This is a genomic window from Nocardia sp. NPDC050413 (assembly GCF_040655475.1).
Lineage (GTDB): Bacteria > Actinomycetota > Actinomycetes > Mycobacteriales > Mycobacteriaceae > Nocardia > Nocardia coubleae.
In genome coordinates this window covers 339,396-387,266 of sequence record NZ_JBFAJZ010000005.1, presented here as the reverse complement: position 1 = coordinate 387,266, position 47,871 = coordinate 339,396, and the positions used below count along the sequence as shown (strand labels likewise).

Here is a 47,871-nt window from a genome sequence, read left to right as displayed (position 1 = left end):
TGGCCGGAGACGTTCATGACGTCGTCGACGCGGCCGAGGACCCAGAGGTCGCCGTCGGTGTCGAGTTTGGCGCCGTCACCGGCGAAGTACCAGCCCTGCTCGGCGTAGCGCTCCCAGTAGGTGGACCGGTAGCGGTCCATATCGCCCCAGATGCCGCGCAGCATCGACGGCCACGGCTTGTCGAGCACCAGGTACCCGTTGGCCTCGGTTTCGCCGAGCTGAACCGCCTTGCCTTCTTCGTCCACGACCTTCGCCGAGATGCCGGGCAGGGGGCGCATGGCGGCGCCGGGCTTGGCGTCGGTGACGCCGGGCAGCGGCGAGATCATGATGGCACCGGTTTCGGTCTGCCACCAGGTGTCCACGATGGGGGTCTTGTCGGCGCCGAACACTTCCCGGTACCAGCGCCATGCTTCGGGGTTGATCGGTTCGCCGACCGAGCCGAGCAGACGCAGGCTGGTGAGGTTGTGGGCGTCGGGGATCTCGCGGCCCCACTTCATGAACGTGCGGATCAGGGTCGGGGCGGTGTAGTAGATGGTGACGCCGTACTTTTCGATGATCTCGAAATGGCGGTGCTCATTGGGGGAGTTCGGGGTGCCTTCGTAGACGACCTGGGTGGCGCGGTTGGCCAGCGGTCCGTAGACGATGTAGCTGTGTCCGGTGACCCATCCGATGTCGGCGGTGCACCAGTAGACGTCTTGTCCGGCTTTGTGATCGAAGACGTTGTGGTGGGTGTAGGCGGCTTGGGTGAGGTATCCGCCGCTGGTGTGCAGGATGCCCTTCGGCTTCCCGGTGGTCCCGGAGGTGTAGAGGATGAACAACGGATGCTCGGCCGGAAACGCCTGCGCCTCGTGCGACGGCGAAGCGGCGGAGACGGTTTCGTGCCACCACAGGTCGCGCCCGTCGGTCCACGGCACCTCGGTCCCCACGCGGCGCACCACGAGCACATGCTCCACCGACGACGGCACATCACCCTTGGCGGCCAACGCCTCGTCGACAGCCTCCTTCAGCGGCGCGGGCTTACCCCGCCGCCACTGCCCGTCGGTCGTGATGACCAGCCGCGCCTGCGCGTCGTCGACCCGCTGCCGTAGCGCGCTCGGCGAGAACCCGGCGAACACCACGGAATGGGTGAGACCCAGCCGCGCACACGCCAGCATCGCCACGATCGCCTCGGGCACCATCGGCATGTAGATCGCCACCCGGTCACCGGCGACCAGCCCGAGCTCGGTCAGGTAGTTGGCCGCCCGCGAAACCTCCTCGAGCAGTTCCCGATAGGTGATCGCGCGCGAATCGCCGGGTTCGCCCTCCCAGTGGATGGCCACCTGGTCGCCGTGACCGTCGAGAACATGGCGGTCGACGCAGTTGTAACTAATGTTCAGCTCGCCGTCGGCGAACCAGCGCGCCACGGGTGCGTCGTCCCAGTCCAGGACCTGTGTGAAGGGTGTGTGCCAGTGCAGGCGGCGCGCCTGTTCGGCCCAGAAGCCCTCGCGGTCGGCGTCGGCCCGCTCGTAGAGTTCGGCACCGGCATTGGCGGCAGCCGCGAACTCGGCGCTCGGCGGATACGAATCCTGATGTCCTGCAGCGGTTTCGGTCATGTCGATGTCAGCCTCACATGCCTGGTGCGGTCGGGTCGGTCGCCAAGGCGCAGCCGTGGCACCTCGACAGTAACGAACGTGTCGGCCCCCTTGTGAGCGTTGCGTGAGCTCGGTTTCCGAGACGTTCAGTGGGCTTGATTCATCCGGTGAGTTCGCGGACAGGGCAGGCGATCCCGGGCTATCGTTTTAGATCAACCGTTCAGCTGATGGTTCCGAGAATTGTTCATCTTTTTCTGTCGAACAGGAAGGGTTCGGCAATCTTTTCCGCGTATTCGGCATGTAACCGTAGGGATACATGTGACGCGGAAGATGATTGCGCCCCCTTCATGTCATGGAAGCGAACCGGGAGAGATCGTTGAGATTCATCAGAGCGACCGCGCTGATCGCGGCGGGACTCGTGGCCACAAGCCTCGGTCTCACCGCGTGCTCGTCCGATGACAGTGCCGATGCGGCCATTGTCACCACCAATGCGGGAGAGCCACAGAATCCCCTGGTACCGACCAATACCAACGAGAACATGGGCGGTCGCGTGGTCGACCGTTTGTTCGCGGGCCTGAAGTACTACGACGCCAACGGCGAAGCGCACGACGAGATGGCCGAGAAGATCGAGACCACCGACCGCAAGTCGTATCGCATCACCATCAAGCCGAACTGGAAATTCACCGACGGCACCACGGTCACCGCCAAATCGTTCGTCGACGCCTGGAATTACGGCGCGCTCGGCACCAACGCGCAGTTGCAGGGCTACGCGTTCAGCCAGATCGCCGGTTTCGACGAAGTGAATGCCGAACAGCCCAAGGCGCAGACCATGTCCGGCCTGAAGCTGGTCGACGATCGCACCTTCACCGTGGAACTCAAGTCGCCGTCGATCGACTTCGAGAGCGCCCTCGGTTACGCCCCGTTTTATCCGCTGCCCGAGGTGGCGTTCAAGGACATGAAGGCTTTCGGTGAGAACCCGGTCGGCAACGGCCCCTACGCTTTCGAATCCTGGGAACACAACGTCAAGATCGATTTGAAGCCCAACCCGGATTACCCGGGCGGTAGGCCCGCCAAGAACAAGGGCCTGCGCTTTGTGATGTACCAGTCCTACGAGACGGCCTACGCCGATCTGCAGGCAGGCAACCTCGACGCGCTCGACACCATTCCCGACAGCGCGCTGAGCACCTACAAGAGCGATCTCGGCGACCGCGCGATCACCAAGCCGACCGCGCAGAATCAGCACATCGGCATCCAGTCCAATGTCCCGCATTTCGCGGGTGCGGAGGGCGTGCTGCGTCGCAAGGCCATTTCCATGGCGATCAACCGGCCGCAGATCATCGAGAAGATCTTCAACGGCCTGCGGAACCCGGCACGTGATTTCACCGCGTCGACGCTGCCCGGTTTCGACGCGAACCTCCCGGGCGCCGAGGTGTTCGACTACAACCCGGAGGAGGCCAAGAAGCTGTGGGCCCAGGCCGACGCCATGTCGCCGTGGGCAGGCTCGCGCTACACCATCACCTACAACTCCGACGGCGGCCACCAGGCGTGGATCGAAGCGGTAGCCAACAGCGTGAAGAACACCTTGAACATCGACGCCGTCGCCAATCCGGTGCCGACGTTCAAGGACGTGCGTGACGCGGTGAACGCCGAAACCATCGGCACCGCTTTCCGTTACGGCTGGCAGGGTGATTACCCGACGATGATGCAGTTCCTCGGGTCGAACTACTACAGCTACTCCGAGACCAACAATGTCAACTACAACAACCCCGAGGTGGACCGCCTCTTCGACGCCGCCATGGCCGCGGCGACGAAGGAGGAGTCCTACAAACTCATCGGGCAGGCACAGGCGATCCTGATCCGGGATATGGCCGATATCCCGGTGTTCGATTACATCGCCGCCGCGGGCCGCTCCGATCGGGTCACCAAGGCCGAACTCGCCTGGAACGGCCTGTTCGACTTCGAGAACATCGAGAAGTAACCACTCGCCGTCGGGCCGGGTCACGAAAGTGGCTCGGCCCGGCCGTTTTCGGAGGAATGATGACTTGGTACATACTCCGGCGCCTGCTCCAGATGATCCCGGTGTTCCTCGGCGCCACGCTGTTGATCTACGCGATGGTCTTCCTGATTCCCGGCGACCCGATCAAGGCGCTGGCCGGTGAAAAGGCGCTGACCCCGGCGGCCGAGGCGGCATTGCGCGCCCGCTACCACCTCGATCAGCCGTTCATCATGCAATACCTGCATTACCTGCAGGGCATTCTCACCCTCGACTTCGGCACCTCGTTCTCCGGCAGGCCGGTGCGCGAGGAACTCGAACGGGCCTTCCCGATCACCATCAAACTGGCGTTTCTCGCCGTGCTGATCGAAGGCTTCTTCGGCATCCTGTTCGGTTTGATCGCCGGTTTGCGCAAGGGCAAACTGTTCGATTCGACGATGCTGATCGCGAGCCTGGTGATCATCGCGCTCCCGGTGTTCGTCGTCGGTTATCTCGCGCAGTTCCTGCTCGGTGTGAAATGGGGCATCGCACCGGTGACCGTCACCGGGAACGCCAGTCTCGGTGAACTGATCGTCCCGGCTTTCGTGCTCGGCTCGCTCTCGTTCGCCTATGTGCTGCGCCTGACACGAAACTCGGTGGCGGAGAACAAGTCCGCCGACTACGTGCGCACCGCGACGGCGAAAGGCCTCGGCCGCCGGCGCGTGGTGACGGTGCACATTCTGCGCAATTCGATGATTCCGGTCGTCACCTTTCTCGGTGCCGATTTCGGTGCGTTGATGGCGGGCGCCATCGTCACCGAGGGCATCTTCAACATCCCCGGTGTCGGCGGAACCATGTATCAGGCGATCATCCGCGGTGAGCCGCCGACGGTGGTGTCGTTCGTGACGGTGCTCGTTGTGCTGTTCCTGCTGATGAACCTGGTCATCGACCTGCTCTATGCCGCGCTCGACCCGAGGATCCGTTATGCATGACAAGCAATCGCATTTCGTGGCCCCCGCCGACGAGGTGGAGGTGCTCGCCACCGACCGTGTGCTCGATGCGGGCACTCCGACCAGCATCTGGGGCGATGCGTGGCGGCGGCTGCGGCGCAACCCGGTGTTCCTCGTGGCCGTCGTGCTGATCGTGCTCGTGCTGCTGGTCGTGGTGTGGCCGTCGCTGTTCACCAGCCAGGACCCGCGCCATTGCCTCGGCGAATTCGGGATGGACGGGCCGCGCCCCGGTCACCCGTTCGGTTTCGACAAACAGGGCTGCGACATCTACGCGCGCACCATCTACGGCGCCCGCGCCTCGGTGACCGTCGGCGTCGGCTCGGCGCTGCTGTTCCTGGTGGTCGGCGGGGTGCTCGGCGCGCTGTCCGGGTTCTACGGCGGCCTGCTCGACACCGTCGTCTCGCGCATCGCCGAGATCTTCTACGCCATCCCGATGGTGCTCGCCGCCATCGTGCTGCTGCAGCTGCTCCGCCCGGCCGGGATTACCACGGTGATCGCGATCCTCGTGGCGTTCACCTGGCCGCAGGCCGCGCGCATCGCCCGTGGCGCGGTGATCGAGGCCAAGAACAGCGAATACGTCACGGCGGCGAAGGCGCTCGGTGTGTCGCGGTTCGGCACGCTGATGCGGCACGTGCTGCCGAACGCGGCGAGCCCGCTCATCGTCGTCGCGACCATCTGGCTCGGCGTCTTCATCGTCACCGAGGCCACGCTGTCCTACCTCGGTGTCGGGCTGCCACCCGACATCGTGGCCTGGGGCGCCGACATCTCCCGTGCCAAGTCCGAGATACGTACCTCGCCGATCCTGTTCTATCCGGCGACCGCGCTGGCCATCACGGTGCTGAGCTTCATCATGCTCGGTGACGCGGTGCGCGATGCGCTCGATCCGAAGGAGCGCACCCGATGACCACCGAACCGCTGCTCGAAATCCGCGATCTGGAGGTGAGTTTCACCTCCGACGGCAAGCCGGTGCCCGCTGTGCGCGGGGTGAATCTGACCGTCTACCCCGGGCAGACCGTCGCCATCGTCGGCGAGTCCGGGTCGGGCAAGTCGACGACCGCGCACGCGATCATCGATCTACTGCCCGGCACCGGCAAGGTGACCGGCGGGTCCATCCGGTTCGAGGGCAAGGACCTGACCAAGGCCTCGGCCAAGGAGATCGTCGCGGTCCGGGGCAACGGGATCGGCCTGGTTCCCCAGGACCCGATGTCGAACCTGAACCCGGTGTGGAAGATCGGCTTCCAGATCCGGGAAACCCTGGAGGCCAACGGCATCGCCAAGGGTGCGGCCGCGCGCGAACGGGCGGTGGAACTGCTCACCGAGGCCGGGATGACGGATGCCGCGCGGCGGGTGAACCAGTACCCGCACGAGTTCTCCGGCGGTATGCGCCAGCGCGCGCTCATCGCGATCGGGCTGTCGTGCAGGCCGAAACTGCTTATCGCCGACGAACCGACCTCGGCGCTCGATGTCACCGTGCAACGCCAGATCCTCGGTCACCTCGAAGAGCTCACCACCGAGCTGGGGACGGCCGTGCTGCTCATCACCCACGACCTCGGCCTGGCCGCCGAACGCGCCGAACACCTCGTGGTGATGTATCGCGGGCGGGTGGTGGAATCCGGTCCGGCCCTGCAGATCCTGCGCGACCCGCAGCACACCTATACCAAGAAGCTGGTGAATTCGGCGCCCTCGCTTGCGGCGCAGCGGATGTCGTCGTCGCGGCAGCGGGCGAAGGTGCGCGACCGTGCCGTCGAGGTGGCCGCCACCGAGGCGCTGCCCGACACCGTGCTCGACGTGCGAAACCTCACCAAGGCGTTCAAAATTCGCGGCAAACGACCGTGGCAGTCGACGGCTTTCACCGCCGTCGACGACGTGAGTTTCTGTGTGGAACGCGGCACGACCACCGCGATCGTCGGTGAGTCCGGATCGGGCAAGTCGACCATCGCGCAGATGGTGCTCGGGTTGCTCGAACCGACGGCAGGCTCGGTGGTGTTCGACGGTCAGGAGGTGTCGTCGATGGACAGCAAGGGCGCCTTCGCCTTCCGCCGCCGCGTGCAACCGATCTTCCAGAACCCCTACGGTTCCCTCGACCCGATGTACTCCATCTTCCGCACCGTCGAAGAACCCCTCCGGGTGCACAAGATCGGTACCGCCGCCGAACGCGAGAAGGTGGTGCGCGACCTGCTCGACAAGGTGTCGTTGCCGTCGTCGGTGCTGCGGCGCTATCCCAACGAGTTGTCGGGCGGGCAGCGTCAGCGGGTGGCGATCGCTCGCGCGTTGGCGTTGTCGCCGGAGCTCGTCGTCTGCGACGAGGCGGTGTCGGCGCTCGATGTGCTGGTGCAGGCGCAGATCCTCACGCTGCTCAACGACCTGCAAGCCGAGCTGGGGTTGACGTACCTGTTCATCACGCACGATCTGGCGGTTGTCCGGCAGATCGCGGACAACGTGCTGGTCATGCGAGCCGGGAAGGTCGTCGAATCGGCCACCACCGATGAGGTGTTCGCGTCGCCGCGCGAGGAATACACGCGGGATCTGCTCGAGGCGATCCCGGGGCGGGAGTTGTTGGCTGGGTAGCGGGTCGGGCTCGACAGTCGGTGTGCGTCGGCTGGATCAGCGAGGGCGCTGGGTCGAGAGCTGCTGAATCGGGCGCGTCACCGCAGCTCAGCGGCGTATCGTTGGTTGGTCCGAGGTGGTGCGAGGTGGCTCGCTGAGGTGGGGAGGCGCTGATGGATCGAATCGATGCGGAGCGGCAGGCCGAATTGGAGGCGCGTCGTCGTCGGGCCAAGACACCGGCGGCGAAACGGCTCGCCGAGGTGTTGTGGCCCGATCGGGTGTGGCCGCGGGCACGCGGGCTCCATGTGGCCGTGGGGGCCGGTGCGCTCGAACGGTAGCCTCCTCTTTCGTGACTGATCCGCTGCAGCCCCTGGTCGACCTGCCCGGCGTGCGTGAGGCCGCCGACAAGGCGCGCGACGCGCTCGCCGCGGTGCACCGGCACAAGTCCAACCGACGCGGCTGGGCGACCACCGCCGCCGAGGCCGCCGTCCGCGCGGCGCGTTCCTCGGCTGCCATCGAGGGCGCGAGCACCGATCTGCCCGCCGACGGCAAGGTCAGCGATCCGGTGCTGGCCGGTGCGCTGCGGGTGGGGCAGGCGCTCGACGGTGACGCGCTCACCAACCTGGTCGGCACCTGGCGCCGCGCCCCGCTGCAGGCGCTGGCCCGGCTGCATCTGCTCGCCGCCGCCGACCTCGTCACCGATCAGCAGGAACTCGGCAGGCCACGCCCGGTGCCCGGGGTGGCGGAGCGGCTGGACCTGCTGGCTCAGACCGTGCAGACCAGCACAGCACCCGCGCCGGTGATCGCCGCCGTCGTGCACGGCGAGCTGATGACACTTCGCCCGTTCGGCACCGCCGATGGTGTGGTCGCCCGCGCGGCGTCGAGGCTGGTCGCGGTGTCGACCGGGCTCGATCCCCGCAGCCTCGGCGTTCCCGAGGTGTTCTGGCTGCGTCGCAGGCAGGCCTACCTCGATGCGGCCGCCGGCTTCGGCATGGGCACGCCGGAGGGCGTCGGCGGATGGGTGCTGTTCTGTGCGGGTGCGCTCGAAGACGGTGCGCGAGAGGCCAACTCGATCGCCGACGCGGCCGCGGGCTGACCTTCCCCACACATCGAAACGGGCGGCGTGCCGATTGCTCGACTTCGCCGCCCGCTAGCACGGAACACCTGGTTACCAAGCGTGCTGGGGTGGGTTGTGTTCGGTGGCCTCGGCGATCATCCGAACCCCGCCGGTTCATCCCCGCAACCTGTGCGAGGCTCTCGCCGACGACTGCCCGAATTTCGCAGGCCCACAACTCTGCTGCCCTTGTCGCGGCGCGCTCCGCGTGGGTGCCTGGCGTCCGTGCTGGGAAGGGTGGGATGGGAGGCGAAACCTTCTCTTCCGGTCCCGTCTTGGCCTTCCGTCCTTCCGTGACTCCATTCTTACACTGTGACCGCGCTCACTTCAAGCGTTTCTCCGGCATTACCGAATCCGCTTGTTTTCGGCGTGTCAGCCGGCGATCCGTGCTTGCGGGTCAAGCCTGCGTCGCAGGTCAGCGGCGTTTACGCAGCAGCCGGTAGCTGATCGCGCCCGCCAGGACGGCGCTGAGCCCGACGGCCGCCGTCGCCGCAACCGTGGTGCTCGACGGCGCCTGGAACCGCGACCACAGCGACACCGGATTGGAGAAGGTGAGCACCGGCCAGCCGCGTGCGACGGCCTCCTTGCGCAGCGCGCGGTCGGGGTTCACCGCGGTCGGGTGGCCGACCGCGCTCAGCATCGGCAGGTCGGTCGCCGAGTCGGAGTAGGCGTAACACCGGGACAGGTCGTAACCCTCTGCGGCGGCCAGCTTTTCGATCGCGGCCACCTTTCCCTCTCCGTAGCAGTAGAACTCGATCTCGCCGGTGTATTTTCCGTCCTCGACGACCATCCGCGTCGCCTCGGTATGGGAGGCGCCGAGCGCCTCGGCTATCGGCCCGACCATTTCCTCGCCGGACGCCGAAACGATCACCACATCGTGGCCGCGGATCTTGTGATCGGCGATCAGGTCGGCGGCCTCGGCATAGATCAGCGGGTCGACCAACTCGTGAAGTGTCTCGGCCACAATGGATTTCACCTGTTGCACATCCCAGCCCGCGCACATGTTGGCCAGGTTTGCCCGCATTCGTTCCATCTGGTCGTGATCGGCACCCGACAGCAGGAACAAAAAGTGTGCGTAGCTGCTCTCCAGTACGGCTCTGCGGTTGATCAGCCCCTGTGCGTAGAAGGGTTTGCTGAACACGAACGCGCTCGATTTCGCGATCACCGTTTTGTCGAGATCGAAGAACGCGGCCACCCGCCCGCCGGCCGTCGGCGCACGGCCCGAGGAATCGAGTCTTGTGTCCGTAGGCGGAGTCTGGCGGGGATCGGCGGTCACGACAACAGGATAGGCACGCGTACCGACGGGTGGGGGATCCGGCCGCTCAGGCAACTGTTCGGTGTTTGCCCTGCGGACGCCGGAGGGCGCGAATCGCCGAAGAATGTCGGCCGACGCTACTTGCGCCGTCGGCGGGTGATGGGTGTAGTATTGCTGACACCTGGACATGGTCCAGGCGCGTTCAGCCCGACCCCCCGGGGCTGAACCCGACGGCCCCAGCCTCCTCCCCCCCGGCTGGGGCCGTCCTCTATTTTCAGGACGATTACTTTCATCCGGCAGCGTATTCGGAAGTTATCCACACCCCGCGAGTTATCCACAATCGCCGTTCGGCGGGTGTCGGCCGAGGTCCTCCGCGAGCACGCTGAACCGCATGAACCTCGCCCCCACCTCCGCTCCGATCTCGCCCGCCCTCGTGCTCGTGCGCGACGAACGGCTGCGCGCCGAGGTGCGCCGGGTGGCCGCGGCCGCCGAGCGGGTCACCGACGAACGGCACATGCCCGTCGGCAGGCACGCCTGGGCGGGCGCGGGCCTGGTGATCCTCGACACCGATGCCGCGATCGCCGCCGCCACGGCGGGCTGCCCGCGACGGGCGGGGATCGTGCTCGTCACCGAAGGTGAACCGGCCGTTGCCGACTGGCAGGCCGCCACCGCCGTCGGTGCCGAACGCGTCGTCGGGCTGCCGGGCGCGGCAGTCGCGCTGGTCGAGCAGTTCGCCGAGCATGCCGAGTCGCGCACCGGGGAGGGGGTGGTCGTCGCCGTGGCCGGTGCGGGTGGGGGAGCAGGCGCCTCGACGCTCGCCGCCGCGACGGCCTTACGCGGTGCGGCGCTGCGAGTGCGGCGCGACGCGGTGCTCATCGACGGTGCGCCCCTGGACGGTGGCATCGACCTCGTGCTCGGGATAGAGAACGTCACCGGGCTGCGCTGGCCCGACCTCGTGATCGAGGACGGGCGGGTTTCCGCCGCCGCGCTGCACAACGCGCTGCCTGCCGCCTGTCCCGGGTTGGCTGTGCTCTCCTGTGGGCGCGCGGGTCCGCCCGCCGAACTGGCGCCCGCGGCGGTGCGTGCGGTGATCGAATCCGGTAGGTCCGCAGGTGATCTGGTCGTCTGCGATGTGTCGGGGGAGCGCGGTGCGGCGGCCGACGTGATGGTCGATGCCGCCGATCTCGTCGTTCTCGTCGTGCCCGCCCGGTTGCGTTCGGTAGCCGCCGCCGAGGTGGTGTCGGCGTACCTCGGCGAGCGAAACCCGAACCGGGGCCTGGTGGTTCGTGGTCCGGCACCGGGCGGTTTGCGCGGCGCGGAGGTGGCCGAGGTGCTCGGTTTGCCGCTGCTCGCGGCCGTGCGTGGACAAGCAGGGCTGGCCGCGCGGCTCGAACGCGGCGGGCTCAGCGTGCGCAGGCGCGGTCCGCTGCGCGACGCGGCCGACGCGGTTCTCGCCATGGTCGGGGCGCAGGTGTGATGACGACATTCGTCACCGTCGACCTGCTCGAGCGGGTCCGCGAACGCCTCGCCGAACACGCCGGCGCACCCGATGCCGCCCAACTCGCCGCCGCGATCCGCGCCGAAGCGGGCGGTGTCCTCGCCGACACCGACCTGCTGCGCGCGCTGCGTCTGCTGCAGACCGAGATGACCGGGGCCGGCCTGCTCGAACCGCTGCTGCACGATCCGCGCGTGGCCGATGTTCTGGTCACCGGTCCCGATGCGGTGTGGATAGATCGTGGCCACGGCCTCGAGCGCACCGACGTGCGTTTCGCCGATGAAGCGGCCGTGCGCAGGCTCGCCCAGCGTCTCGCTCTGGCGGCGGGTCGCAGGCTCGACGACGCCCAGCCGTGGGTGGATGGCAAGCTCACCGGCACCGAGGCAACCCTCGGCGACGCGTTCGGCGTGCGGCTGCACGCCGTCCTCGCCCCTGTCGCCCACGACGGCACCTGCCTGTCGCTGCGCGTCCTGCGCCCAGCCACCCAGGGCCTCGATGCCCTCGCCGCCGCCGGCTCGCTACCTCCGGCGGCCCGTGCGCTGCTCGGCGATATCGTGCGCGCCCGCCTCGCGTTCCTCGTGGTCGGCGGAACCGGTGCGGGAAAGACGACCTTGTTGTCCGCGCTGCTGGCGGCCGTGGATCCCGCCGAGCGGATCGTCTGCGTGGAAGACGCCGCGGAACTCGCGCCCGTACATCCGCACGTGGTGCGCCTGGTCGCGCGCACGGCCAATGTGGAAGGGGTAGGCGAGGTCACTGTTCGCGATCTGGTCCGCCAAGCGCTGCGGATGCGCCCCGATCGGATCGTCGTCGGTGAGGTCCGCGGCGCGGAGGTCGTCGATCTGCTCACCGCCCTCAACACCGGCCACGACGGCGGGGCGGGAACGGTCCACGCCAATTCACCCCAGGAAGTTCCCGCGCGGCTGGAAGCCCTCGCGGCCCTCGGCGGAATGGACCGCGCCGCCCTGCACAGCCAGCTGGCCGCCGCGGTCCAGGTCGTTCTCCACGTCCACCGCCGCGCCGACGGCACCCGAGGCCTCCGGGAAATAGGAATCCTCCACCGCGATACCGACTCCATCCACATCACTCCCGCCTGGCGCTCCGATTCAGCTGCGACCCCGGGCGCTCCGGAGCTGGCCCGGCTCCTGGAATCGAGGCTCGGATGAGTGCGAGATCTGCGCTCCTCACCGGTCATCGGCAGACGTACCCGGCCTCGGTCCGCGCCTTCCCGAGTTGCGAGACGAGGCGCGAGGCTGCGGGCACCTCGGCTTGCTGCGCAGCTGTCTCGCGAAGCTTGTCGCGAGTTGTGCACAGAACTCCCAAGAGTGACGTGCACAGAGCCCCCGAGGGCGAGTCGCGCACCGAGGGACGGCTGCAGGCGGCTTCTCCGCTGTTGCCGGCCACGTATGCGGCTCCGTCGACGGGCGAGAGGTGGTCAACCGATGTGAGCGCCTGTGGACAACGGCTGCTTGTCGAACGTGTTGTCGCGAAACCTGACTGGAGGTGAGAGAGATGGGCGTTGGATTGCTCTGTTGTGCGGTCGCGGTGCTTGTGCTTCCGGTTTCGGGAGGGCAGCGGAGGTTCGGGCGGCTGTTCGGGGTGGGGCGGCGGGGCCGACTGCCGCGTATGCCTGTGGAGTGGTGTGCAGGAATCCTGGTGGGGTGTGCGGCTTTCGGCTTCGGAGTCGGAACAGGCTTGGCGGCGCTCATGCTCGGTACGACTGTGGCTGTGCGCAATCGGCGCGGGCGGGCTGAGCGGGAGCGTCGGCAGGAATGCGCGCATCTGCTGGCCGGGTTGGAAGCTGTCGTCGGTGAGCTGCGGGTCGGAGCTCATCCGAGCGCGGCGGCGGAATCGGCTGCGGGCGAGTCGCGGGGTGAGGCGGCACGCGTGCTCGCGATCAGCGCGGGTCGAAGCCGTCTCGGTGGTTCGGGCGCCGACGGAATGGTCCATCCGGATTCCGTTGTTGCCGAGGAGCTGTCGCGGATTGCGACCGCCTGGCGCGTCGCCGAGCAACACGGCCTGGCGCTGGCCGAACTCCTTTCCGCCGCCCGCACCGATCTCCTCGCCCGTACCCGCTTTCGTGACCGCACCGAATCCGCGTTGGCAGGCGCCCGAGCCTCCGCCACGGTCCTCGCCGGACTCCCGCTGGTAGGGATAGGACTCGGCCAGCTGATGGGCGCCGCGCCCCTGTCCGTCCTCTTCGCCTCTCCCGCAGGCGAATTCCTTCTACCCCTCGGCACCGCCTTGGCCTGCTGTGGATTGCTGTGGACGGATGTCATCACCCGCAGGGGGACGGCATGAGCGTTCCGATCAGTCTCGGGTCACTGCCGGCATGCGGACTGTGCACAGGGCTGTGGATGGGTGTGGACGGTTGCCGATGTCGAGTGAAAGGGGTTGTTGTGCAGCACGATTTCGGTGCGCCGCTACCGCTCGCGGTGCTGATTCTGGCTGTCGCACTGGTGGTACTGCCCGGGAGGGTGGCAGTCAGTCGGAGGTTGCGAGAACTCGGGCCTGTGGCGGCACTGGCTCCGGTGCGGGTGACGGCGAAGGCGGACCCGTTGGGGTCGGCTTCGGCATTCGATCTGCTCGCCGCGTGCCTGCGAGCCGGGCTGCCGATGGCTGCAGCCGCACGAGCCAGCGCTCCCACCGCACCACCGGTCTTATGCGCGGCTCTGCTGCGGGCCGCCGACCTACTGGCACTCGGCGCCGACGCCACCACGGCGTGGGAGCGCGCCGCCGCCGACGCGGTCGGTTCCGCGGGTGCCGATGAAGTCGAGTCGCTGGCGCGGATGGCGCGACGCTCGGCCCGGTCGGGCGCTTCGCTGGCCACCGCTGTCGCCGACTTGGCAACGCAGCGACGCGAAGTGGTGGAGGACGCCGCCGTGGCACGCGCCGAACGTGCGGGTGTGCTGATCGGCGGACCACTCGGTCTCTGCTTCCTGCCCGCCTTCGTATGCCTCGGGATCGTCCCGGTCGTAGTCGGTTTGGCGGGCCGGGTCCTCGGCAACGGCGGGCTGCCGTGAACGCCCGCCACACGGGCCACGAAACGTCACCGGGCGGATCGTCCGCGCGGTGGGAAATGAGAGGGGATCACGATGACGCACGTACGCACCGTCTGCCTGGAGGTCCGAGCCCGCTTCACCCGTCTGCTGTTCGACGACGCCGGGATGTCGACGGCGGAATATGCGATCGGGACCATTGCCGCGGCCGCCTTCGGCGCGGTGCTCTACGCGGTGGTCACGGGGGACAACATCGTCAACGCGCTGACATCGATCATCGACAAGGCGCTCAACACGAGCGTGTAAATCGCTGTCGCGCTGTCGGTCTCGCCGATGATACGGGAGCGGTGACGGTCGAGGCCGCCATCGCCCTCGCCGCCCTCGTATGCGCGGTCGCACTCTGTGTCGGCGCACTGCTCGCGGCGTCGACCCAGGTGCGCTGTGTCGACGCCGCCCGCGAAACCGCGCGCCTGGCCGCACGCGGTGACACCACCCACGCCGTCGCCGCTGGCCGCACCGTCGCCCCACCCGGGGCCACCGTCGAACTCCGCAACGACGGCGACCGCGTCATAGCCACGGTCGCCGCAACCACCCCACTACTCCCCGGCCTGCACCTCCGAGCCGAAGCGGTAGCCGTCATCGAACCCGGAACCCAGCCATGACCACACCGACCCCTCCTCGGGACACGCCGCCATCTATGGTCTGCCGCAACCGGCGGCGGTACCGATCAGCAGCTTCGGGGGCCGACCAGGGTGGTGCGACAGCGTTCGCGTGCATTGCGTTGGCGGCGCTGATTTGTTCGACCTTGATGGTGGGGCAGGTCGGTGCCGTGGTGGTGGCGCGGCATCGAGTGCAGGCGGCCGCCGATCTGGGGGCGCTGGCCGCTGCGGGTGCTTTGGTGGAGGGGGCGGAGGTGGGGTGCTCGGAGGCGGGCGATGTCGCGCGGCGGATGGGGGCGCGCGTGTCACGGTGTGAGGTGGAGCAGTGGGATGCCGTGGTGACGGTCGAACGGCAGGTGGGGCTCGGGGTGTTCGGTGCGCGGTCCGTGGTCGGCGTGGCGCGGGCCGGTCCGGTCGAGGAGGGCGGGTGATGCCACGTGTTCGCACAGGTCGGCGTGCTTCCGTGCTGAACTATCTGGAATTTACCGGAACGGCTCCCCAGCCATTTCCAGCGCTTTTATTGGAGGCGCCGCGAAAAAAATGAAACAAATGACGATGAACACGATCGATGCCTGATTGGCAATGTGTCAGTTAATGGAAGGAGATTCCTTTTTATTCTACCGACGGGTAACACTCAGACCGTTAGGACTGGTCAGGGCAAATTCGGACAACTGACCAGTAAACTTTCGGTCGGGTGTAGCGGCGGTCACGATGACGCGACGGCGGCATCACGCCGTCGCGGAGCAGTCGGGATTGCCTGCGAGTTCACCGAGAACCGCTACCAGCAGACGTTCGGCGGCCGCCTTGTCGAGCGGATTGTTGCCGTTGCCGCACTTGGGCGATTGCACACAGGACGGACAACCCTCGTGGCACCCACAGCTGCGGATCGCGTCGAGCGTTGCCGACAACCATGCGCTGAGCTGGGCGAATCCACGTTCGGCGAAGCCCGCGCCACCCTGCTGTCCGTCGTAGACGAATACCGTCGGCGCGCCGGTATCGGGATGCTCGGCGATGGAGACACCGCCGATATCCCAGCGGTCACACCCCGCCACCAGCGGCAACATCCCGATGGCCGCATGCTCGGCGGCGTGCAGGGCGCCGGGAAGCTGGTCGTCGGAGATACCCGCGGCGGCGAGCAGCCGCGGCGTCACGGTGTAGAGGACGGCTTTGGTGTGCAAGGTCTGCGCGGGCAGGTCGAGTTCCACCTGGTCGAGCACCTCGCCGGTCACCAACGTGCGCAGATAGCCGATCACCTGGTTGGTCACCGCGACCTGCGCCGATGCCGTCGTGACCGCGCCGAACACCCGCTGCTCGAGCACCGTTTCGATGCTGATCGAGGTGATCTGTCTTGCGCTGGTCGTGAAACCGGGATCCACCTCGTTGACGAACGCGACGCCACCGTCGAGGTCGAGTTCGTCGACCAGGTAGGTCTCGCCCTGATGCAGGTGCACGGCACCGTCGTGCAGCGTCGCCGGTGCCCGGCCCGCGTCGGCGGTGCCGAGCAACCGCCCGCTCTCGGCGTCGACGATCGCGATGGGCGTGCCCAGTCCGCCGCGCACATCGACGGCGTCGTGGGGGTGACTCTGCGCCGTCACATGCCAGCGCGCCGGCTGGCGCCCGGATGCAGGCCTGCGCCTGATCAGACCCTGTTCGGCCAGGTCAGCGAGTACGTCGTCGGCCCGGAGCTCGGTCACCTCGGCATCGGTGAGCGGCAGTTCCAGTGCGGCGCAGAGCAGTTGCGGACCGAGGATGTAAGGGTTGTAGGGGTCGGTGATCGTCGCCTCGATCGGGCGGTCGAGAAGGGCTTCCGGGTGATGCACGAGATAGGTGTCGAGGGGATCGTCGGTCGCGACGAGCACCACCAGCGAACCCTGCCTACGCCTGCCCGCCCGGCCCGCCTGCTGCCAGAACGACGCGACCGTGCCGGGAAAACCGGCGATGACGACGGCATCGAGACCAGCGATGTCGACACCGAGCTCGAGCGCATTGGTGCTCGCCACGCCGAGCAGATCGCCGCGCGACAGCGCCTGCTCGAGCTCCCGCCTGTCCTCGGCCAGGTAGCCCGCGCGATACGCGGCGATATGTTCTCGCAGCTCAGGAGCGGTGTCAGCGAGCACTCGACGCGCCTCGAGCGCGATCAGCTCGGCTCCGCGCCGGGAACGCACGAAGGTGAGCGTCCGCGCCCCTTCGGCTACCAGGCTCGCCATGATCTTGGCGGCCTCGCCCGTCGCGGTACGCCGAACAGGCGCCCCGTTCTCCCCGGTCACCGCGGTACTCAACGGCGGTTCCCACAGCGCGACGGTGCGCGCGCCGCGCGGCGAACCGTCCTCGGTGACGGCGGTGACCGGCGCCCCGACCAGCCGGCTCGCCGACTCGGCCGGATCGGCGCTGGTGGCCGAGCACAGGATGAAGACCGGGTCGGCACCGTAGAACCGCGCGAGCCTTCGCAACCTGCGCAGCACCAGCGCGACATGCGACCCGAACACCCCTCGGTAGGCGTGACATTCGTCGACCACCACGTACCGAAGGTTGCGCAACACCCGTGACCAGCGCTGATGCGACCGAAGCACGCCCACGTGCAGCATGTCCGGATTGGTGAAGATCCAGCGCGCATTGGCCCGAACCCACTGCCTGACCTCGGCGGGAGTGTCGCCGTCGTAGCTCGCCGGATGGGCCTCGCGCAGCGGGTTGTCGTGGATCAGCGAGCCGACGGCCCGCAACTGATCAGCACCCAGAGCCTTCGTCGGGGACAGGTAGAGGGCGGTCGCGCGCGGGTCGTCACGCAGGGCGGTGAGGACCGGTAATTGGTAGCCGAGGGACTTACCGGAGGCGGTTCCGGTGCTCACGACGACGTGATCGCCCGCGGCGGCGAGCTCGGCCGTGCGCGTCTGATGCACCCATGGCCGCTCGATTCCCTGCGCACTCAGCGCGCTGACCAGCTCCGACGGCACCCAATCCGGCCAGACCGTTGTGCGGGCGGGTCGCGCGGGCAGCTCCGCGACATGGGTCAGCGGATCAGTGCTCGATGCCGCATCGAGCAGGACACGATTCAGCAACGATCGACCGTAACTTTCGGCCGCGGACGACGCGCGGACCTCGGTCCGCTCTGTCGGATTCATCCGGTTGCCCTCTCATGCGACATCGGAAGTGTGAAACGTGTGTGTGCGCCGACGGCTACCTGGGTTTTCGTAACCCAATAGCGACCTGGGTCACAGGAGGTTTGCTGGAAGCTCACCCGGTTATCCCTAAGCAAACAGACTGAAAGTACGGATACACCCAATCGTCCCCTTACCTGCGCATTCGCAAGATCAAGAATTTTGCAAATTGTCGGTAACTCGACTGTTGAATTGCTCGGAGACATGGTTCACTGGGTCTCGGTCGCAAGCTTCTGTGTTCGAGGTACGGATCCAAAGTCCAACCATCAGCAGGATCGATGTTGCGAACGCCGTGCTCAGGTTTTCCTTGCAGGGGGATCCAACAGTACAGCGGTCTCAACGGACCCGGTGGACGAACCCAGTTGTCCGCCGTTCCGGTAAGAAAGAGAAGGAACAGAATGGCACAGGGAACTGTGAAGTGGTTCAACGCGGAGAAGGGGTTCGGCTTCATCGCGCCCGAGGACGGCTCCGCTGACGTCTTCGTCCACTACTCGGAGATCCAGGGCACGGGCTTCCGTACCCTCGAGGAAAACCAGAAGGTCGAGTTCGAGGTCGGCCAGGGCACCAAGGGCCCGCAGGCCACCGGCGTTCGCGCGCTCTCCTGAGCTGCGAAACACAACTACGCCCGTCCCCCACCCCCGTGCGCGGAGGTGGGGGACGAGCCATTTCCGGGTACGATCGGCCAGAACGGCAGACCCGGGACACGCGAGCACGCGCACCTGAAAACCCCGGCGCCAGCCGCCGACGGCGCTTCTTCCCATGGGCGCAGGGTATAAACGTCACTGGTGGCGATGTCGAACGTCGCGCCGTCTGCCCCAGCCGCGCTCCGAGCGGACCTCCCGAGGCGCGGATCTAGAAGGAAGGTGTTCGCCGGTGGCAACACGAGACCGCAGTTCAGCCGACCAGGGGCGACCCCTGCGTCGTCTCGTGATCGTCGAGTCCCCGACGAAGGCCCGCAAGATCGCGCCCTATCTCGGCCGCAACTACACCGTCGAAGCCTCCGTCGGCCACATCCGCGACCTCCCACGCGGCGCCGCCGACGTGCCCGCCAAATACAAGGGTCAGCCTTGGGCCCGCCTCGGTGTCGACGTCGATCACGACTTCGAGCCGATCTACGTCGTCAGCCCCGACAAGAAGGCCAAGGTCGCCGAACTGAAGGGCCTGCTGGCCGACGCCGACGAGCTCTACCTCGCCACCGACCCCGACCGCGAGGGCGAGGCCATCGCCTGGCACCTGCTCGAAACGCTCAAGCCGAAGGTCCCGGTGCGCCGGATGGTCTTCCACGAGATCACCGAGCCCGCCATCCTGGCGGCCGCCGCCGACACCCGCGACCTCGACAACGACCTGGTCGACGCGCAGGAAACCCGCCGCATCCTCGACCGCCTCTACGGCTACGAGGTCAGCCCGGTGCTGTGGAAGAAGGTCATGCCGCGCCTGTCGGCCGGTCGCGTGCAGTCGGTGGCCACCCGGGTGATCGTGCAGCGTGAGCGTGAGCGCATCGCGTTCCGCTCCGCCGAGTACTGGGACATCGCCGCCAAGCTCGACGCGGGCCCCGACGAGAAATCCGACTCCACCAACCCGCGTACGTTCGGCGCCCGCTTGGTGCAGGTCGAGGGCGCGCGCGTGGCGTCGGGCCGCGATTTCGGCTCCGACGGCCAGCTCAAGTCCGCCTCCGGTGTCGTGGTGCTGGACGAGGCGTACGCGCGCCGGCTCGCCGAGTCGCTCGACGGTGTCGACCTGGTGGTCAGCTCGGCCGAGGCCAAGCCGTACACGCGCAAGCCGTATCCGCCGTTCATGACCTCGACGTTGCAGCAGGAAGCGGGCCGCAAGCTGCGGTTCACCTCCGAGCGCACCATGCGCGTCGCGCAGCGGCTGTACGAAAACGGCTACATCACCTATATGCGAACCGACTCGACCACGCTGTCGGAGTCGGCGATCGCCGCGGCCCGCTCGCAGGCCACCCAGCTCTACGGCGCGGAGTACGTGTCGCCGACGCCGCGTCAGTACAACCGCAAGGTCAAGAACGCGCAGGAGGCACACGAGGCGATCCGCCCGTCGGGTGACACCTTCATGACGCCGGGGCAGCTCGCGTCGAAGGTCGACCAGGACGAATTCCGCCTCTACGAGCTGATCTGGCAGCGCACCGTCGCCTCGCAGATGGCCGACGCGCGTGGCACCACGCTCACCCTCCGCATCACCGGCACCGCGCGTTCCGGTGAGGAGTGCGTGTTCTCGTCCTCGGGCCGCACCATCACCTTCCCGGGTTTCCTCAAGGCTTATGTCGAGAGTGTCGACGAGGAGGCGGGCGGCCAGTCCGACGACGCCGAGTCGCGCCTGCCCGCACTCGAAGAGGGCCAGGCGGTCACCGCCGTCGAACTGAACCCCGACGGTCACAGCACCAACCCGCCCGCCCGCTACACCGAGGCGTCGCTGATCAAGACGCTCGAGGAACTCGGCATCGGCCGCCCCTCGACCTACTCCTCGATCATCAAGACGATTCTCGATCGCGGGTATGTGTACAAGCGTGGCAGCGCGCTCGTGCCGTCGTGGGTGGCCTTCGCGGTGATCGGTTTGCTCGAGGCGTACTTCGGCAGGCTCGTCGACTTCGACTTCACCGCCGCCATGGAGGACGACCTCGACGCCATCGCCGGTGGCCGCGAGCAGCGCGGAAACTGGTTGTCCAGCTTCTATTTCGGTGGCGAGAACGGCGCCGAGGGTTCGGTCGCGCGTTCGGGTGGCCTCAAGAAGATGGTCTCCGTGCAGCTCGACGACATCGACGCGCGCGAAGTGAACTCGATCAAGATGTTCGTCGACGACGAGGGCCGCGATGTGGTGGTCCGCGTCGGCCGGTTCGGGCCGTATCTGGAGCGCATGGTCGTCAATCCCGATGACCCGGACGGTGATCCGATCTCGCAGCGCGCCAACCTGCCCGACGATCTGCCGCCCGACGAGCTGACTCCCGAGGTCGCCGAGAAGCTGTTCTCGACGCCGCAGGAGGGTCGTTCGCTCGGCATCGACCCGGCAACCGGGCACGAAATCGTGGCCAAGGAAGGACGTTTCGGGCCGTACGTCACCGAGATCCTGCCGGAACCGCCCGCGCCGGACCCTGCCGCCGCACCCGCGAAGAAGACGACGAAGAAGGCCGCGGAGGTCAAGCCGCGCACCGGGTCGCTGTTCAAGTCGATGGACCTGTCGACGATCACCCTCGACGACGCGTTGAAGCTGCTGTCGCTGCCGCGCGTGGTCGGTAACGACCCCACCTCCGGCGAGGAGATCACGGCACAGAACGGCCGCTACGGCCCGTACCTGAAGAAGGGCACCGACTCCCGTTCGCTGGCGTCGGAAGAGCAGTTGTTCACCGTCACCTTGGACGAGGCGCTCAAGCTCTACGCCGAACCCAAGCGGCGTGGGCGGCAGGCGGCGAGCGCGGCACCGCTGCGGGAGCTCGGCAAGGATTCGGCCACTGACAAACCCATGGTCATCAAGGACGGCCGTTTCGGTCCGTACGTCACCGATGGTGAGACCAACGCGAGCCTGCGCAAGGGCGACGAAGTGGAGTCGATCACCGACGAGCGCGCCTCGGAGCTGCTGGCGGAACGGCGTGCGCGTGGACCGGTGAAGAAGAAGGCGACGGCGAAGAAGGCGGCCAAGAAGGCTCCTGCCAAGAAGGCCGCGGCCAAGTCGACGGCGACCAAGACGGCTGCCAAGAAGACCACCGCCAAGAAGACGACCGCGAAGAAGACTGCTGCGAAGAAAGCCCCTGCCAAGAAGGCGACAGCTAAAAGCGCTGGGGCGAGCGAAGACTGACGCGAGTCGGTTCTGCGGCGTGGCGCGGCTGCCGAACCGGAGCCGCCACCGCTCTCGGGGTTGTCGGTGCGCGCGACTAGGGTGTGTGCCGTGGCAGGAGTCTTCGATCGACTGGTCGGCCAGGACGTGGTCGAGACCGAGCTGACCGCTGCCGCTACGGCGGCGCGGGCCGGTGTCGTCACCGGTGCGATGACGCATTCCTGGCTGTTCACCGGGCCGCCCGGCTCCGGGCGTTCCATCGCCGCGCTCTGCTTCGCCGCAGCACTGCAATGCACTGACCCCGACACCGTCGGATGCGGAAAATGTCACGCCTGCACCACGACCATGGCGGGCACCCACGGCGATGTGCGCCGGGTCGTTCCCGAGGGCCTCAGCATCAGTACCAAGGAGATGCGCGAGATCGTGCAGGTCGCCTCGCGACGGCCGAGCACCGGCCGCTGGCAGGTGGTCGTGGTCGAGGACGCCGACCGGCTCACCGAGGCGGCGGGCAACGTGCTGCTCAAAGTGGTGGAGGAACCGCCGGACCGCACTGTCTTCCTGCTGTGCGCGCCCTCGGTCGATCCCGAGGACATCTCGGTCACGCTGCGCTCGCGGTGCAGACATGTGCATCTGGTCACGCCGTCGGTGCCGTCCATCGCACAGGTGCTGAAAGAACGTGACGGGCTCGATGCGAAGACCGCCGAGTGGGCCGCGTCGGTGAGCGGCGGGCACGTCGGCCGTGCGCGCCGCCTGGCCACCGACGACGACGCCCGCAAACGCCGTCAGCGCGCGCTCGCCCTGGTCAAGGCCACCGAGCGCCCCGGCGCCGCCTATGCCGCCGCAGATGAACTGGTGAAATCGGCCGACGACGAAGCCAAACAGATGAGCTCCGAACGCGACGACCGCGAACGCGATGAACTAGCCACCGCCCTCGGCGCGGGCGGCACCGGCAAAGGCGCGGCCTCGGCCACCCGCGGCTCGGCAGGCGTACTGAAAGAACTGGAACGCCGCCAGAAATCCCGCGCCACCCGCACCGGCCGCGACGCCCTCGACCGCGCCCTCATCGACGTGGCAGGCATGTACCGCGACGCCCTCGCCCTCCGCTTCGCCGGCCGCGGCGCCACCATCACCCTCACCCACCCCGACATGGCCGACGAAATCACCGACCTCGCCGCCTCGGTCCGCCCCGAAGGCCTCCTCCGCAGCATCGACGCCGTCCTCGCCTGCCGCGAAGCCCTCGACCTCAACGTCAAACCCCGCTTCGCGGTAGCCGCCATGGTCGCCACCCTGATCTCCGCCCGCTCCACCTGACCACCCGTTTTCGCGATCCAGCCCCACTCGCGATAGACTCTCGTCGCCGAAAGGCACGCCGCCTTAGCTCAGTCGGTAGAGCGCTTCACTCGTAATGAAAAGGTCGGGGGTTCGATTCCCCCAGGCGGCTCCGAGGTCAAAGGCCCTCTCCGGGATCCGGAGAGGGCCTTTGACGATTCTGACGACCTGACGTCGCGAGGGAGCTTCGGCCCCTTCAGTATCTGGCCAGGAATTACCACTGGAGCCGCACCGATGATCCGCTACGAGGTGACCAACCGCGACGAACGGGATCAACAGTGGCGGGTCGAGCCCTACGGAGATGACATCTACCTCGAGCCTGGCGACGCCATGACTGTGGAGTACGAGCATCCTGCTGACCTGGTCATCGAAGTGATCCTCTTCTCCGGCGGGCTTTCAGAACTTTGGGTTCATGGCGACCTCGACCGCCGGAACAACCTCTTTCCCGACGGCCTCAAACACAACGGCCACTCTGTGTGGCCGCAAACGAATCAGTAGTTCCTGTGGGCAACCCGGGGAATATCAGTGGAGCGGTCACGTGGAAGTTTCGATCGATCGCCTCAACTAGTTCGGTGCCTGTGCGGCCCAACCCGTTTCGGTCGGACCATCTCCGGAGGCAGGACAGGAAGCCGACCAGATCGCGGTGAACCCCGTTGAGCAGTTCCGGCAATGCTTTACGCGCCACCACACACTTTGTGCTGACTGGCGGTTGGCGCCGCTGTCCTGCCACGCGCGCAGCTCATCGACACCGATCTCGACTTCGGGTGTCGGGCCGTGGCCCAGCCACGGCGGTTTTCCTCCGACCAGGTACTTCCTCCGGTTTACCGCGGTGTCGAGCTCGCGATGCTGTCTAAAGGAGTGTGCATATTCTTCTTTGCATAGATAAGTGTGCAAAGCATAGTGTGCATGTATGGACAGTGTGGAACCCAGGGAGATTACGGATCCGGTGGCGCTCAGGGCGTTGGCGCATCCTTTGCGGCAGCGGATTCTGCGGGCGCTGGCGGAGAAGGGGCCCGCTACCGCTACGGGGTTGGCGGAGGTGTTGGGGGAGAACACGGGGGCTACCAGTTATCACCTGCGGCAGCTGGCCGAGCACGGGTTCATCGAGGAGGCGCCGGAACTGGCCAAGGGGAAGGAGCGGTGGTGGCGGTCGCCGCCGAAGGATCTGCGGTATCGGCTGGACAAGTCGCAGTCGCCGGAGATGCGTGAGCTGCTCGAGGGGTTGGTGGCGCAGCACATCGCCGAGGATGTCGAGCTGTTCGGGCGGTTCCAGGCCGAGCGGGACAGGCTCGGCGAGTGGGGTGACGTGATGCCGTTTTCGCGCGGGGCGATCTATGCGACCCGCGAGGAGCTCGACGCCTTCTGCGAGGAGTATCTCGCGCTGCTCAAACGCTTTCAGGCCACGCACGCCGAGAATCGGCCCGGTGCGCGGCGGGTGCTGACCCGTTTCATCGCGTTCCCCGCACCGGGGATGGACGAGTAGGAACCCGCATGCTCACCCGATTCGTCCTGCTCACCAGCATGATCGCGGCTCTCGTCGCCTTCGCGCCGACAGCGGGTGCCGACGAGACCACCGCCGACATCACCTTCACCCGCTTCGACGGCACCACAACCACGGGCACCGTGCACGCCCCGGCGGGTGCCGTCGGGCTGCCGGGAGTCGTCCTCGTGCACGGTTCCGGCGATGGTCGCAGTCCTCAATATGCGCAGATCGCAACTGCTTTCGCACGTCAGGGCATCGTCACGCTCCGATACGAGAAGCGAACGGAGGACTACACACCCGCGCACCGCGACTACTCCCTGCTCGCGGATGACGCCCTCGCGGGTGCGGCGGCCCTGCGCGACCGACCCGAAGTCGACCCCGCACGCGTGGGTCTGTGGGGTTTGTCCGAAGGTGGTTGGGTTGCGCCGCTTGCTGCTTCGCGTTCGGAGGATGTCGCGTTCCTGATCGTCGTAGGTGCGAATGCTGGTGCTCCGGCGGCGCAGCAGGCCTGGGCGAACGAGACCCGGTTCGGCGCTGCGGGCGTGCGTGGTTCTATGGTGGATACATTGGGACGCAACGCGATTCGGGTAAGCGCGGCCGCGGGTCTGTTCGCCCAGGCGTACTACGATCCGGTGCCGGTGCTGGAAGCCATCGGGCAGCCGGTGCTCGCCATCTGGGGCGACAAGGACCGGCTCACCCCACCCGGCGACAGTCTGCGCGGGTTCCGCGACGCCTTCGATCGCGTAGGGAAACCGACTACACCCTGCGCACGCTGACGGATGCGCAGCACGGCGCCTTCACGACCACCGACGGTTTCGACAAGGGTGCGGACCTGGCGCCCGGATACCCCGAGCTCGTGGGCGATTGGGTGAAAGGCCTGCCCGGTTCTGCGGGCAAGCACTCGGACGAACCCGCCGCGCAAGCACATTCGGTGCCACCGCTGGCACCACAGGCGTGGTGGGAATCGCCGACGGCGTTGTTGGTCCTCTTCCTCGGCACCGTGTTCGCCCTGCTCGGCTACGCGTTCACCGGGTTTGCCAGTGCGTGGCGTCTGCCGCGAGCCGGAGTAGCACGCGTGCTGGTGACAACGGCCGCGACAGGAATCATCGGCACGATCGCCCAGGTGCTGTACGTGGCGTCGACCAGGGCGACCTCGTTCGGTCCGTTGCTGTTCGGTCGCACGCTGCCCTGGCTGGCCTTGCAGGTGATCGCGGTGTGTGCGGTGTGCTCGCTCATCTACCTCGTCGCCCGACGCGGGGCCATACTCGATGGCGCGGGGAAGGGTGCGCGCGTCCGATGGGTGCTGGTTGTCGTCGGCGGCGTCGGATTCACCCTGTGGGCCCTGTACTGGGGACTGCTGTTGCCCTGATGTGTAACAACGCTAACGATATGCCCGACTGCTATATAACGAGCCAAGGGAGATTCCGTATGAGGAAATCAGTTGTCGCGGCAGTTCGCCTCACAGCCGCCGCAGCGGCGGTGGTGGGGTTCTCGGCTGTTGTCGGTTCCGGCGCCGCGCACGCGGGCCCACAAGACTGTGTGGTAACCCGCGATCTGGTCGGCGCTTCGGTCAGCTGTCATGACACCGGTGCGCCCGCGAGTCGCGAGTACAGCCTGATCGTCGAGTGCTGGGGACTGGCCGGCATTCCGAATGCGTTCCCGCTCATGGGAATCGGGCCCTACCAGGGGTCGTGGAGTGGGGCGATCAAGGCGACGGGGCAGGGATCGGCTTCGTGCATCGGGCCCTACAGCATCGGGACCGCGACCAACGCCTATGTCGTGGTGTATCGCGACTAGGAACGCAGCGGCCCACCGAGGAGTTTCCAGACCGTTTCGCGTTCCTCGGTGAGGTCGATGTCGGTGCCTGCGAGCGTGGCCAGCAGGTGGGTCAGGGTCCAGGTTTCCAGGTGGGCGTAGCGGGCGGAGTAGATGCCTACCTCGGTCAGGTGGTAGGCGTCGGAGTGGTCGAAGAGGGCGTAGGTGATGATCTGGTACAGGTCGTTGCTGGTCAGGGCGTCGGAGCGGATGCCGGTGCGTTGATTCTTCGGGCCCAGATGCGTTTTCAGGTCGAGCAGGGTGTGGGCGCTGATGAGGTCGGCGTCGGCGTTGCACAGGACCGATGCGTCGAACGTGGGGCCGGGGTAGGTCGGGGATCCCAGGTGGGGGAAGAGGTGTTCTTCGGCGAGGCCGCGCAGTTCCCAGAGTTGGCGGATCGCGTCGGGTGGGGCGAGGGCAAGCAGGTGGTCGGGGGTGAAGCGGCCCGTTCTCAGCAGGTTGTCGAGGGCGGATTCGCGCAATAGGTTGCGGCGGTACACATCCGTGCACAGAGCTAGTGCCCAGCAGGCGCGGCTGAGCCGGTCGACGTCCTCGGCCGTCGAGGCGACCGCGGCCTGAGCGGTCTCGATCACCGATTCGATCACCGCCGACTCCTGCGGGAAACCGAAGAAGCCGAGTAGCGGCAGCACCGGCTCATGGTCGGGGACGAGCAGGAACCTGACCTCGAAGTCGAACGCGGCGCCCAGCGTGGCGGGGTTGGCGCCACCCGTGTCGACGAGCAGCGGCCCGGCCGCGCGACGATAAGCACCCTGCACGGCGCGGGTATTCGGATAACGGCTGTGCAGGTACTCGCGCAGCGGCGAGGTCTTGTCGCGCAGTGCCGCGGACAGATTCGTGTAGACGTACATCAGCCCTCCGAACAGTCGGGCGAGTCGTCTCGATCATGCCAGAGCCGGGACCTGAAAAGGCCCTCGACCGCGACGGTCGAGGGCCTTCGGTGGCGGGTCCTCCTGAGCCGATCGCCGTTGATCGGACTCAGGAAGAGCAAGCTCGGGTCAGCTCGTGGCGGTCGCGCCTCGGGTGAACCGAGAGTTCGTGGCAGTGCGCAGAATTCGGTGCAGGGCGGTGTCGAAGGCTTCGGTGTCTTCGATATTGCTGAGGTGACCGTGCGGCAGGACGTGGAAGTCGGTCAGGTGGCCGGAGCGGCGCAGGACCTCGACCATGGGTCGTGACATGCGCGGCGGGAGGAGGCGGTCCTGGGCGCTGGCGATCACCGTGGTGGGGACCGTCAGGTTGGCGGTGCCCGCGGTGAGGTCCATGTCGGCCATGGCCGCGGCGTGCCGGGCGCGGGCGAGCGGACGACACGAGCGGATGATGCCGATCGCGAAGTCGATCTCGTCGGCGGTCGCCTCCGGGGTGAGGATGCGGTAGCGGAACACCTGCTCGGTGAGCCAGCCGCCCGGGATCGGGACCGGCGTGAACAGGACGGTCTCGCTGATCTGCTGCGGCATCCGGATCGGCGCGCCGAGGATGGTCACCGGGGTGGTGGCCACGGTGAGCTGCTTGTTGAGCAGCGGCAGCAGGTCGGTTTCGGCGCGGATGTCGGAGTTGGCGGTATTGGCCAGCAGCACGGCGGCGGCTCGCTCGGTGACCTGCTCGGGGTGATGCTTGGCCCAGGCCTGAATGGTCAGGCCACCCATGCTGTGACCGGCGAGCACGGCCTGTTCGCCGGGGCGAAGCGTCGCTTCGAGGACGGTGGCGAGGTCGTCGGCGAGGGTGTGCTCGCTGGGGGCCGCGGTGCCGAGCGTCGATTCGCCGTGACCGCGCTGGTCGTAGGCGACCACGCGATAGCTGTCGGCGAAGGCGCTGATCTGCGGGTTCCAGTACTCGATGCTGCACGCCCAGCCGTGGATGAGCACCAGCGTCGGAGCGGTGTCGTCGCCGTAGACGTGCACCCGGAGCTCGGCGCCGTCGGCCGTGGTGACCGGGACGACCCGGTGCGGGGCGGCGGGGGCGTTGAGCTTCGCGGTGGCGAAACTGCGGGTACGCAGCCCGGCACGGAACTGGGCGGTCAGTGCGCCGGACTCGAAACTCGAGACCGTGGAACGCGCTGCCGCGAGCGTCATCATCGACTTCGCAAGCATATCGGCACTCCTTTGTGTCGTAGGCCACCGTACAGTGCGAGCTTGCGTGCTAGCTAGTGTTAGCGGGTCAGAGTGTCCCATTTGTTGCCGAGTGGGTATCAACACCCGCTTACCTTGTGAAATCGTCCGAAGCGGCCGGGGAATTACAGGCGTTGTGGCGGCTCCCACCGGGCGCCGTTACCGTAAGAGGGTGGACAACGCGCACGTCGCGACCGGGATTTCCGGCGCAGCCGGCACCCCGGCGCCGCCCTGGCGACGGTTCGCGCCGCCGCTGATCGCCGCTGGTCTCGGGATCGGCACCCTGGCTCTGCTGCATTTCCGCGACCCGCATGTGGAGGGTTCCTACGGCTTGTGTCCGGTGTACGCGATGTTCGGGGTGTACTGCCCCGGCTGCGGCGGGATGCGCGCGATGCACAACCTCACCGACGGCCGCATCATCGATTCGCTGCACAGCAACCTGCTCGCGCTGCCGCTGACCCTCGCGTTCGCGGCCTTCGTCGTCGACTGGTTCCTGCGCGCCAGACGCGGGCAAGGCTGGCGTTTACCCGGCTTGAGCCCGGTGACGGTGTGGGCGTTCTTCGGCCTGCTCATCGGGTATTCGGTGCTGCGCAACACCCCGTGGGGGATCTGGCTCACGCCCGTCTGAAGCTGGCGTGCGCACGGGTCGACGGGCAATCTGGAACTATGCGCGATTCACTGAAGGACCGGGTCCGGCAGAAGTTGCAGCGTCATCTCGCCGAGGACGGGCCCGACCCCGAGCAGGACGACAACCGCCACATTTCGGTGGCCGACGATCTGGAAGCACTCGAGATGGTGCCCGCCGACGACCCCCTCGTCGAGGAATTGGCCCAGCGCTACTTGGTGTTCTGAGGCAGCTGCGGCAACGGCTTGGTGCCAAGCCACACCGCGAACAGCCCGCGCAGCGGGGCGACGCTGTAATGACCCGCGAGGTCGACGAAGTCCTCGGTGGTCACCGACGAATGCCGATAGCGCGCGGTCCATTCGCGGATGAGCTGGAAGAACAGGTGGTCGCGCAGTTCCAGGCGCAACGCGTGCAGGGTGAGGGCGCCGCGCTTGTAGACGCGGTCGTCGAACATGTCCGCCGGGCCGGGATCGCCGACGATGATGTCCTGCGGTTGGCGGGCCAGGTTCGCGTGCGCGGCGCGCGCCAGCTGATCGGCGCCCGGCCCGCCCGAGGCCTCCGACCAGAGCCATTCGGCGTAACAGGCGAAGCCTTCGTGCAGCCAGATGTCGCGCCACTGCCGCAGGGTCAGGCTGTTGCCGAACCACTGGTGTGCCAGTTCGTGAGCGACGAGCCGTTCGGCGCCGCGCCTACCGTCGCAGTGGTTGGCGCCGAAAATGGAGATGCCCTGTGCCTCGATCGGGATGTCGAGGTCGTCGTCGGTGACGACCACGCTGTAGTTCTCGAACGGGTACGGCCCGAATTTCTCGGTGAACAACGCCATCATCTGCGGCTGACGCGCGAAGTCGTGCTCGAAGTTCGCGCGCAACCGCGGCGGGACGATCGCCTGCATCGGCACCGGCTCGCCGGGACTGCCCACGCGGTACTTGCGGTAGTTGCCGATCTGGATGGTCGCCAGGTAGGTGGCCATCGGTTCGGGTGCCTCGTACACCCAGGTGGTCTGGCTCGCCTTGGCCTGCTTACGCATCAGGGTGCCGTTGGCCAGCGCGTAGTACGGGCTGTCGGTGGTGATCGAAATGCGGTAGGACGCTTTGGAACTCGGGTGGTCGTCGCAGGGGAACCACGACGCCGCGCCGTTGGGCTGGCTGGCCACCAGTGAGCCCTCGGTGAGCTCCTCCCAGCCCACCTCGCCCCACGGTCCGCGCACCGGTTTCGGCGTGCCCGAATAGTGCACGGCGATCTCGAGCACCCCGCCCGCCGGGATCTTCTGCTGCGGGGTGAGCGCCAGCTTGCCGCGCTGATGACTGAACTTCACCGACTTGGATCCGTTGACGAACACCTTCGACACCCCGAGCGCGGGGGACAGGTCGAGGGTGAACGACGAACGGACCTCGGTGGTGACCGCGATGATCACCGCGCGCCCGGCCAGCCGATTGCTGGCCGGTTTGTAGCTCAGCTCCAGCTCGTAGCGCGACACCCGGTACCCGCGATTACCGTTCTGCGGGAGGTAGACGTCGATCGGGTCCTCGTAGAACGAGCGCATCAACTGGCCCAGGGCGTGATGGGGTTGCCCCACCAGCGGGTCGACGGGGGGACCACGTCGCCGCGCATGACGAGCGAGGCCGGTCCGATGGTGGCGCCCGCGCCGATGTGGGCGGCGGGCAGGGCGACGCAGTGCGGGCCGAGGGTCGCGCCGGCGTCGAGGGTCACCGTGTCCATGGACATGATGCGGTCGTGGAACAGGTGGGTCTGCACCACGCAGCCGCGTTCCACGGTCGCGCCGTCACCGAGTGTCACCAGGTCTGCCTCCGGAAGCCAATAGGATTCGCACCATACCCCTCGGCCGATCTTGGCACCGAGTCCGCGCAACCACAGATTCATCACCGGGGTACCCGTGGCGGCCCGGGCGAACCAGGGCGCGGCGACGGTCTCGACGAAGGCGTCCGACACCTCGTTACGCCACACGAACGAGCTCCACAGTGGATGCTCCACCGCCCGGATACGTCCTACCAGAAGCCATTTCGCGGCGACAGCGATCATGCCCGCCACCGCGCCCGCCACCATCAGCACCGCTCCCGACAGCAGCGCCGCGACCAGATAGTCGCTGTGCTGGGCGATCAGGGCCAGGGTGAACAGCACGCCGAGGCCGATGGCGAAGGTCACCATCACCGGGATCAACCGGCAGGTCTCCACGAACGCGCGCGCCAGCTTCAACCGCAGCGGCGGGTCGAAAGTGCGGGAGGTATCGGAGGATTCGGCCGCGCGACGCAACCGCACGGGCGGGCTGCCCAGCCACGACGACCCGGCCTTCGCCTTGCTCGGCGCCGCCGACAGCACCGCGACGAGCCCGTTCTTCGGCACCCGGCGACCGGGCGCGGTCATCCCGGAATTGCCGAGGAAGGCGCGCTTTCCGACCTTGGCCTCGCCGATGCGCAACCAGCCGCCGCCGAGTTCGTAACTGCCGATCATGGTGTCGTCGGCCAGGAACGCGCCGTCGGCGACCACGGTGAACTTGGGCAGCAACAGCACGGTCGAGGCTTCGACGTTCTTGCCGATGCGCGCACCGAGCAGCCGCAACCAGATCGGGGTGAGCAGGCTGGCGTACAGCGGGAACAGGAAGGTGCGTGCGGAGTCGAGCAGGCGTTCGGTGGCCCACACCTGCCAGCCCGTGCGGCTGCGCACAGGGTGGTAGCCCTCGCGCAGGCCGATGCCGAGCAGGCGGACCGCGATCACCGTCGCCACCGCGTACACACCGAGGCTGAGCAGGGTGGCGACCGGCAGGATGGCGAAACCGCGCAGGGCGGCGGCGCCGATGGTCGTCTCCTCGCGCACCCACCAGGCGATGAACGTGCCGCCGACGGCCAGGCCCAGCACCGGCATCGCGGCCAGCGCCATCGATGACAGACCGAACACGATCAGCCAATGCCTGGCGCGCTCGGGGGAGTGGTCGGGCCAGCGGCGCGGTGCCTTACCGGTCTTCGCCGCCGGCGAGCCTGCCCATTCCTGTTCGCCCTTGACCTTGCCGGACACGGCCGAACCGGGCGCGATCTCGGCCCGCTTACCGATCTTGGTTCCGGGCAGCAGGATCGACCTGGCGCCGATCACCGCGCCGTCGCCGATGGTGATGCCGCCGATGTGTACGCGGTCGCCGTCGACCCAGTAACCGGACAGGTCGACCTCGGGTTCCACGCTCGCACCGTCACCGAGTTCGAGCATGCCGGTGACCGGCGGCAGGGAGTGCAGGTCGACGCCCTTGCCGATCTCGGCGCCGAGCGCCCGCGCGAACGGCACCATCAGCGGTGCACCCGAAAGGCTTTCGGCGCCACTGGCTTCCGAGAGCCGCACGGCCGCCCACAGGCGAAGATGCACCCACGAACCGCGCGGGTAGGTGCCGGGTCGCACCCCGGCGAGCAGCACGCGGGCGCCCGCGACGCACAGTGTCATCCGGCCGATCGGCGAGATGAACAGTACGAAGGCAAGCACGATCCACCACCACGACAACCGGGGCAACCACGGCAGCGAACCGGACCAGCCGGCGATCGCCGACACCACCGCCAGCCAGGTGACCCACTGCAAGCCGGTGAGCGTGGTGAGCGGGATGGTGGCCAGTACCTGGGTGAGCTGAGCGCGCAGGGGAGTCGGTTCCACCACCCGCGCGTCGACGGCGGCCACAGGGGCGCTGCCGTCGAGGAACTGCACCAGCGAACCCAGGCGCGGATGGTCGTAGAGATCGGCCACGGTGACGTGCGGATACCGCTCGCGCAGCGCGCCGACCAGCTGGGCGGCCGAGAGCGAACCGCCGCCCACATCGAAGAAGTCGGTATCCAGATCGGTGACCTCGGCGCCGAGAATGGCGTCCCACAGTCCCGCGACCCAGGCGGCGGTGCCGCTCAGCCCGTGGTCGGCGGTGTCCTCGGTACTCGGCAGCGGCCAGGGCAGCGCATCGCGGTCGACCTTGCCGGAGGTGCGTGTCGGCAGGTCGGCAACCACCGCCAGGCGCGGAACCAACGGGGCCGGAAGCTGTTCGGCCAGAATCTTTCTGGCCTGTTTGGCGTCGAAGTCCGGTCCGGCGCCGGTGAGGTAGCCGACGAGGATCTTGTTGCCCGCCTTGGTCGTCCGGATCGCCGCAGCCGCACCGCTCACGCCGGGCAGGTGCTGCAGGGCGTTGTCGATCTCGCCGAGTTCGATGCGGCGGCCACCGATCTTGATCTGATCGTCGGCGCGGCCGAGGAAGATCAGGCCCTCGGGGTCGTTGCGCACGAGATCGCCACTGCGATAAGCGCGTTCCCAGCCGAGCGACGGCAGCGGGGCGTACTTCTCGGCGTCCTTGGCCGGGTCGAGGTAACGGGCCAGGCCGACACCGCCGATCACGAGTTCGCCGGTTTCGCCCGTCGGTACCGGGTTGCCCTGCGGGTCGACCACGGTGAGGTCCCAGCCGTCGAGCGGCAGACCGATGCGCACAGGCATCTCGCCGGTGAGCAGTGCCGCGCACGCGACGACCGTCGCCTCGGTCGGCCCGTAGGTGTTCCAGACCTCGCGGTCGGCCCCTGCCAGACGTTCGGCCAGCTCCGGCGGCACGGCCTCGCCGCCGAAGATCAGCAGCCGCACCGATTCCAGGGCATCCGAGGGCCACGTGGCGGCCAGCGTCGGCACCGTGGAGACGACGCTGATCTCGCGGCGCATCAACCACGGCCCGAGGTCGGCGCCGGTGCGGACCAGGTCGCGCGGGGCGGGAACCAGGCAGGCGCCGTTGCGCCAGGCCAGCCACATCTCCTCGCAGGAGGCGTCGAACGCCACCGACAGGCCGGCCAGCACGCGGTCGCCGGGGCCGATCGGGGCGTCGCGCAGGAACAACCGGGCCTCGGCGTCGACGAACGCGGCGGCGTTGCGATGGGTCACCGCAACACCTTTCGGGGTGCCGGTGGAACCGGAGGTGAAGATGATCCAGGCGTCGTCGGCGGGTGTCGGCAGGGTGTGCGGGTCGCTGTGCCCGTTGCCCGCGACGGCGGTGTCGGACTCGATGCCCGCGGCGGTCGCGATCGCACTCACCCGCGCCTCACCGAAGACGAGGCGGGCGCGTTCCTCCGGGTCGTCGGCGTCGACGGGCACGTAGGCGGCGCCGCAGTAGAGCACCGCGAGAATGGTGACGTACAGCGCGGCGCTGCCCGAGGGCATCCGCACGCCCACCCGGTCGCCCGGGCGGACCCCGGTCGCGGCGAGCTCGGTCATCCTTGCCTCGATCGCGGTGACCAGTTCCATGTAACTGAGCACGGTCGTGCCGTCGTCGATCGCGGGCGCGTCGGGGTGGGCGAGGGCGGTGCTGGTGAGAATGTCGACCAGGGTGCGTGGCGGCGCGGCCAGATCGGCGCGCAGCAGCGGATCGTGCCGCCGGTTCGCCGGGTCCTCGGTGCGTGGCTCGAGCATCGTGCTCAGTCCACCTCTCATCGGTTGACCCCCATCGGTGTCTGTTGTTTCACGGTCGGGTTACCGGAGGGCAAACGGGATGGTCACCAGTTGCCAACGGTACCGGGAGTTGTCGTGCGCGCCCGGCAGCTACGGGGCGGGCGCCGCGGGTGTCTCGCCGAGTGCGGTGAGCGCGAGCCGGTGCAGGGTGACCTGCTCGTCGGCGTCGAGCCGGGCGAGGACGCGAGCGGTGGCCTCGGCGATCAGCTTGTCGGTGCGCTTGCACTGTTTGCGGCCCGCTTCGGTGATGCGCAGCCGGTATTTGCGGCGATCCTTGCCATCGCGGGTGCGTTCGACCAGGCCCGCGCCCTCCAGCGCGTCGATCAGGCGGACCACCTCGCTGCGGTCGATGCCGAGCGACTCGCCGACTTTCTTCTGGGTGAGGTCGGCGTTCTCCCCGATGAAGGTGAGCACCCAGTGGTCGCGCAGCGGGACGTCGATCTCGGCGTGCATGGCCTTGGTGAGCCTGCCGAGCGCGTACACCGGGTAGCGCGCCAGGCCGCGTTCGGGGTTCGTGGTCGAGGGCATGACGGCCACTCTAACAAATAGTGGGGGAACTCAATCATTTGGGGCGTCCATGATCGGAATTGCCGCACGTTTGTGCATGGGCAATCCAGGGGCAATCGGGACGTGGTGGCGAGCAACATCTTTCGATCGGTGGTTGACAGCGGCCCGGATCGTCTGCCAATCTCGATGCCAGGTCACGAGTACCAGCGACAAGCCCCGGCTAGCTGGTCGGCAACCCTCCTCCGCGGTGGGGTGCTCCGGGTGACGACCAGGCCGACGTCCGAGGTGGACGCGGCAAGCGCGGACTCTCTCTACGTGGTGAGTCCCTGAGCCGACGGGATATTCGTCATGACCGCTGTAATCGACCCCACCTGTGCCCTCGCCGCCGTTTCCGGTGCCGACCTGCGCGTGCCGCTCGTCCAAGGCGGAACGAGCACCTACGCCAACTTCGACTACGCGGCGAGCGCACCAGCGTTGCGCCAGGTCACCGACCGGATTTCGCAACTGCTGCCGTACTACGCCAGCGTGCACCGCGGCGCCGGGTACGCCTCGCGGATCTCCACCGAGTGCTACGAGGCCTCGCGCGGCTCGGTCGGCCGGTTCCTCGACGCCGCCGACGACCAGGTCGTCGTGTTCACCCGCAACACCACCGACTCGCTGAACCTGCTGGCCGGCTGTGTGCCGGGGGAGACGGTGGTGCTCGACATCGAACACCACGCCAACTTCCTGCCGTGGACGCGCAACGGGCGAAGGGTCGTCCGGGCCGCCGCGACGCTCGAGGAGACCATTCAGCGGATCGTCGCCGAATTGTGCAGCAGGCCTGCGGCTTTGCTCGCCGTCACCGGTGCGTCGAATGTGACCGGTGAGGTGCTGCCGCTGGAGCGGCTGGCCCACATCGCGCATCTGTGTGGTGCGCGGATTCTCGTCGACGCCGCCCAGCTCGCGCCGCATCGGCGGATCTCCCTGCGCGAGAGCGGAATCGACTACCTGGCATTCTCCGGGCACAAGCTGTACGCGCCGTTCGGGTCCGGGGTGCTCGTCGGCAGGCGCGACTGGCTCGACGCGGCCGATCCGTACCTGGCCGGTGGTGGCGCGGTGCGCAATGTCGGTGTGGCGGAAGCGGAGTGGGCTCCGGCGCCGCAGCGTCACGAAGCCGGCTCACCCAATGTCCTCGGCGCGGCCGCCATCGCCGCCGCCTGTGACGCGCTCGCCGCCCTCGACCCCGAGGAACTGGTCGCCCACGAGCGTGCCCTCGCCGACCGCCTGCGCGACGGGCTCGCCGCCATCCCCGGCGTCAACCCCGTCCGGATCTGGTCCGACAGCCCCGACTCCGTCGGCATCGTCGCCTTCACCGTCGACGGCTACACCCCCGGCCACGTCGCCGCCTACCTCTCCGCCGAACACGCCATCGGCCTGCGCGACGGCCGCTTCTGCGCCCACCCCCTCCTGACAAGTCTCGGCCTCGACGCCGCCCTCCGCGCCAGCATCGGCCTGGGCACCACCCCCGCCGACATCGACCGCCTGATCACCGCTCTCGCCACCCTGGTAACCACCGGCCCCACCTGGACCTACGCCCCCACCAACGGCCACTGGAACCCCACCCCCGAAACCCGCCCCCTCACCCCCGACCCCACCGGCGCCACCCCCTGCCTCATCGGCTGAGGGCTCGGCGGCTACTCGTCGTAGTGGCCGCCGACTGCGATGACGACGATCTCGGAATCGGTGACGTAGTAGATCATCCGGTGCTCCCGGGTGATGCGGCGCGACCAGTTGCCGGCGAGATGATGCTTCAACGGCTCAGGTTTGCCGATCCCCGCGAACGGATCGGCCAAAACGGCGGTGATGACCTTGTTCGCTGCTTTGAGGACGGTACGGTCAGGCGCAAGCCATGAGGTATAGGTCTCCCACCCGTAGGCGCTGAATGCCAGCTTGCGGTCAGGCATCAGGATCGATCAGCTCATGGGCTTCGAACTTGCCTTCACGTGCGTCACGAGCGGATTCGAGCAGTCGCACACCGCCGTGCGTGGCAAGTACGTACAGGGTCTCCTGAATCGAGTTCCAATCGGACTCGGCGACTATGACCGCGTTCTCTCCGGACTTCGTAACGACGGTGACGGTGTCGTGGTCGTCGTTGACCTGCTGTACCAGCTTGAACAGGTTCTGGCGGGCGGTGGAGATAGGTAGTGCAGTCATCGGGAACCTCGCTCAGTAGTTGTACAAAATATTGTACGACTACTGAGCTTGTGTTGTCGATCGACTGTCAGGTGTCGAGGGGGGTGGGGCGGTGGTATCTGCCGTTGTAGTAGAGGAGGGGGGCGGCGGAGGGGGAGTCGGCTGATTCGTCGTGGACTCTGGTTACCAGGCCTACGGCCAAGGTGTGGTCGCCCAGGTCGATGAGTTGGTGAATGGTGGTGCGGAGCCAGATGGGGGTGCCGTGCAGGATCGGTTCGCCGGTGTCGAGGGTGGTCCACAGGGCTCGGTCGGTGAAGCGGTCGGCGGCCGAGCGGGAGAAGCGGTGGGCCAGGTGGTGCTGGTGTTCGCCGAGGAAATGGATGACCACGGAATCGGCGGCGCGCAGGGCATCGATGCTCGACGAGGTGTGCGCGATATTGAACGACACCAGCGGCGGCTCCAACGACAGCGACGCGAACGAGGTCGCGGTGAAGCCGACCGGACCGGCGTCGGCGCCGATCGTCACCACCGTGACGCCTGCCGGATAGTGCCGCATCGACGCCCGATACTGCTCGGCGGTGATCCCACTCAGGTCGTCGGGAACCACGAGGTCGGCCGGAGTTCGTCGCATATCACCCACAGCCCCAAACTACGCCCGACATCCTGGGCCGCCTATGGACAGGCTCACGCCGAGGAAAACCCTTCAGTCGATGTCCACGGGCAATCCCGCGGTGATGCGGATGAGTTCGCGGTAGCTGGTGCGGAAGACGGTGGTGGGGTGGCCGCCCGCAGCCCAGATCTCACGGTGGGCGGCCAGGGCGGTGTCGACCCAGGTGGGCAGGTTGGTCGGGTGGCCGACGGGGGCGGTGCCGGTGATGGGCTGACCGGTGACCCGCTCGGCGAGGGCGGTGGGGCAGGGGGTGAGCTTTCCTTCGAGGCGTGGACCGGTGCGGTGCAGGTTCACCTGGTGATGGGCGGCTACCAGCAGCAGGACCGGGTCGTTGTCGAGGAGGAACAGCTGGGCGGTGGTGATGGCGCTCGGGTGGGCGCCGAAGGCGCGTGCGGCGTCGATGGCGCTGGAGGTGGGCGTGTCGGGGGAGACGATGACGCCGTGGTGGCCGCGCGCGATGAGCGTGTCGGCCACCCGGCACGCGACCATCGGCAAGGACGACCTGCGCATGTCATCCAGAGTAGGACGGCCGATCGAATTATGCCGGGAGAGTGAGATTTTCGGGTTGCCGCGAATTCGCTCCGGACGCCGGACGGGGTGGGCGCACCCGATGAGGCCATAATCAGCGCATGAGTGAATGGAAGGCCTTCGCCGTCGAGATCGCCGACAATATCGCCCAGGTCACCCTGACCGGGCCCGGCAAGGGCAATGCGATGGGACCGGATTTCTGGCGCGAACTGCCGGAGATCTTCGCCGAGCTGGACGCCGATCCGCAGGTGCGCGCCGTCGTGCTCACCGGGTCGGGCAAGCATTTCTCCTACGGCCTCGACCTGGCCGCGATGGGCGGCACGCTCGGCCCGGTGCTGGCCGACGGCGCCAAGGCGGCCCAGCGCACCGAGTTCCTCAAGGAGGTCCGGCGCATGCAGGACTCCGTCACCTCGGTGGCCACCTGTGTGAAGCCGGTGATCGCGGCGGTGTCGGGGTGGTGCATCGGTGGCGGGCTCGACCTGATCGCGGCCGCCGACATCCGCCTGGCCAGCGCCGACGCCAAGTTCAGCCTGCGTGAGGCGAAGGTGGCGATCGTGGCCGACATCGGTTCGCTGCAGCGTCTGCCGGGCATCATCGGTGAGGGCCACCTGCGCGAATTGGCTTACACCGCAAAGGATATCGACGCGGCCCGGGCCGAGCGGATCGGTCTGGTGAACGAGGTGTTCGCCGATCAGGAAGCGGTGCTCGCGGCGGCGCACGCGATGGCGCGCGAGATCGCCGACAACCCGCCGCTGGTGGTGCAGGGCATCAAGGATGTGCTCGAGCACCGGACCGCCCCGGGTGTGGCCGACGGCCTGCGCTACGTCTCGGCGTGGAACGCGGCGTTCCTGCCCTCGCACGACCTCACCGAGGCGATGACGGCGGTCTTCCAGAAGCGCGCCCCGCAGTTCAAGGGGGAGTAAACGCCGCTAAAACGGTTGCCCCGGCAACCGGTCTACCCACATACTTGCATCACACAACTAATTGGCTGATGCAAGTAAAGGGTGATGTGGTGACGGAGTTCGACCCGGCGATCGACACGATCGCCGTCCAGCTCGTGCGCCTGCACCGGCTGCGCGACCGCGCCCTCGCCCAGATGAAGGACCGCTCGGGCATCGAACCGGCGGGCTTCGTCGTGCTGTTCCGGCTGGTGTGCGACGGGCCGATGCGCTCGGGCGCGCTCGCGGAGGCGGTGAATTCGGATGCCTCGACGGTGAGCAGGCAGGTGGCGCAACTGGTGGAACGCGGGCTCGTGGTCCGCACCGCCGACCCCGACGACGGGCGCGCCACCGTGCTACAGGCCACCGACTACGGCCGCGAGACCGCCGACCGGATCCGGCAGCGGCGTCGCGAATCCATCGCGATCGTCACCAAGGACTGGCCCGAACCCGACCGCGAGCACTTCGCCGCCCTGCTCACCCGCTTCGTGGAGGACTACGACCGGGCCCGGCCCCTGCTCCTCACGCTCAACCCATCGGAGAACGACTCGTGACGACGACCGTGGCAGTGGAGGAATCACCCGCCGGTTTCACCCACCGTCAGATTCTGACCATCCTGTCCGGGTTGATGCTCGGCATGCTGCTGGCTTCGCTCGATCAGACGATCGTGTCGACCTCCATCCGCACCATCGCCGACGACCTGCACGGCTACTCGCTGCAGGCTTGGGCGACAACGGCCTACCTCATCACCGCGACGATCAGCACCCCGCTCTACGGCAAGCTCTCGGACATGTTCGGCCGAAAGCCGTTCTTCCTCACCGCGATCGGGCTGTTCATCATCGGTTCGCTGCTGTGCACGCTGGCGCAGTCGATGTATCAGCTCGCCGCGTTCCGCGCCTTCCAAGGGCTCGGCGCGGGTGGCCTGATGTCGCTGGCGCTGGCCATCATGGGCGACATCATCGGACCGCGTGAACGCGCCCGCTACCAGGGCTATTTCCTTGCCGTGTTCGGCATTTCGAGTGTGCTCGGGCCGGTGCTCGGCGGTCTGCTGGCCGGGCAGGACAGCATTCTCGGCATCACCGGCTGGCGCTGGGTGTTCCTGGTGAACGTGCCGCTCGGCCTGCTCGCGCTGGTCGTCGTGACGCGGGTGCTGCACCTGCCGCGCAAGCCGCACGCCACCCACCGCATCGACTTCGCGGGCGCGCTCGTGCTCGCGGTGGGGCTCGTCCCGCTGCTGATCGTGGCCGAGCAGGGGCGCGAGTGGGGCTGGGGCAGTACCGGTTCGGTGATCTGTTACGTGATCGGCGCGCTCGGGCTGATCGGGTTCGTCGCGATCGAGAAGTACATGGGTGACGCGGCGCTGATCCCGCTGCGCATCTTCGACAATGTCACCTTCACCCTCGGTGTGGTCATCTCGTTCGTCGTCGGTGCGGCGATGTTCGGTGGGATGCTGTTGCTGCCGCAATACCTGCAGGTGGTGCGCGGTGCGGGGCCGACCGAGGCGGGTCTGCAGATGCTGCCGATGGTGCTCGGTCTGATGCTCGGTTCCATCCTCTCGGGCAGGTTGATCTCCAAGACCGGGAGCTACCGCGCCTTCCCGCTGATCGGCGCGGCCACGCTCACCCTCGGCCTGTTCCTGCTGCACCTGCTCGACGCGCACAGCCCGCTGTGGCTGGCGATGATCTACATGGCCGTCGCCGGTTTCGGCCTCGGCAACCTGATGCAGCCGCTCACCCTCGCCCTGCAGAACGCGTTGCCGCCCAAGGACATGGGTGTGTCCACCGCCGCGGCCACGTTCTTCCGGCAGATCGGTGGCACCCTCGGCGCCGCGGTGTTCCTGTCGGTCCTGTTCACGCTGCTCACCCCGAACATCACCGAAGAACTGCGGCAGGCGGCGACCGACCCGGCCTACCAGCAGGCCGTGGTGGAGGGCGCGCGCAGCAGCAACCCGGCCGATGCCGCACTGTCGCAGGGTCTGCTGGCCCAGGACACCTCGGCGGCCGGAAAGGTGTTGCAGGACAGCTCGATCATCCAGCAACTCGACCCGCAGCTGGCCGAACCGTTCCAGGTGGGCTTCGCCGACTCCATGTCGACGGTGTTCCTGTTCGCCACCGGTGTCGCGCTGCTGGCGCTGCTGCTCGTGCTGTTCTGGAAGGAAGTGCCGCTGCGGATGTCGGGTGGCCTGCAGTCGGCCGGCGACGCGAAAGCCGCCGACGGCATCGGCGCCATGACCGACATCGCCGCGCAGTCGACGAAGGGTGGGAAAGGTGAAGCGACCTAGGTGGGCCCGAAAGGCCACCTAGGGGTGGCTGTTTCGGCGGTCGAACGGCCATAACGTTCCTGATGTCGCAACGAACATCAGGAGAACGACATGCGCATCAAGACCACCATCGCCGCCGCACTGCTGGCCCTGGCTACCGTCGCCGGGGTGTCGACGGTCACCGCGGGCACCGCCGCCGCGGCCGCGCCGGAGGGCACCTACTACGGCACCTACTACGAGCTCTACCAGTGCCGCGCCGACGGCGAGTCGTCCTACACCGGCGGCTACTACTGGCAGTGCGTCGAGACCTGGGAGGGCTGGGACCTCTACATCTGGTACTGATCCACCAGGAACAGAAAAACGGGAAGTCCAATCCCCTTCGGACTTCCCGTTTTTCGTCGTCTATCGGCTCAGTGGCCGGATTCCTTCAGCCGGGCGAAGGCCTCATCGATGATCTTGACGGCCTCGGCGCGATCCAGCCACTCCGAACCCTCCACGAACTTGTTGGGCTCGAGGTCCTTGTAGCGCTCGAAGAAGTGCTTGATCGCGGCCAGCTCGAACTCCGGGACGTCGGTGATGTCCTGGATGTAGTCCCAGCGCGGGTCGCCTGCGGGCACGCACAGGATCTTGTCGTCGCCACCGGCCTCGTCGGTCATCCGGTACACGGCCACCGGGCGGGCCTCGACGATGACACCGGGGAACACCGATTCCGGCAGCAGCACCAGCGCGTCCAGCGGATCGCCGTCCTCGCCGAGGGTGTTCTCGATGAAGCCGTAGTCGGCCGGGTAGGCCATGGAGGTGTACAGGTACCGGTCGAGCTTCACCCGGCCGCTCTCGTGATCGACCTCGTACTTGTTCCGAGAACCCTTGGGAATCTCGATGGTGACGTCGAACTCCACGCCATCTCCTTGCTCGTTCGAGTGCTTGTGTGCCGAATCGCCAGATCGTTCTGGGGAACCGTTGCGCAACGAGGATAGTGTGGTGTGCCAGAACACCGGTGCGGCAGGCGGCTCAGCGCGGCCGGGCGTCGGGCGGGCTAGAGGAGAAACGACGGTCGTGATCGGTCCAAGCGAACAGAATCCCGGATGGCAGGAGCCGCGACGTCGCCGGTCGGGGTGGATCTGGCTGTCGGCGGTGGTCGCCGCCCTGCTGCTGATCGGCGGCGGATTCGCGGCGATCGCCCGGCCGTGGACGCCGGAATTCCGGCACGGCGGACTCACCGTCGCCGCCGCGCCGTCGGCCGCCACCCCGACCACCGCCATCGCCCCGGCCAGGTCGGACGCACCCGCGCCGACGGTCGCCGGGATCGCCGCCGCGCTCGCGCAGGTGACCAGCAGCCCCGATCTCGGCGCGTTCGCGGGCCAGGTCACCGATCCGACCAGCGGAACCGTGCTCTGGAGCCAGGAGCCGACCAAGGCGATGATCCCGTCGTCGACGGCCAAGATCATGCTGGTCGCGGCCGCGCTGCTCACCCTGCCCGACGATCAGCGGGTCGCCACCCGGGTCGTCGCCGGAGCACCGGGGGAACTGGTGCTCGTCGGCGGCGGTGATCCGACGCTCACCACCCGCGCCGACGGCGGCTACTACACCGACGGTCCACGCATCGCCGACCTCGCCGCGCAGATCAAGGCGGCGGGCAGGCAGGCGAGCGCGATCGTCGTCGACACCTCCGCCTACACCGGTCCGACCATGGCGGCCGGCTGGGACCCGATCGACATCCCCGAGGGCTCGATCACCCCCATCGAACCGGTGATGCTCGACGGTGGGCGGTTCGACCCGTCGGCCGACTACTCCCCGCGCACCTCGACCCCCGCACTCGACGCGGGTCGCGCCCTGGCCGCCGAACTCGGCATCGACCCGGCCGCCGTGCGCGTCGGTCAGGCCGCGAGCACCGGTGCCGAGATCGCGAAGGTCGAGTCGGCCCCGCTGCGAATCCGCTTGCACGACATGATGATCCATTCCGACAACGTGCTCGCCGAGACCATCGGCCGCGAACTCGCCGTCGCCACCGGACGCGAGGCGTCCTTCGCCGGCGCCACCGCCGCCACCGCCGCCGCGCTCACCACCGCGGGCTTCGACGTGAACGGCCTGCACCTGGCCGACAACAGCGGCCTGTCCGTCGACGACCGGGTGCCGCCGCGACTGCTCGACACCATCGTCGCCACCGCAGCCAAGCCGACCGGCGACGCCGCCGTCGTGCCCGCCGGTACCCAGGCCAGGCCCGAGAACGATCCGCGAGCAGCGGCGCTGGCACCGCTGCTCGACGACCTGCCCGTCGCGGGCGGAACCGGGACGCTCGCGCCTCGCTTCGTCACCCAGAACCGGGAAGGCGCGGGCTGGGTGCGGGCCAAGACCGGAACTCTGAGCGTGGCAAGCGCGTTGGTCGGTTATGTGCTCGACCGGGACGGGCGGGTACTGACCTTCGCGCTCATGTCCAACGACCGGCTGCCGGAGGTCAGCAGACCCGCGCTCGACGCGGTGGCGGGTGCCCTGCGCAACTGTGGATGTTCCTGAGAGCGGGTGGCGATGAGCGAGGACAAGACCGGGCGCAAGAATCCCGGATTCAGTGCGGTCGTCGACTGGCGACTGGCCGCGAGGACCGGGGCGCTGCTCGCGCCACCGGGACCACGCACCTCGCGCGAGACCGCCGAACAGGTCGTCGCCGAACTGGCCTCGGCCTCGATCCTCGCCGAGATGCCGGTGCGCGAGGTGAGCGGGCTGCTCGACGACCGGCCGGTACCCGAGGCGCGGATCGTCGACCGGCCCGGCTGGATCGCGGCGGCCGCCGACTCGATGTCGGTGCTCACCGGCACCGGCGCGGGCAAAGGCCCGTTCGCGGGGAAACCGGCGGGCGTGCAGGCCGGGACCATGCTGGCGTTCCTGTCCACCGCGATCCTCGGCCAATACGACCCGTTCACCGGTGCGGACGGCACCTTGCTGCTGGTCGCGCCCAATATTCTCGGCGTCGAACGTGCCCTCGGGGTGGACTCCAGCGATTTCCGGCTGTGGGTGTGCCTGCACGAGGTGACCCACCGGGTGCAGTTCTCCTCGGCGCCCTGGCTCGCGGACTACATGCGCACCAATGTCGACATCCTGAGCGAGGTCGGCGAGGAACCGATGAGCGAGATGCTCACCCGGCTCGTCGGCGAACTGCGCGCCCGCCGCAACGGTGACCTCGCCGACGACCCGAACGCCAAGGGCATCGTCGGCCTGCTGCGCGCGGCCCAGGCACCACCTCAGCGCGAGGCACTCGACCGGCTGCTCATGCTCGGCACCCTGCTCGAAGGGCACGCCGACCACGTGATGGACGCCGTCGGCCCCTCGGTGGTGCCGAGCGTGGCCCACATCCGCGCCGCGTTCGATCGGCGCAGGCAGAAGCCGTCCAACCCGATCCAGCGGATCCTGCGGGCGCTGCTCGGCGTGGACGCCAAGGTGGCGCAATACGTGCGGGGCAAGAAGTTCGTCGACGCGGTGGTCGAGCGGGTGGGCGTCACGGAGTTCAACACGATCTGGACGAACGCGGACACGCTGCCTCGGCTGGACGAGGTCGATTCGCCGCAACGGTGGATCGACCGGGTGCTGTAGAGGTCCGCGTGTCGGCGGATTCGCGCATGGCCGCCCAGGCTCGCCGACCGGATGACGCCTTGCGAGTCGTCGGTTCGGTGACGGCTCAACTGAGCTCGCGGTCGTCGGCGGCCGAGGTGCCGGCATCAGCCTGCGGCTGAGTAGCCTGCCGGTATGACTTACGCGACCGGCAGCGGCACCGGGTCGTGTCGCCGGGATGGTGGCGCCGGGTTGGTACAGCCACGGGCTGGTCGATGACGGCGCCGAAGCTGCCCGAGACCCCGGCTGTGCTCGTTGTGCGGCGGGCGTTGCGGGAGTGGGTCCTCGCCCACGGCGGGCAGGGGCCGGTCGTTGTCGCGTTGTCCGGGGGCGCCGATTCGCTGGCGCTGGTCGCGGCTGCCGTGGTCGAGACCGGGCCGGTGACCGCGGTGGTTGTGGATCACCGGCTGCAGGACGGATCGGCCGAGGTTGCCCGGCGGGCGGCCGACCAGGCGCTGGCGCTCGGGTGCGCTCAGGCCAGGATCGTCGCGGTCGAGGTGGGGCGTGCGGGGGGGATGGAGGCGGCCGCGCGCAGCGCTCGATACGCGGCACTGGAATCGGTGCGCGACGGGCGCCCGGTGCTGCTCGGACACACCCTCGACGATCAGGCCGAAACGGTGTTGCTCGGGTTGGCGCGCGGGTCGGGCGGGCGGTCCATTCAGGGGATGGCGTCGTGGATCGAGCCGTGGGGGCGGCCGTTGCTCGGGGTGCGGCGGGCCCAGACCGAGCAGGTGTGTGCCGACCTGGGGATCGAGGCGTGGCGGGATCCGCATAACGACGACCCGGCCTACACGCGAGTGCGGGTGCGCAACGAGGTGCTGCCGCTGCTCAAGGACGTGCTCGGCGGCGGCGTCGCGCAGGCATTGGCTCGCACCGCCGACCAGCTGCGCGCCGACGGTGCTGTCCTCGACGACCTCGCGCGCGAACTCCTGAATGCCGCCCGAATGCCTGCCGGTCGACGCCGAGCTGTGCTCGGCGAGACCCGGCCGCCGACCGCCGAAGGGTCGTCGTCGGCTCGGCCCGCTGGTGGCGCCGACAACACCGATCGGTCCGCCCTCGCGATCGAGATTCTGACCACTGCACCGGCGGCCCTGCGTCGCCGAGCGGTTCGTGCCTGGCTGACCGAACAGGGCGTCAGCGGCCTGATGAACACCCACTTACAGGCGATCGACGAGCTGGTGGGCAACTGGCGCGGTCAAGGTGGGGTGGCGATCGGGGGCGGGAGCAGGGCCCACCGGTTGGTCGTGGTGCGCGAACATGGCACGCTGACCGTGCGCGCCCAGCCGCGTTTCGATGCCACATAATGGATCGGTCGAGCCGGGACCGACACCACGAAGGGATACCCACTTCCGTGTACGGAGACGACATCGCGTCGGTGCTGATCACCGAAGACGAGATCAAGGCAAAGATCGAAGAGCTCGCCGAACTCGTCGCCAAGCGGTACCCGCCGGATTCTCCCGAAGGCGACCTGCTGCTGATCTGCGTCCTCAAGGGCGCGATCTTCTTCGTGACCGACTTCGCCAGGGCCCTGCCCATCCCCACCCAGCTCGAATTCATGGCCGTGTCGTCCTACGGGTCGTCCACCTCGTCCTCGGGCGTCGTGCGCATCATGAAGGACCTGGACAAGGACATCGCGGGCCGCAACGTCCTCATCGTCGAGGACATCATCGACTCGGGCCTGACCCTGTCGTGGCTCAAGCGCAACCTGGCCACCCGCAACCCGGCCTCGCTGGAAGTGGTGACCCTGCTGCGCAAGCCCGACGCCTTACGCACCCCCGTCGACGTGGCCCACGTCGGCTTCGACATCCCCAACGAGTTCGTCGTCGGCTACGGCCTCGACTACGCCGAGCGCTACCGCGACCTGCCCTACATCGGCACCCTGAACCCCGCCGTCTACTCCTGAGCCGAGCCCACCCGCAGTAGCGCGCGGATATCGGTCTCGATCACCCGGAACACCAGCAGCGCCCCGACGAAGCCGAGCACCCCGCCCGCGCACACCGTGCGCAGCGGGGTGAGCGTCGCGAGCAGGTCGTCGACCGGCAGGAATGTCGCGCCCGCGATGGTGAGCAGCGGAATCGACGCGGCCAGCACCAGGTACCGGTGGCAGCGGGCGCGCAGGCCCGACAGCGCCGCGTGGTCGGCGCGCAGGTCTTGGCCGTGGTGTAGGAGCAGGGGATACACGCAGCGCACCAGGTACAGGGTGATGAGGAAGAACGGGTAGGTCATCGCGACCGCGGCGCACAGGCAGGCGACCAGCAGCAGGTGGATCGCGGTGCGCATCGGCGGGTCGTCGACCAGGTTCAACGTGATCGCCAACCCGGCCGAGCCCGCGATCCACAGGACGAAGGCCACGGCCACGGCCCAGTCGGCCAGGCGCAGGCAATCGCGGCCGGTGCGCGCGAGCACGGCCGGCTCGCACGGTCTGCCCGCGCGCAGTCGGCGGGGCACGGTGAGCAGCCGTCTGCCCAGATAGATCATGGTGGCGGCGCCAGCGGTGAAGAAGACCGCGTTCATGGTGATCGCGTAGGTCCGCCGGATGGGTTGGACCGCGGGGTCGAGTCCGTGGAGCAGGGACATGTTGAGTCCCCGGTTGTAGTAGGACGCCAGCAGATTCGGGATGAGGATCGCTAGTGCGAGTACGGGAAAAAGATACGGCTGCAAGCGGTTTCGCCAGCTGCGTAGTGGGGGGTCGACGAGTTCGCGGGCGTGGGGGTCGAGGCAGAGGTCGAACTGCGCGACCAGGAGGTCGGCGTCCGACCAGCGATTCTCGCGTTCGGGCGACAGACAGGTGAGCA

Annotated in this window: 46 protein-coding genes, 1 tRNA gene and 1 riboswitch (1 of these 48 cut by a window edge); of the genes, 33 read left to right on the top strand and 14 right to left on the bottom strand. The window is 68.0% G+C overall.

Annotation, left to right across the window (positions count from 1 at the left end; genetic code table 11):
• Nucleotides 1-1,592 (bottom strand): acetate--CoA ligase (acs, locus tag AB0I19_RS16400; RefSeq protein WP_357149363.1); only part of this gene is annotated, 1,592 nt, incomplete at its 3' end.
• A 331-nt stretch (nucleotides 1,593-1,923) separates the two neighbouring features.
• Between acs and AB0I19_RS16395 the strand changes: the two genes are divergently transcribed.
• The 6 genes from AB0I19_RS16395 (at nucleotide 1,924) to AB0I19_RS16370 (ending at nucleotide 8,196) form a co-directional block, all read left to right on the top strand.
• Nucleotides 1,924-3,549 carry an ABC transporter substrate-binding protein gene (locus AB0I19_RS16395; protein WP_357149360.1) on the top strand — a complete coding sequence of 542 codons (1,626 nt, stop codon included), beginning with the start codon at nucleotides 1,924-1,926 and terminating at the stop codon, nucleotides 3,547-3,549.
• A gap of 59 nt (nucleotides 3,550-3,608) precedes the next feature.
• A complete protein-coding gene (locus AB0I19_RS16390; RefSeq protein ID WP_067640809.1) occupies nucleotides 3,609-4,535 on the top strand; it encodes an ABC transporter permease in 927 nt (308 codons plus the stop codon).
• On the top strand, nucleotides 4,528-5,457 hold the full coding sequence (locus AB0I19_RS16385; RefSeq protein ID WP_084457220.1) for an ABC transporter permease: 930 nt from the start codon (nucleotides 4,528-4,530) through the stop codon (nucleotides 5,455-5,457). The genes AB0I19_RS16390 and AB0I19_RS16385 overlap by 8 nt, the downstream gene beginning before the upstream one ends.
• A complete protein-coding gene (locus AB0I19_RS16380) occupies nucleotides 5,454-7,121 on the top strand; it encodes an ABC transporter ATP-binding protein (RefSeq protein ID WP_357149356.1) in 1,668 nt (555 codons plus the stop codon). Before AB0I19_RS16385 ends, AB0I19_RS16380 begins: the two co-directional genes overlap by 4 nt.
• 152 nt (nucleotides 7,122-7,273) lie before the next feature.
• Entirely contained in the window at nucleotides 7,274-7,438 is a 165-nt protein-coding gene (locus tag AB0I19_RS16375; protein ID WP_157101783.1) for a hypothetical protein, read from the top strand.
• 11 nt (nucleotides 7,439-7,449) lie between these two features.
• Nucleotides 7,450-8,196: an oxidoreductase gene (locus tag AB0I19_RS16370; RefSeq protein WP_067495868.1), complete on the top strand. Its 747-nt coding sequence runs from the start codon at nucleotides 7,450-7,452 to the stop codon at nucleotides 8,194-8,196.
• A gap of 433 nt (nucleotides 8,197-8,629) precedes the next feature.
• Here the strand turns inward: AB0I19_RS16370 and AB0I19_RS16365 are convergent, their stop codons facing one another.
• The gene (locus AB0I19_RS16365; protein WP_133733990.1) at nucleotides 8,630-9,409 is read right to left on the bottom strand and encodes an HAD-IB family hydrolase; all 780 of its coding nucleotides are present in this window, start codon (nucleotides 9,407-9,409) and stop codon (nucleotides 8,630-8,632) included.
• A 451-nt stretch (nucleotides 9,410-9,860) separates the two neighbouring features.
• Between AB0I19_RS16365 and ssd the strand changes: the two genes are divergently transcribed.
• The 7 genes from ssd (at nucleotide 9,861) to AB0I19_RS16330 (ending at nucleotide 15,050) form a co-directional block, all read left to right on the top strand.
• Nucleotides 9,861-10,946, top strand: coding sequence for a septum site-determining protein Ssd (ssd, locus tag AB0I19_RS16360; protein WP_357149352.1), 1,086 nt, complete (start codon nucleotides 9,861-9,863; stop codon nucleotides 10,944-10,946).
• Nucleotides 10,946-12,127, top strand: coding sequence for a TadA family conjugal transfer-associated ATPase (locus AB0I19_RS16355; protein ID WP_357149349.1), 1,182 nt, complete (start codon nucleotides 10,946-10,948; stop codon nucleotides 12,125-12,127). The genes ssd and AB0I19_RS16355 overlap by 1 nt, the downstream gene beginning before the upstream one ends.
• A 541-nt stretch (nucleotides 12,128-12,668) precedes the next feature.
• Nucleotides 12,669-13,262: a type II secretion system F family protein gene (locus AB0I19_RS16350; RefSeq protein ID WP_357149346.1), complete on the top strand. Its 594-nt coding sequence runs from the start codon at nucleotides 12,669-12,671 to the stop codon at nucleotides 13,260-13,262.
• A gap of 212 nt (nucleotides 13,263-13,474) precedes the next feature.
• Nucleotides 13,475-13,984, top strand: a complete 510-nt coding sequence (locus tag AB0I19_RS16345; protein ID WP_357149343.1) for a type II secretion system F family protein — start codon at nucleotides 13,475-13,477, stop codon at nucleotides 13,982-13,984.
• Between the two features lie 72 nt (nucleotides 13,985-14,056).
• Nucleotides 14,057-14,266, top strand: coding sequence for a DUF4244 domain-containing protein (locus AB0I19_RS16340; RefSeq protein WP_067495857.1), 210 nt, complete (start codon nucleotides 14,057-14,059; stop codon nucleotides 14,264-14,266).
• Between the two features lie 41 nt (nucleotides 14,267-14,307).
• Nucleotides 14,308-14,622 (top strand): TadE family type IV pilus minor pilin, encoded by a 315-nt coding sequence (locus AB0I19_RS16335; RefSeq protein WP_067640496.1) that lies wholly within the window; start codon nucleotides 14,308-14,310, stop codon nucleotides 14,620-14,622.
• A complete protein-coding gene (locus AB0I19_RS16330) occupies nucleotides 14,619-15,050 on the top strand; it encodes an Rv3654c family TadE-like protein (RefSeq protein WP_357149340.1) in 432 nt (143 codons plus the stop codon). The genes AB0I19_RS16335 and AB0I19_RS16330 overlap by 4 nt, the downstream gene beginning before the upstream one ends.
• 297 nt (nucleotides 15,051-15,347) lie before the next feature.
• Here AB0I19_RS16330 and AB0I19_RS16325 read toward each other — a convergent pair whose 3' ends face one another.
• Nucleotides 15,348-17,738 carry a DEAD/DEAH box helicase gene (locus AB0I19_RS16325; protein WP_357149337.1) on the bottom strand — a complete coding sequence of 797 codons (2,391 nt, stop codon included), beginning with the start codon at nucleotides 17,736-17,738 and terminating at the stop codon, nucleotides 15,348-15,350.
• A 434-nt stretch (nucleotides 17,739-18,172) separates the two neighbouring features.
• Between AB0I19_RS16325 and AB0I19_RS16320 the strand changes: the two genes are divergently transcribed.
• From AB0I19_RS16320 to AB0I19_RS16280, 9 genes are all read left to right on the top strand, one after another.
• Complete coding sequence (locus tag AB0I19_RS16320; RefSeq protein WP_019044597.1) at nucleotides 18,173-18,379, top strand: cold-shock protein; 207 nt, start codon at nucleotides 18,173-18,175, stop codon at nucleotides 18,377-18,379.
• A 268-nt stretch (nucleotides 18,380-18,647) separates the two neighbouring features.
• Nucleotides 18,648-21,581 carry a type I DNA topoisomerase gene (gene topA / locus AB0I19_RS16315; protein WP_357149335.1) on the top strand — a complete coding sequence of 978 codons (2,934 nt, stop codon included), beginning with the start codon at nucleotides 18,648-18,650 and terminating at the stop codon, nucleotides 21,579-21,581.
• Between the two features lie 90 nt (nucleotides 21,582-21,671).
• A complete protein-coding gene (locus AB0I19_RS16310; RefSeq protein ID WP_357149332.1) occupies nucleotides 21,672-22,871 on the top strand; it encodes a DNA polymerase III subunit delta' in 1,200 nt (399 codons plus the stop codon).
• Between the two features lie 57 nt (nucleotides 22,872-22,928).
• Nucleotides 22,929-23,001, top strand: a tRNA-Thr gene (locus AB0I19_RS16305).
• A gap of 122 nt (nucleotides 23,002-23,123) precedes the next feature.
• Nucleotides 23,124-23,387, top strand: coding sequence for a hypothetical protein (locus AB0I19_RS16300; protein WP_357149329.1), 264 nt, complete (start codon nucleotides 23,124-23,126; stop codon nucleotides 23,385-23,387).
• A gap of 412 nt (nucleotides 23,388-23,799) precedes the next feature.
• Entirely contained in the window at nucleotides 23,800-24,372 is a 573-nt protein-coding gene (locus AB0I19_RS16295; protein WP_357149326.1) for a helix-turn-helix domain-containing protein, read from the top strand.
• Between the two features lie 8 nt (nucleotides 24,373-24,380).
• Nucleotides 24,381-25,148 (top strand): hypothetical protein, encoded by a 768-nt coding sequence (locus AB0I19_RS16290; RefSeq protein WP_357149323.1) that lies wholly within the window; start codon nucleotides 24,381-24,383, stop codon nucleotides 25,146-25,148.
• Nucleotides 25,149-25,228: 80 nt separating this feature from the next.
• Nucleotides 25,229-25,741 carry a hypothetical protein gene (locus AB0I19_RS16285; protein ID WP_357149319.1) on the top strand — a complete coding sequence of 171 codons (513 nt, stop codon included), beginning with the start codon at nucleotides 25,229-25,231 and terminating at the stop codon, nucleotides 25,739-25,741.
• Nucleotides 25,742-25,800: 59 nt separating this feature from the next.
• Nucleotides 25,801-26,169: a hypothetical protein gene (locus tag AB0I19_RS16280; RefSeq protein ID WP_357149317.1), complete on the top strand. Its 369-nt coding sequence runs from the start codon at nucleotides 25,801-25,803 to the stop codon at nucleotides 26,167-26,169.
• Here AB0I19_RS16280 and AB0I19_RS16275 read toward each other — a convergent pair.
• Nucleotides 26,166-27,056 (bottom strand): hypothetical protein, encoded by an 891-nt coding sequence (locus tag AB0I19_RS16275; protein WP_357149314.1) that lies wholly within the window; start codon nucleotides 27,054-27,056, stop codon nucleotides 26,166-26,168. The genes AB0I19_RS16280 and AB0I19_RS16275 overlap by 4 nt on opposite strands.
• A gap of 147 nt (nucleotides 27,057-27,203) precedes the next feature.
• Nucleotides 27,204-28,292, bottom strand: a complete 1,089-nt coding sequence (locus AB0I19_RS16270; protein ID WP_357149311.1) for an alpha/beta hydrolase — start codon at nucleotides 28,290-28,292, stop codon at nucleotides 27,204-27,206.
• Nucleotides 28,293-28,482: 190 nt separating this feature from the next.
• Here AB0I19_RS16270 and AB0I19_RS16265 point away from each other — a divergent pair, with 190 nt between their 5' ends.
• Together AB0I19_RS16265 and AB0I19_RS16260 are read left to right on the top strand one after the other, a co-directional pair.
• Nucleotides 28,483-28,938 carry a DUF2752 domain-containing protein gene (locus tag AB0I19_RS16265; protein ID WP_357149308.1) on the top strand — a complete coding sequence of 152 codons (456 nt, stop codon included), beginning with the start codon at nucleotides 28,483-28,485 and terminating at the stop codon, nucleotides 28,936-28,938.
• A gap of 38 nt (nucleotides 28,939-28,976) precedes the next feature.
• On the top strand, nucleotides 28,977-29,162 hold the full coding sequence (locus tag AB0I19_RS16260) for a hypothetical protein (RefSeq protein ID WP_067495829.1): 186 nt from the start codon (nucleotides 28,977-28,979) through the stop codon (nucleotides 29,160-29,162).
• On the opposite strand, the gene AB0I19_RS16255 is transcribed toward AB0I19_RS16260, so the two are convergent.
• The 3 genes from AB0I19_RS16255 to AB0I19_RS16245 all read right to left on the bottom strand — a co-directional run bounded on the left by AB0I19_RS16255 (nucleotide 29,147) and on the right by AB0I19_RS16245 (nucleotide 34,926).
• Entirely contained in the window at nucleotides 29,147-30,478 is a 1,332-nt protein-coding gene (locus tag AB0I19_RS16255) for a M1 family metallopeptidase (RefSeq protein WP_357149409.1), read from the bottom strand. The two genes, AB0I19_RS16260 and AB0I19_RS16255, sit on opposite strands and share 16 nt — an antisense overlap.
• Nucleotides 30,478-34,359, bottom strand: a complete 3,882-nt coding sequence (locus tag AB0I19_RS16250) for a Pls/PosA family non-ribosomal peptide synthetase (RefSeq protein WP_357149406.1) — start codon at nucleotides 34,357-34,359, stop codon at nucleotides 30,478-30,480. The genes AB0I19_RS16255 and AB0I19_RS16250 overlap by 1 nt, the downstream gene beginning before the upstream one ends.
• Before the next feature lie 129 nt (nucleotides 34,360-34,488).
• Nucleotides 34,489-34,926: a MarR family transcriptional regulator gene (locus AB0I19_RS16245; RefSeq protein ID WP_357149305.1), complete on the bottom strand. Its 438-nt coding sequence runs from the start codon at nucleotides 34,924-34,926 to the stop codon at nucleotides 34,489-34,491.
• Nucleotides 34,927-35,097: 171 nt separating this feature from the next.
• A riboswitch (SAM riboswitch) is annotated at nucleotides 35,098-35,212 on the top strand.
• 41 nt (nucleotides 35,213-35,253) lie between these two features.
• Between AB0I19_RS16245 and AB0I19_RS16240 the strand changes: the two genes are divergently transcribed.
• A complete protein-coding gene (locus tag AB0I19_RS16240; protein ID WP_357149303.1) occupies nucleotides 35,254-36,567 on the top strand; it encodes an aminotransferase class V-fold PLP-dependent enzyme in 1,314 nt (437 codons plus the stop codon).
• A gap of 11 nt (nucleotides 36,568-36,578) precedes the next feature.
• Here AB0I19_RS16240 and AB0I19_RS16235 read toward each other — a convergent pair whose 3' ends face one another.
• From AB0I19_RS16235 to AB0I19_RS16220, 4 genes are all read right to left on the bottom strand, one after another.
• Nucleotides 36,579-36,848, bottom strand: coding sequence for a Txe/YoeB family addiction module toxin (locus tag AB0I19_RS16235; protein ID WP_357149300.1), 270 nt, complete (start codon nucleotides 36,846-36,848; stop codon nucleotides 36,579-36,581).
• A complete protein-coding gene (locus AB0I19_RS16230; RefSeq protein WP_357149297.1) occupies nucleotides 36,841-37,098 on the bottom strand; it encodes a type II toxin-antitoxin system Phd/YefM family antitoxin in 258 nt (85 codons plus the stop codon). Before AB0I19_RS16230 ends, AB0I19_RS16235 begins: the two co-directional genes overlap by 8 nt.
• 67 nt (nucleotides 37,099-37,165) lie before the next feature.
• The gene (locus AB0I19_RS16225) at nucleotides 37,166-37,708 is read right to left on the bottom strand and encodes a flavin reductase family protein (protein WP_357149403.1); all 543 of its coding nucleotides are present in this window, start codon (nucleotides 37,706-37,708) and stop codon (nucleotides 37,166-37,168) included.
• Between the two features lie 72 nt (nucleotides 37,709-37,780).
• Nucleotides 37,781-38,257: a YbaK/EbsC family protein gene (locus AB0I19_RS16220; RefSeq protein ID WP_357149294.1), complete on the bottom strand. Its 477-nt coding sequence runs from the start codon at nucleotides 38,255-38,257 to the stop codon at nucleotides 37,781-37,783.
• A gap of 119 nt (nucleotides 38,258-38,376) precedes the next feature.
• Between AB0I19_RS16220 and AB0I19_RS16215 the strand changes: the two genes are divergently transcribed.
• From AB0I19_RS16215 to AB0I19_RS16200, 4 genes are all read left to right on the top strand, one after another.
• Nucleotides 38,377-39,198: a crotonase/enoyl-CoA hydratase family protein gene (locus AB0I19_RS16215; RefSeq protein ID WP_067640525.1), complete on the top strand. Its 822-nt coding sequence runs from the start codon at nucleotides 38,377-38,379 to the stop codon at nucleotides 39,196-39,198.
• Between the two features lie 89 nt (nucleotides 39,199-39,287).
• Nucleotides 39,288-39,767, top strand: a complete 480-nt coding sequence (locus AB0I19_RS16210; RefSeq protein ID WP_357149290.1) for a MarR family transcriptional regulator — start codon at nucleotides 39,288-39,290, stop codon at nucleotides 39,765-39,767.
• Complete coding sequence (locus tag AB0I19_RS16205; protein ID WP_357149287.1) at nucleotides 39,764-41,494, top strand: DHA2 family efflux MFS transporter permease subunit; 1,731 nt, start codon at nucleotides 39,764-39,766, stop codon at nucleotides 41,492-41,494. The genes AB0I19_RS16210 and AB0I19_RS16205 overlap by 4 nt, the downstream gene beginning before the upstream one ends.
• A 90-nt stretch (nucleotides 41,495-41,584) precedes the next feature.
• Nucleotides 41,585-41,815, top strand: coding sequence for a hypothetical protein (locus AB0I19_RS16200; RefSeq protein ID WP_067495806.1), 231 nt, complete (start codon nucleotides 41,585-41,587; stop codon nucleotides 41,813-41,815).
• A 68-nt stretch (nucleotides 41,816-41,883) separates the two neighbouring features.
• On the opposite strand, the gene AB0I19_RS16195 is transcribed toward AB0I19_RS16200, so the two are convergent.
• Nucleotides 41,884-42,372 carry an inorganic diphosphatase gene (locus tag AB0I19_RS16195; protein WP_067495803.1) on the bottom strand — a complete coding sequence of 163 codons (489 nt, stop codon included), beginning with the start codon at nucleotides 42,370-42,372 and terminating at the stop codon, nucleotides 41,884-41,886.
• A gap of 157 nt (nucleotides 42,373-42,529) precedes the next feature.
• Between AB0I19_RS16195 and dacB the strand changes: the two genes are divergently transcribed.
• The 4 genes from dacB (at nucleotide 42,530) to hpt (ending at nucleotide 46,979) form a co-directional block, all read left to right on the top strand.
• Nucleotides 42,530-43,987 (top strand): D-alanyl-D-alanine carboxypeptidase/D-alanyl-D-alanine-endopeptidase, encoded by a 1,458-nt coding sequence (gene dacB, locus AB0I19_RS16190; protein WP_357149282.1) that lies wholly within the window; start codon nucleotides 42,530-42,532, stop codon nucleotides 43,985-43,987.
• Nucleotides 43,988-43,999: 12 nt separating this feature from the next.
• Nucleotides 44,000-45,058 (top strand): zinc-dependent metalloprotease, encoded by a 1,059-nt coding sequence (locus AB0I19_RS16185; protein ID WP_357149279.1) that lies wholly within the window; start codon nucleotides 44,000-44,002, stop codon nucleotides 45,056-45,058.
• Nucleotides 45,059-45,291: 233 nt separating this feature from the next.
• Nucleotides 45,292-46,380, top strand: a complete 1,089-nt coding sequence (gene tilS, locus AB0I19_RS16180) for a tRNA lysidine(34) synthetase TilS (RefSeq protein ID WP_357149276.1) — start codon at nucleotides 45,292-45,294, stop codon at nucleotides 46,378-46,380.
• 47 nt (nucleotides 46,381-46,427) lie between these two features.
• The gene (hpt, locus tag AB0I19_RS16175; protein ID WP_067495798.1) at nucleotides 46,428-46,979 is read left to right on the top strand and encodes a hypoxanthine phosphoribosyltransferase; all 552 of its coding nucleotides are present in this window, start codon (nucleotides 46,428-46,430) and stop codon (nucleotides 46,977-46,979) included.
• On the opposite strand, the gene AB0I19_RS16170 is transcribed toward hpt, so the two are convergent.
• Nucleotides 46,970-47,871 carry the 3' portion of a serine/threonine-protein kinase gene (locus AB0I19_RS16170; RefSeq protein ID WP_357149273.1) on the bottom strand. It continues 874 nt past the right edge of the window, so the window shows 902 of its 1,776 coding nt (coding positions 875-1,776); the start codon falls outside the window, past its right edge — the gene reads right to left on this strand; the stop codon is at nucleotides 46,970-46,972. The genes hpt and AB0I19_RS16170 overlap by 10 nt on opposite strands.

What these genes read in the sequence shown, in the direction of transcription:
- AB0I19_RS16230 (WP_357149297.1), bottom strand. Translation starts at nt 37,098, where the DNA reads ATGACTGCACTACCTATCTCCACCGCCCGCCAGAACCTGTTCAAGCTG.
- AB0I19_RS16350 (WP_357149346.1), top strand. Translation starts at nt 12,669, where the DNA reads ATGCTCGGTACGACTGTGGCTGTGCGCAATCGGCGCGGGCGGGCTGAG.
- AB0I19_RS16355 (WP_357149349.1), top strand. Translation starts at nt 10,946, where the DNA reads ATGACGACATTCGTCACCGTCGACCTGCTCGAGCGGGTCCGCGAACGC.
- AB0I19_RS16250 (WP_357149406.1), bottom strand. Translation starts at nt 34,359, where the DNA reads ATGCTCGAGCCACGCACCGAGGACCCGGCGAACCGGCGGCACGATCCG.
- AB0I19_RS16280 (WP_357149317.1), top strand. Translation starts at nt 25,801, where the DNA reads ATGAGGAAATCAGTTGTCGCGGCAGTTCGCCTCACAGCCGCCGCAGCG.
- AB0I19_RS16390 (WP_067640809.1), top strand. Translation starts at nt 3,609, where the DNA reads ATGACTTGGTACATACTCCGGCGCCTGCTCCAGATGATCCCGGTGTTC.
- AB0I19_RS16235 (WP_357149300.1), bottom strand. Translation starts at nt 36,848, where the DNA reads ATGCCTGACCGCAAGCTGGCATTCAGCGCCTACGGGTGGGAGACCTAT.
- AB0I19_RS16240 (WP_357149303.1), top strand. Translation starts at nt 35,254, where the DNA reads ATGACCGCTGTAATCGACCCCACCTGTGCCCTCGCCGCCGTTTCCGGT.
- AB0I19_RS16185 (WP_357149279.1), top strand. Translation starts at nt 44,000, where the DNA reads ATGAGCGAGGACAAGACCGGGCGCAAGAATCCCGGATTCAGTGCGGTC.
- AB0I19_RS16200 (WP_067495806.1), top strand. Translation starts at nt 41,585, where the DNA reads ATGCGCATCAAGACCACCATCGCCGCCGCACTGCTGGCCCTGGCTACC.
- AB0I19_RS16275 (WP_357149314.1), bottom strand. Translation starts at nt 27,056, where the DNA reads ATGTACGTCTACACGAATCTGTCCGCGGCACTGCGCGACAAGACCTCG.
- AB0I19_RS16325 (WP_357149337.1), bottom strand. Translation starts at nt 17,738, where the DNA reads ATGAATCCGACAGAGCGGACCGAGGTCCGCGCGTCGTCCGCGGCCGAA.
- tilS (WP_357149276.1), top strand. Translation starts at nt 45,292, where the DNA reads ATGACGGCGCCGAAGCTGCCCGAGACCCCGGCTGTGCTCGTTGTGCGG.
- AB0I19_RS16290 (WP_357149323.1), top strand. Translation starts at nt 24,381, where the DNA reads ATGCTCACCCGATTCGTCCTGCTCACCAGCATGATCGCGGCTCTCGTC.
- AB0I19_RS16260 (WP_067495829.1), top strand. Translation starts at nt 28,977, where the DNA reads ATGCGCGATTCACTGAAGGACCGGGTCCGGCAGAAGTTGCAGCGTCAT.
- AB0I19_RS16320 (WP_019044597.1), top strand. Translation starts at nt 18,173, where the DNA reads ATGGCACAGGGAACTGTGAAGTGGTTCAACGCGGAGAAGGGGTTCGGC.
- AB0I19_RS16330 (WP_357149340.1), top strand. Translation starts at nt 14,619, where the DNA reads ATGACCACACCGACCCCTCCTCGGGACACGCCGCCATCTATGGTCTGC.
- AB0I19_RS16220 (WP_357149294.1), bottom strand. Translation starts at nt 38,257, where the DNA reads ATGCGCAGGTCGTCCTTGCCGATGGTCGCGTGCCGGGTGGCCGACACG.
- AB0I19_RS16255 (WP_357149409.1), bottom strand. Translation starts at nt 30,478, where the DNA reads ATGCGCTCGTTCTACGAGGACCCGATCGACGTCTACCTCCCGCAGAAC.
- AB0I19_RS16375 (WP_157101783.1), top strand. Translation starts at nt 7,274, where the DNA reads ATGGATCGAATCGATGCGGAGCGGCAGGCCGAATTGGAGGCGCGTCGT.
- AB0I19_RS16225 (WP_357149403.1), bottom strand. Translation starts at nt 37,708, where the DNA reads ATGCGACGAACTCCGGCCGACCTCGTGGTTCCCGACGACCTGAGTGGG.
- AB0I19_RS16270 (WP_357149311.1), bottom strand. Translation starts at nt 28,292, where the DNA reads ATGCTTGCGAAGTCGATGATGACGCTCGCGGCAGCGCGTTCCACGGTC.
- AB0I19_RS16215 (WP_067640525.1), top strand. Translation starts at nt 38,377, where the DNA reads ATGAGTGAATGGAAGGCCTTCGCCGTCGAGATCGCCGACAATATCGCC.
- ssd (WP_357149352.1), top strand. Translation starts at nt 9,861, where the DNA reads ATGAACCTCGCCCCCACCTCCGCTCCGATCTCGCCCGCCCTCGTGCTC.
- AB0I19_RS16245 (WP_357149305.1), bottom strand. Translation starts at nt 34,926, where the DNA reads ATGCCCTCGACCACGAACCCCGAACGCGGCCTGGCGCGCTACCCGGTG.
- AB0I19_RS16295 (WP_357149326.1), top strand. Translation starts at nt 23,800, where the DNA reads ATGGACAGTGTGGAACCCAGGGAGATTACGGATCCGGTGGCGCTCAGG.
- AB0I19_RS16300 (WP_357149329.1), top strand. Translation starts at nt 23,124, where the DNA reads ATGATCCGCTACGAGGTGACCAACCGCGACGAACGGGATCAACAGTGG.
- AB0I19_RS16385 (WP_084457220.1), top strand. Translation starts at nt 4,528, where the DNA reads ATGCATGACAAGCAATCGCATTTCGTGGCCCCCGCCGACGAGGTGGAG.
- AB0I19_RS16340 (WP_067495857.1), top strand. Translation starts at nt 14,057, where the DNA reads ATGACGCACGTACGCACCGTCTGCCTGGAGGTCCGAGCCCGCTTCACC.
- AB0I19_RS16380 (WP_357149356.1), top strand. Translation starts at nt 5,454, where the DNA reads ATGACCACCGAACCGCTGCTCGAAATCCGCGATCTGGAGGTGAGTTTC.
- AB0I19_RS16395 (WP_357149360.1), top strand. Translation starts at nt 1,924, where the DNA reads ATGGAAGCGAACCGGGAGAGATCGTTGAGATTCATCAGAGCGACCGCG.